The 57,671-nt window shown below is 41.6% G+C and carries 56 protein-coding genes and 1 pseudogene (2 of these 57 cut by a window edge); 40 read left to right on the top strand and 17 right to left on the bottom strand.

Going from position 1 to position 57,671, the window contains the following annotated elements; genetic code table 11:
* Positions 1-5, bottom strand: the 5' portion of a protein-coding gene (locus tag EC328_RS10335; protein ID WP_128426714.1) for an HNH endonuclease signature motif containing protein. 346 nt of this gene lie to the left of the window's left edge; only the first 5 of its 351 coding nucleotides appear in the window; it begins with the start codon at positions 3-5; the stop codon falls past the left edge of the window.
* Between the two features lie 243 nt (positions 6-248).
* Here EC328_RS10335 and EC328_RS10330 point away from each other — a divergent pair, with 243 nt between their 5' ends.
* Positions 249-1,166, top strand: coding sequence for a Fic family protein (locus EC328_RS10330; protein WP_128426713.1), 918 nt, complete (start codon positions 249-251; stop codon positions 1,164-1,166).
* Between the two features lie 38 nt (positions 1,167-1,204).
* Here the strand turns inward: EC328_RS10330 and EC328_RS10325 are convergent, their stop codons facing one another.
* The 3 genes from EC328_RS10325 to EC328_RS10310 form a co-directional block, all read right to left on the bottom strand.
* On the bottom strand, positions 1,205-1,522 hold the full coding sequence (locus EC328_RS10325) for a DUF1492 domain-containing protein (protein ID WP_240671483.1): 318 nt from the start codon (positions 1,520-1,522) through the stop codon (positions 1,205-1,207).
* 152 nt (positions 1,523-1,674) lie between these two features.
* Positions 1,675-2,934 carry a DEAD/DEAH box helicase gene (locus tag EC328_RS10320; protein ID WP_240671482.1) on the bottom strand — a complete coding sequence of 420 codons (1,260 nt, stop codon included), beginning with the start codon at positions 2,932-2,934 and terminating at the stop codon, positions 1,675-1,677.
* A gap of 384 nt (positions 2,935-3,318) precedes the next feature.
* A complete protein-coding gene (locus tag EC328_RS10310; RefSeq protein ID WP_206363860.1) occupies positions 3,319-4,095 on the bottom strand; it encodes a VapE domain-containing protein in 777 nt (258 codons plus the stop codon).
* Between EC328_RS10310 and EC328_RS11945 the strand changes: the two genes are divergently transcribed.
* Genes EC328_RS11945 through EC328_RS10300 form a run of 3 tightly spaced genes read left to right on the top strand, consistent with a single transcriptional unit; the run spans position 4,013 to position 5,725 of the window.
* Complete coding sequence (locus tag EC328_RS11945; protein ID WP_206363859.1) at positions 4,013-4,384, top strand: BREX system Lon protease-like protein BrxL; 372 nt, start codon at positions 4,013-4,015, stop codon at positions 4,382-4,384. The genes EC328_RS10310 and EC328_RS11945 overlap by 83 nt on opposite strands.
* Positions 4,374-4,574, top strand: a complete 201-nt coding sequence (locus EC328_RS10305) for a hypothetical protein (RefSeq protein WP_128426711.1) — start codon at positions 4,374-4,376, stop codon at positions 4,572-4,574. The genes EC328_RS11945 and EC328_RS10305 overlap by 11 nt, the downstream gene beginning before the upstream one ends.
* Positions 4,575-4,585: 11 nt before the next feature.
* Positions 4,586-5,725, top strand: coding sequence for a cysteine desulfurase family protein (locus tag EC328_RS10300; protein ID WP_128426710.1), 1,140 nt, complete (start codon positions 4,586-4,588; stop codon positions 5,723-5,725).
* A 520-nt stretch (positions 5,726-6,245) separates the two neighbouring features.
* Here EC328_RS10300 and EC328_RS10290 read toward each other — a convergent pair.
* The 3 genes and pseudogenes from EC328_RS10290 to EC328_RS11880 form a co-directional block, all read right to left on the bottom strand.
* Complete coding sequence (locus EC328_RS10290) at positions 6,246-8,180, bottom strand: 4Fe-4S dicluster domain-containing protein (protein WP_206363858.1); 1,935 nt, start codon at positions 8,178-8,180, stop codon at positions 6,246-6,248.
* A complete protein-coding gene (gene fdhF / locus EC328_RS11885) occupies positions 8,180-10,039 on the bottom strand; it encodes a formate dehydrogenase subunit alpha (RefSeq protein WP_338035544.1) in 1,860 nt (619 codons plus the stop codon). The genes EC328_RS10290 and fdhF overlap by 1 nt, the downstream gene beginning before the upstream one ends.
* A 27-nt stretch (positions 10,040-10,066) precedes the next feature.
* Positions 10,067-10,216: pseudogene (locus tag EC328_RS11880) on the bottom strand (hypothetical protein); the annotation flags it as partial.
* Between the two features lie 394 nt (positions 10,217-10,610).
* Between EC328_RS11880 and EC328_RS10275 the strand changes: the two are divergent.
* On the top strand, positions 10,611-11,549 hold the full coding sequence (locus EC328_RS10275; protein ID WP_128426707.1) for a linear amide C-N hydrolase: 939 nt from the start codon (positions 10,611-10,613) through the stop codon (positions 11,547-11,549).
* 43 nt (positions 11,550-11,592) lie between these two features.
* Positions 11,593-11,820: a YwbE family protein gene (locus EC328_RS10270; protein WP_128426706.1), complete on the top strand. Its 228-nt coding sequence runs from the start codon at positions 11,593-11,595 to the stop codon at positions 11,818-11,820.
* A 208-nt stretch (positions 11,821-12,028) separates the two neighbouring features.
* Here the strand turns inward: EC328_RS10270 and EC328_RS10265 are convergent, their stop codons facing one another.
* Positions 12,029-13,735, bottom strand: coding sequence for a sigma-54 interaction domain-containing protein (locus EC328_RS10265; protein WP_164906098.1), 1,707 nt, complete (start codon positions 13,733-13,735; stop codon positions 12,029-12,031).
* 260 nt (positions 13,736-13,995) lie between these two features.
* On the opposite strand from EC328_RS10265, the gene EC328_RS10260 reads away from it, so the two are divergent.
* From EC328_RS10260 to EC328_RS10250, 3 genes are read left to right on the top strand one after another with little or no spacing between them, the layout of a single operon-like run.
* Complete coding sequence (locus EC328_RS10260; RefSeq protein ID WP_128426704.1) at positions 13,996-15,456, top strand: 4-hydroxyphenylacetate 3-hydroxylase family protein; 1,461 nt, start codon at positions 13,996-13,998, stop codon at positions 15,454-15,456.
* 21 nt (positions 15,457-15,477) lie between these two features.
* Positions 15,478-18,993 carry a pyruvate:ferredoxin (flavodoxin) oxidoreductase gene (nifJ, locus tag EC328_RS10255; protein WP_128426703.1) on the top strand — a complete coding sequence of 1,172 codons (3,516 nt, stop codon included), beginning with the start codon at positions 15,478-15,480 and terminating at the stop codon, positions 18,991-18,993.
* A 36-nt stretch (positions 18,994-19,029) separates the two neighbouring features.
* Complete coding sequence (locus EC328_RS10250) at positions 19,030-20,187, top strand: pyridoxal phosphate-dependent aminotransferase (protein ID WP_128426702.1); 1,158 nt, start codon at positions 19,030-19,032, stop codon at positions 20,185-20,187.
* Positions 20,188-20,290: 103 nt separating this feature from the next.
* On the opposite strand, the gene EC328_RS10245 is transcribed toward EC328_RS10250, so the two are convergent.
* Genes EC328_RS10245 through EC328_RS10235 form a run of 3 tightly spaced genes read right to left on the bottom strand, consistent with a single transcriptional unit; the run spans position 20,291 to position 22,489 of the window.
* Entirely contained in the window at positions 20,291-20,743 is a 453-nt protein-coding gene (locus EC328_RS10245) for a DUF3021 family protein (protein WP_128426701.1), read from the bottom strand.
* Positions 20,733-21,188 (bottom strand): LytTR family DNA-binding domain-containing protein, encoded by a 456-nt coding sequence (locus EC328_RS10240; protein WP_128426700.1) that lies wholly within the window; start codon positions 21,186-21,188, stop codon positions 20,733-20,735. Before EC328_RS10240 ends, EC328_RS10245 begins: the two co-directional genes overlap by 11 nt.
* 2 nt (positions 21,189-21,190) lie before the next feature.
* The gene (locus EC328_RS10235; protein WP_128426699.1) at positions 21,191-22,489 is read right to left on the bottom strand and encodes an alpha/beta hydrolase family protein; all 1,299 of its coding nucleotides are present in this window, start codon (positions 22,487-22,489) and stop codon (positions 21,191-21,193) included.
* Positions 22,490-22,859: 370 nt separating this feature from the next.
* Here EC328_RS10235 and EC328_RS10230 point away from each other — a divergent pair, with 370 nt between their 5' ends.
* The 11 genes from EC328_RS10230 to EC328_RS10180 all read left to right on the top strand — a co-directional run bounded on the left by EC328_RS10230 (position 22,860) and on the right by EC328_RS10180 (position 32,479).
* Positions 22,860-24,062 (top strand): efflux RND transporter periplasmic adaptor subunit, encoded by a 1,203-nt coding sequence (locus tag EC328_RS10230; protein WP_128426698.1) that lies wholly within the window; start codon positions 22,860-22,862, stop codon positions 24,060-24,062.
* A 49-nt stretch (positions 24,063-24,111) separates the two neighbouring features.
* On the top strand, positions 24,112-24,966 hold the full coding sequence (locus EC328_RS10225) for an ABC transporter ATP-binding protein (protein ID WP_128426697.1): 855 nt from the start codon (positions 24,112-24,114) through the stop codon (positions 24,964-24,966).
* Between the two features lie 75 nt (positions 24,967-25,041).
* Positions 25,042-26,082 (top strand): ABC transporter permease, encoded by a 1,041-nt coding sequence (locus EC328_RS10220; RefSeq protein ID WP_128426696.1) that lies wholly within the window; start codon positions 25,042-25,044, stop codon positions 26,080-26,082.
* A gap of 13 nt (positions 26,083-26,095) precedes the next feature.
* Positions 26,096-27,100: an ABC transporter permease gene (locus tag EC328_RS10215; protein ID WP_128426695.1), complete on the top strand. Its 1,005-nt coding sequence runs from the start codon at positions 26,096-26,098 to the stop codon at positions 27,098-27,100.
* A 43-nt stretch (positions 27,101-27,143) separates the two neighbouring features.
* Positions 27,144-27,965, top strand: coding sequence for a DODA-type extradiol aromatic ring-opening family dioxygenase (locus tag EC328_RS10210; RefSeq protein WP_128426694.1), 822 nt, complete (start codon positions 27,144-27,146; stop codon positions 27,963-27,965).
* Positions 27,959-28,918: a threonine ammonia-lyase gene (locus EC328_RS10205; RefSeq protein ID WP_128426693.1), complete on the top strand. Its 960-nt coding sequence runs from the start codon at positions 27,959-27,961 to the stop codon at positions 28,916-28,918. Before EC328_RS10210 ends, EC328_RS10205 begins: the two co-directional genes overlap by 7 nt.
* Positions 28,919-28,945: 27 nt before the next feature.
* Positions 28,946-29,221 (top strand): DUF1905 domain-containing protein, encoded by a 276-nt coding sequence (locus EC328_RS10200; protein WP_240671479.1) that lies wholly within the window; start codon positions 28,946-28,948, stop codon positions 29,219-29,221.
* A 69-nt stretch (positions 29,222-29,290) separates the two neighbouring features.
* Positions 29,291-29,608, top strand: coding sequence for a hypothetical protein (locus tag EC328_RS10195; protein WP_128426692.1), 318 nt, complete (start codon positions 29,291-29,293; stop codon positions 29,606-29,608).
* 180 nt (positions 29,609-29,788) lie between these two features.
* Positions 29,789-31,012 carry an FprA family A-type flavoprotein gene (locus EC328_RS10190; RefSeq protein WP_128426691.1) on the top strand — a complete coding sequence of 408 codons (1,224 nt, stop codon included), beginning with the start codon at positions 29,789-29,791 and terminating at the stop codon, positions 31,010-31,012.
* A gap of 407 nt (positions 31,013-31,419) precedes the next feature.
* Positions 31,420-31,695, top strand: a complete 276-nt coding sequence (locus EC328_RS10185; RefSeq protein ID WP_128426690.1) for a hypothetical protein — start codon at positions 31,420-31,422, stop codon at positions 31,693-31,695.
* 382 nt (positions 31,696-32,077) lie between these two features.
* On the top strand, positions 32,078-32,479 hold the full coding sequence (locus EC328_RS10180; RefSeq protein WP_128426689.1) for a hypothetical protein: 402 nt from the start codon (positions 32,078-32,080) through the stop codon (positions 32,477-32,479).
* A 331-nt stretch (positions 32,480-32,810) separates the two neighbouring features.
* On the opposite strand, the gene EC328_RS10175 is transcribed toward EC328_RS10180, so the two are convergent.
* Both EC328_RS10175 and EC328_RS11675 read right to left on the bottom strand, forming a co-directional pair.
* Complete coding sequence (locus EC328_RS10175; protein ID WP_128425665.1) at positions 32,811-34,598, bottom strand: IS1634 family transposase; 1,788 nt, start codon at positions 34,596-34,598, stop codon at positions 32,811-32,813.
* 44 nt (positions 34,599-34,642) lie between these two features.
* Positions 34,643-35,719 (bottom strand): hypothetical protein, encoded by a 1,077-nt coding sequence (locus EC328_RS11675; RefSeq protein WP_206363857.1) that lies wholly within the window; start codon positions 35,717-35,719, stop codon positions 34,643-34,645.
* Between the two features lie 224 nt (positions 35,720-35,943).
* Here EC328_RS11675 and EC328_RS10165 point away from each other — a divergent pair, with 224 nt between their 5' ends.
* Together EC328_RS10165 and EC328_RS10160 are read left to right on the top strand one after the other, a co-directional pair.
* Positions 35,944-37,650, top strand: a complete 1,707-nt coding sequence (locus EC328_RS10165) for an IS1634 family transposase (protein WP_128426688.1) — start codon at positions 35,944-35,946, stop codon at positions 37,648-37,650.
* Between the two features lie 12 nt (positions 37,651-37,662).
* Positions 37,663-37,887 carry an ErpK protein gene (locus EC328_RS10160; RefSeq protein ID WP_128426687.1) on the top strand — a complete coding sequence of 75 codons (225 nt, stop codon included), beginning with the start codon at positions 37,663-37,665 and terminating at the stop codon, positions 37,885-37,887.
* Positions 37,888-37,919: 32 nt separating this feature from the next.
* Here EC328_RS10160 and EC328_RS10155 read toward each other — a convergent pair whose 3' ends face one another.
* Entirely contained in the window at positions 37,920-38,489 is a 570-nt protein-coding gene (locus EC328_RS10155) for an IS1/IS1595 family N-terminal zinc-binding domain-containing protein (protein ID WP_128426686.1), read from the bottom strand.
* Positions 38,490-38,739: 250 nt separating this feature from the next.
* Here EC328_RS10155 and EC328_RS10150 point away from each other — a divergent pair, with 250 nt between their 5' ends.
* The 3 genes from EC328_RS10150 (at position 38,740) to EC328_RS10140 (ending at position 41,608) form a co-directional block, all read left to right on the top strand.
* Positions 38,740-38,982, top strand: a complete 243-nt coding sequence (locus EC328_RS10150) for a CDGSH iron-sulfur domain-containing protein (RefSeq protein ID WP_128426685.1) — start codon at positions 38,740-38,742, stop codon at positions 38,980-38,982.
* 141 nt (positions 38,983-39,123) lie between these two features.
* A complete protein-coding gene (locus EC328_RS10145; RefSeq protein ID WP_128426684.1) occupies positions 39,124-40,347 on the top strand; it encodes a M20 family metallopeptidase in 1,224 nt (407 codons plus the stop codon).
* Between the two features lie 274 nt (positions 40,348-40,621).
* Entirely contained in the window at positions 40,622-41,608 is a 987-nt protein-coding gene (locus EC328_RS10140; RefSeq protein WP_128426683.1) for a sensor domain-containing diguanylate cyclase, read from the top strand.
* Positions 41,609-41,905: 297 nt separating this feature from the next.
* On the opposite strand, the gene EC328_RS10130 is transcribed toward EC328_RS10140, so the two are convergent.
* Positions 41,906-42,271 (bottom strand): OsmC family protein, encoded by a 366-nt coding sequence (locus EC328_RS10130; RefSeq protein ID WP_128426682.1) that lies wholly within the window; start codon positions 42,269-42,271, stop codon positions 41,906-41,908.
* A gap of 204 nt (positions 42,272-42,475) precedes the next feature.
* On the opposite strand from EC328_RS10130, the gene EC328_RS10125 reads away from it, so the two are divergent.
* The 12 genes from EC328_RS10125 (at position 42,476) to EC328_RS10070 (ending at position 52,235) form a co-directional block, all read left to right on the top strand.
* Positions 42,476-43,045, top strand: coding sequence for a GNAT family N-acetyltransferase (locus tag EC328_RS10125; protein WP_128426681.1), 570 nt, complete (start codon positions 42,476-42,478; stop codon positions 43,043-43,045).
* Positions 43,046-43,064: 19 nt separating this feature from the next.
* Positions 43,065-43,460, top strand: a complete 396-nt coding sequence (locus EC328_RS10120; RefSeq protein ID WP_128426680.1) for a molybdenum cofactor biosynthesis protein MoaE — start codon at positions 43,065-43,067, stop codon at positions 43,458-43,460.
* A 50-nt stretch (positions 43,461-43,510) separates the two neighbouring features.
* Complete coding sequence (locus EC328_RS10115; RefSeq protein WP_128426679.1) at positions 43,511-43,915, top strand: VOC family protein; 405 nt, start codon at positions 43,511-43,513, stop codon at positions 43,913-43,915.
* Between the two features lie 44 nt (positions 43,916-43,959).
* Entirely contained in the window at positions 43,960-44,154 is a 195-nt protein-coding gene (locus EC328_RS10110; RefSeq protein WP_164906097.1) for a hypothetical protein, read from the top strand.
* A 75-nt stretch (positions 44,155-44,229) separates the two neighbouring features.
* The gene (locus EC328_RS10105; RefSeq protein WP_128426677.1) at positions 44,230-44,592 is read left to right on the top strand and encodes an acylphosphatase; all 363 of its coding nucleotides are present in this window, start codon (positions 44,230-44,232) and stop codon (positions 44,590-44,592) included.
* Between the two features lie 19 nt (positions 44,593-44,611).
* A complete protein-coding gene (locus tag EC328_RS10100; protein WP_128426676.1) occupies positions 44,612-44,920 on the top strand; it encodes an ArsR/SmtB family transcription factor in 309 nt (102 codons plus the stop codon).
* On the top strand, positions 44,920-45,495 hold the full coding sequence (locus tag EC328_RS10095) for a GNAT family N-acetyltransferase (protein WP_206363856.1): 576 nt from the start codon (positions 44,920-44,922) through the stop codon (positions 45,493-45,495). Before EC328_RS10100 ends, EC328_RS10095 begins: the two co-directional genes overlap by 1 nt.
* Positions 45,496-45,734: 239 nt before the next feature.
* On the top strand, positions 45,735-46,523 hold the full coding sequence (gene proB / locus EC328_RS10090; RefSeq protein WP_128426674.1) for a glutamate 5-kinase: 789 nt from the start codon (positions 45,735-45,737) through the stop codon (positions 46,521-46,523).
* 16 nt (positions 46,524-46,539) lie between these two features.
* Positions 46,540-47,820, top strand: a complete 1,281-nt coding sequence (locus tag EC328_RS10085) for a glutamate-5-semialdehyde dehydrogenase (protein WP_128426673.1) — start codon at positions 46,540-46,542, stop codon at positions 47,818-47,820.
* Between the two features lie 295 nt (positions 47,821-48,115).
* Positions 48,116-48,595, top strand: a complete 480-nt coding sequence (gene nuoE, locus EC328_RS10080; RefSeq protein ID WP_128426672.1) for an NADH-quinone oxidoreductase subunit NuoE — start codon at positions 48,116-48,118, stop codon at positions 48,593-48,595.
* A gap of 11 nt (positions 48,596-48,606) precedes the next feature.
* Entirely contained in the window at positions 48,607-50,484 is a 1,878-nt protein-coding gene (locus EC328_RS10075; protein ID WP_128426671.1) for an NADH-ubiquinone oxidoreductase-F iron-sulfur binding region domain-containing protein, read from the top strand.
* Between the two features lie 14 nt (positions 50,485-50,498).
* Positions 50,499-52,235 (top strand): NADH-dependent [FeFe] hydrogenase, group A6, encoded by a 1,737-nt coding sequence (locus tag EC328_RS10070; protein WP_128426670.1) that lies wholly within the window; start codon positions 50,499-50,501, stop codon positions 52,233-52,235.
* Positions 52,236-52,272: 37 nt separating this feature from the next.
* Here EC328_RS10070 and EC328_RS10065 read toward each other — a convergent pair whose 3' ends face one another.
* Both EC328_RS10065 and EC328_RS10060 read right to left on the bottom strand, forming a co-directional pair.
* Positions 52,273-53,280, bottom strand: a complete 1,008-nt coding sequence (locus tag EC328_RS10065) for a hypothetical protein (protein ID WP_128426669.1) — start codon at positions 53,278-53,280, stop codon at positions 52,273-52,275.
* A gap of 10 nt (positions 53,281-53,290) precedes the next feature.
* Positions 53,291-53,908 carry a metallophosphoesterase gene (locus EC328_RS10060; protein WP_128426668.1) on the bottom strand — a complete coding sequence of 206 codons (618 nt, stop codon included), beginning with the start codon at positions 53,906-53,908 and terminating at the stop codon, positions 53,291-53,293.
* Between the two features lie 222 nt (positions 53,909-54,130).
* Here EC328_RS10060 and EC328_RS10055 point away from each other — a divergent pair, with 222 nt between their 5' ends.
* From EC328_RS10055 to EC328_RS10045, 3 genes are all read left to right on the top strand, one after another.
* On the top strand, positions 54,131-55,447 hold the full coding sequence (locus tag EC328_RS10055; RefSeq protein ID WP_128426667.1) for a pyridoxal phosphate-dependent aminotransferase: 1,317 nt from the start codon (positions 54,131-54,133) through the stop codon (positions 55,445-55,447).
* A gap of 111 nt (positions 55,448-55,558) precedes the next feature.
* On the top strand, positions 55,559-56,593 hold the full coding sequence (locus EC328_RS10050; protein WP_128426666.1) for a threonine aldolase family protein: 1,035 nt from the start codon (positions 55,559-55,561) through the stop codon (positions 56,591-56,593).
* A gap of 134 nt (positions 56,594-56,727) precedes the next feature.
* Positions 56,728-57,671: the 5' portion of a glycosyltransferase family 4 protein gene (locus EC328_RS10045; protein WP_128426665.1), read on the top strand. It continues 277 nt past the right edge of the window; 944 of the gene's 1,221 nt are visible here — the first part of the coding sequence; the start codon lies at positions 56,728-56,730; its stop codon lies beyond the right edge, outside the window.

Genomic DNA, 57,671 nt, shown 5'->3' with positions numbered 1-57,671 from the left:
GGCATGGCCTGCTATCTCCTCAAACATAGTAAAAGGACGCGCCCGATTGCGGGTGCGCCCTTCATTTTTTCGCTATTATAGTTATATCACAGGGAAAGGGTGGCTTTCTGTGGCCTTAGGTGGCGAATTCCGCTCACGGGTATCGGCCGTTTGGGTTTATCGGAATAATATCTCTAAATATCTTGTTTTACAGTTGATATTATTCCGATAATGTGGTATACTATAACAAAAGACCGGGAGGTGAAACGATGCAATATATAACCGTAAAACAGGCGTCACAGCGGTGGGGCATATCCGACCGGCGGGTCCGCTTGCTTTGCGCCGAGGGGCGGATCGAGGGAGTCGTCAGAAAAGGGCGTTCCTACCTTATTCCGGCGGACACGTTAAAACCGATTGACGGGCGCAGCCTGCGCGGCAAGGAGATTCCGGAACAATACGCCGCACTCTTTACGTCTATCGACGAGATGAAGGCGGAGCTTGACCGCCGGCGTCCGCTGACCGCGGGGGAACTGAAACGCCTGCAGGATGAATTCCTCGTGGAATTCACCTACAACTCTAACGCCATCGAGGGCAACACGCTCACGCTGCAGGAAACCGCGCTGGCGCTAGAGGGCGTGACCATAGATAAAAAGCCGCTCAAAGACCATTTGGAAGCGGTCGGGCATCGCGACGCTTTCCTTTATGTTGTTTCGCTTGTCAGCGAAAAAATCCCGATTTCGGAACGAATTATTCGCGAAATCCACTCCCTTGTTTTGATGGATCGACCGGAGGATAAGGGCGTGTACCGGAGAATCCCGGTAAAAATTATGGGCGCGTACCACGAACCGCCGCAGCCTTACCTGGTCCCGGTTCAGATGGAACGGCTGGTTGCGGATTTGTCCAAAAACAACCGACACCCCATAGAAACGGCGGCGCTGTTCCACCTGAACTTTGAGGGCATCCACCCGTTCATCGACGGCAACGGCCGCACCGGGCGGCTGATTTTGAACCTGATGCTGATGCAGGCGGGTTATCCGCCCATTGACGTGAAGTTTGCGGACAGGAGAAAATACTACACCTGCTTTGATAGCTATTATCGGGACAACTATGCATCCCCGATGGTGAACATGGTGGGAGAGTATGTAAAGGAAAGGCTTTCCCAATATTTGAACCTATTGCAGGACTAAAAACAGCCTCGCGGAGAGAAAAACCGCGAGGCTGTTTTCTATGGTTCGGCGCGGCGGATCGCGTCCACCTCGTTCAAAGCCTTGTTATGCAGCCGATGCAACCAGCGGATATCGAGATGCAGTGCCACGGAAATTTCCTCCCAGGTGTTGAAGCACAAGTACCGCAGTTCCAGAAGCGTTTGGAGTTCGGGGCTTTCCACGAATTTGATAATGGTTACCACTTCGTGCTTGAGGTCGATGAGGCACTGGAGGTCGGCGTTGATTTCATCCTCCAAGTCCAGCATCTTCACGATAACATCCTCCATCCGGTGGACGTTGCGGTTGTTTTTGTCCGGCGGCACCTGCTTTCTCCGCAAGGATCCGCAGGGAGCGGATCTGCTCCAGCTTCGAATTGATGCGCTGGTCGATGCGGTAGGTTTGGGAAAGGTACTCCTTCGCCGAAAGGGGGCGTGTATCCATAGGGATTCCTCCTCGGGTTTTGTTTCCCTCGGATTGACTCCGCAGATTTTCACAGATTGGCTTTAACGGCTTCGATCAGCGCACTCTGGGCCGCGTCCTTCCGGGACAACGCCTGCAGGATGCGCTCGTCAATCGTGCCTTTTGTGATGATGTGTTGGATGACCACCGTTTCCGATTGCTGTCCCTGCCGCCAGAGACGGGCATTGGTCTGCTGGTAGAGTTCCAGGCTCCATGTCAGCCCAAACCAGATAAGCGTCGAACCGCCGCTCTGCAGGTTCAGCCCGTGTCCGGCCGAAGCGGGATGAATCAGCGCCACCGGAAGCTTGCCCTGATTCCAACTGGTGATAGACTCTGATGTATCCAACTTAGAAAACGGAATATGACGTGCTTTCAGCCTTGCGCCGATTTGTTCCAAATCGTGCTTAAACCAGTACGTCACCAGAGCGGGTTTTCCGTTTGCCGCTTCGATCAGATCCTCCAGCGCATCCAGCTTGCGGTCGTGGATGCGGAGGACGCCGCCGCTGTCGTCGTACACCGCGCCGTTCGCCATCTGGCACAGCTTGTTTGACAGCGCGGCAGCATTGGCGGCGGTTACTTCGCCGTTTGCAGTTTGAAGCACGAGGTCGCGCTTCATTTCCTCGTACCGTTTCCGCTCGGACTCCGACATCCGCACCGGGTATTCGCTTGATACCAGTTCCGGCGTTTTCAGAAAATCGCCTGATCGCACGGAAATGGTGATGTTGGAAATCTTTCGGTAGATGGCTTCCTCCGCACCGGGCAGGGGTTTGTAGCTGAAAATGACCTGCCCGTTTCGCTTGTCTGGGACGAAGTAGTCGGTCCGGTATCGGCCGATGAACCGGCCCAGACGCTCTCCCATGTCCAGAAGCCGGAACTTCGCCCACAGATCCATCAGGCCGTTGCCGGTGGGCGTTCCCGTCAGCCCCACGATGCGTTTAACTTTGGGCCGCACCTTCATCAGGGCCCGGAAGCGCTTTGCTTGGTGGCTTTTGAAGCTGGAAAGCTCGTCGACCACAACCATATCCCACTGCCATAGAATTCCGCTGTTCTCGATGAGCCACGGAACGTTTTCCCGGTTGATGATGTGGATGTCGGCTTGTTTTTGCAAAGCAGCTTTTCGCTCGGCTTCCGTGCCGACCTCCACGGCAAACCGCAGGGCGGACAGGTGCTCCCATTTCTCGATTTCCGCGGGCCAGGTATCCCTTGCCACGCGGAGAGGGGCGATGACCAGAACACGGCGGACCTCAAACCGGTCAAACAGCAGGTCGTTGACCGCTGTTAGTGTAATCACGGTTTTGCTAACCCAAGCTCATATCCAGCAGGACGGCGGCAACGGGATGCTCCTCGATGTATCGGGCGGCATATTGCTGATAGCCGTGCGGAATGAACTTCATCCGGCATCACCTCCCGTAAATTTCAAAATGGTTTCAATCTGTGCTTCGTCGTCCAGCATATAGACTGCAAAGCCCAGGCGGCGGAGCATTCCATGCCGGGCGGCCTGCAGGGGGGCGTGGTTTCTCCCCACGCCTTTTGACCTCTGCAAAGGCGATTCTGCCGCCCGGCAGGAGAATCAGGCGGTCGGGCATTCCGTCCAAACCGGGGCTGACGAATTTGGGGCAGACACCGCCCACTTTTTTGACCGCCAGAACGAGCCTGCGCTCCAGTATTTTCTCTTTCACATACTCCTCCTTTTTCGCTTGCCCGTTTTGCCGGAGGTGCATTTCGTCCAGCCGCCCAAGCGGTTCAGAATGCCCTGGATTTCGTAAGAGTCGGCCTTTTTGATGGACTCCCGAGATTTTCCGAAACACTCGCACCAGATCTCCATCGTGAAGACCTGGGTGCGGCGCACCGTACCTTTTACCCGGGTAGGGTCGTCCGGCGAATGGAAGTACTCAAGCCTGCGGTAAATGTCCATGGCGTCCCAGTTTTCCGGGAGCAGGGTCTCCAGATAGTCGGCCACCAGGCCTTCCCGGTCGTTGTTTTCCATGGCCTCGCGCTGTTCGGCGAAGGCGGCCGCCGCAAGCTCGCCCGTCAGGTACAGCTCCTCGCCTTCGGCGTATCGAACCAGGGCTTCCGCCCAAATCTGATCGATGTCCGAAAGCTCCCACGGATGCTTCGTCCCGTTTCCGGTGACCCGCACCGGCCAGAAGCGGCGGTTGCCGGTAATGTCCCGCAGAAAGCCGCCGTCCGAGTTGGTCGTGCCCACGATGATGCACTGGCGCGGGTGGCTTTCCACCGCGCGGTCGTAGGAGGGGCGGTATTTGTCGTCGGTTCGGGTGATGAAGGACTTCACCGTTTCCACATCCATTTTCTTGATGCCCGTAAGCTCTCCGAGCTCCAGGATCCAGTAGCCCTGCAGCTTTCCGGGAATGAATGATGACCTTAAGATATCTGGATGGGCTTTGAACTCGGAGTACTTCTGTACAATTCTCCACGAACTTAGGAGTGACACAACATATCGAGCAGTAGTCGATAAACTGGTAAATGTTCCCGAAGCCGCCGATACTCGTGATACGGAGGCGATTAAACGCATAGCAACAGCGTACCTGAAACTGTTATTCCCTAATGTCAGAAAAACTACGGACATCACAGCGCGTGACTTCAATCGCTATTGCTTGCGCCGTGCTTGTGCTATGCGAGCTACAATAAAGAACCAATTAGGAATTTTAGATACTGAGTATCGAGGCAAAGACATCCCGCAATTCTCAATAAACGAGGAACTGTGCAATAATGAAAAATGATATAAGATGTTTTGCCTGTGGTAAGGCTCAACTCACAAGGGATGAGGTTGGGACAAACAAAAAGATGCTTGGCCATGATATAAAGCAGTTCTATTGCCTCGACTGTTTTGCTGAGCACCTAGACGTAACAACCGATGAGCTGCTAGCAAAAATTGAAGAATTTAAGGAGCAGGGGTGTACTCTGTTTTAACGGGGGAAACTATGATTTACGCCGACAATGCCGCAACAACAAAAATATCAGATAAAGCTTTTGAAAAAATGCTTCCGTTTCTACAAGAGCAGTATGGTAATGCCTCCAGTCAATATTCACTTGGTATAAAAGCAAAGCGTGCAGTTGAACAGGCGCGTAAACAAGTAGCCGAGGCTATTGGGGCTCAACCGGCCGAAATTACGTTCACCTCCGGTGGTTCAGAAGCTAATAACTGGGTTCTGCAAGGTGTCACAAAATTGTTTAAAGGTGAAGATATCCATATTATAACTTCATCAATTGAACATCACTCTGTCTTAAATGTGTGCCGTGCTCTTGAAACTGAGAACATTAAGGTTACTTATTTGCAAGTTAATAAAAATGGTCTTGTCTTAGTTGATGATGTAATATCGGCAGTCAAACCTAATACCAAATTTGTTTCTATCATGCTTGCTAACAACGAAATTGGAACGATTCAGCCGATAGCAGAAATAGGGAAATACCTTCATGGTAAAGGAATTTTATTCCACACGGACGCTGTCCAAGCCGTCGGACATATACCAGTTGATATAAATAAACTTCACGTTGATTTCCTGTCGGCTTCTGCTCATAAATTTAATGGAGCAAAAGGAACCGGCTTTCTCTATAAACGTGCGAGTGTTGATTTACCCAATCTTGTATTCGGTGGCAAGCAGGAACATGGCTACCGTGCCGGCACGGAAAATGTGGCAGGAATTGTAGCAGCAGGTTATGCAATTGAAGAAAACGTAAAGGAAATGCGAAAAACTGCTGAGCGACTTCAAGCGATGGTACAAACTACAGTTTCAGAAATTCGGGAGAGAATTCCCGACGTCTGGATAAATGGAAACGCAGAATTGCGTTTGCCTGGAACCGTAAACCTTGGATTCAATGGCGTTTCAGGTGAATCGTTGATGAACATTCTTGACCTGAAGGGGGTGTGTGTTTCAACCAGTTCTGCTTGTAATTCTGGAAACGATGAACCTTCCCATGTTTTACTTGCTTTGGGAGTATCCGAAGAACAAGCCAAGTCAGCAATTCGTATTTCATATGGTAAATATAATACTATTGAGGAAGCAGAATACGTTGCTTCAGCAATATGCGATGCATATAGTAAGATCAAATCCGCTATTTGAAAATTGTAAAGAAGGTAATGGCTTATTCCCAAAAGCGGATAAAAATTATCAAATACCGTGGCCATATTCCCACATACGCAAAATGGCTACAAAAACACCTTCGACCTGTTCCCTTGCACGGAAAAATTGCAAAACACATACTCGACATCAATCTGATGCTATCGTGCCATGTTGAAGTCGTAACCCTGCTTACAAGGAGTGAAGCGAGCTGTAAGTAGAGGTACGTCTCATGTCAGTAATGCCCAAAAGCACGATCGAAGAGAAGGAAAAGCAACAGGAAGCAACAGGGACGGTTCCTGTTGCTTTGTATGTATAGGGTATTTAAAAAGGTTGCATACTATAAAGTATAACAACCTTTAGATAAACCAATAACAGTTACAGGAATCTATTCCAAAAAATTACTTATATCCAATTCCATAATATAACGATCATGACCTTCGCCGTATTCATCCTTACTCCAAAACTCAGGACAGAGCTCAGCTTATACTATCATGTATTAGCTGAGCTCTTTGTCAGTAAATCAATATTCAGGAGGCAGTGCCATCATTTCTTCATAAGTAAACACTGGGCCGTCAACGCACATATAGTGGCTTCCAACCTTGCAGTGGCCGCATTTACCTGCACCACATCTCATGTGAGTTTCCAAGGTAACCAGTATGTCTGCAGGCTTCATCCCCAAATCCATAAGGTCTCTTGCAAGCTTCTTGATCCTTTCCGGTGAAGCACATATGAGAGCGGTCGTATTAGGCCAATCAAGGTCCAGATCAGGGAGCATGTCATTGACAAAGCCGCTGAATGCCTCTACCTCATCCGTCGGATCTTTGAGTGCATACTTAACTCTAAAGTTAGGCACCTTAGCCCATTCCTTCATCTCATCCTTATAGAGCAGCTTTTCATATCTAAGAGCACTAGCCATAATATAGACCTGCTTGAAATCTTCATTGTTTCTCAGTACAGGCTCGATAACTGTTCTAAGAGGTGCCATAGCAACACCAGAGCCTATAAAGATAAGGTTTCTTCCTTTAAGAGTTTCATAGGGGAATGCGCGCCCATAGGGACCCCTTAGACCTATCTTGTCGCCTTCCTTCATCTGGAACAGCTTATCTGTAACAGATCCAACATTTTTGAAATCGAATACGACTTCATCCTTCTGCTCAGACCCAAAGGGTATAGAGAGAGGTACTTCACCCTCACCAAAGACAGTTACCTGGAAGAATTGGCCTTTATGCTCATAGGTCTTATGCAGCTTTGGATCGTCATACCTCATGAAAAGGCGTTTTATATCAGGAGTTTCCTGCTTGACACGGGTTATAGTAGCAACGTCCGGTGTGAACAAACCGTGCTGCGATTTTATTTCGCGGTCCATTATTTCATGTCGGATCTTTGTGATCTGGTGTATAGCAGGTAGCTCCGGATTCTCCTTAGCAGCCCTTTGCATCTTTCCTATAATGTCGATTATGCTAATATAGGTCGGGCACACATCCGTACATCTTCCACAGCCTGAACAGCCTTTGAAACCAAATCTTTCCTCGATGTACTTCAGCTTGTCATAGATCCTGTACCTGACACGGGAAACAGCATCTCTTGGGTTGTGATTTTCAGCATTTCGAGTGAAGTGCTCACTTTGACATGAATCCCAGTATCTTACTCTTCGACCGCTGTTCTCATCGATTTTTTCTTCAACAACATTGAAGCAGGTACAGGTCGGGCAAACATTGGTGCATCCTGTACAGCCAATGCAAGCATGGGCTTCATCAAGCCAGAAGTCTGCATTAAATGTCTTTGCCATATCATCCCAAAGGTTAGTAAGGTCCATTTTAAGAGGGAAGCTGTCCTCAACTTTAGCCATTAAGGCATTCTTTTCATCAAGGATATCTTCATCTATTTCAGTAAAAAATGACTGAGCGTCGCTTATAAGAGCTTCACCCTTAGGTGTTGCAGCTTCGACAAGGTAGAATGTATCCATGGGGGTCAATGCTAAATCATGCCCCATTGTTGAAAACACACCTGTTCCTACTGAGGTGCAAAAGCAGTGAGGTCCAGCCTTTAGACAGTTCACAGCTATTATGGTCGTTTCATCTCTTCTGGACTTGTAATTCGGATCCGGATACTCATGAAGATAGAACCTGTCCGTGTATGCGATCCCGTATGTATCGCAGGCTCTTACTCCGAAAAGTATCCTATTCTTCGAGTGGTTGTGAGCAAGCCCTTCAATTTCAATACATTCTCCATTTCTGGTCCACTTGAATAAGCCTTCCTTCTGTTCAAATACCATCTCTTTTGCCGGTAGAGATAGGTTGATGTAATCCTCAGTCCTTTGAACCTCGCTGAAGGGCAGAAGCTGGATGTCCTTGCCCTTTCCGGAGGGAACATATACTGAGCTTTTTTCATTCCATATACTCAAAACCTGATCCAATTGATCCTTATTTATGGTATAGAGCTTATTTGATTCCACTATTCCACCTCGATTCTTACAGCTGAAACCTTCAGAGCCGGTATGTTTATAATTGGGTCCAGATTTTGTCCCCCAGTGAGCCGATTTGCCGGAGATTCGGCGAAATGGAACGGAACAAATACTGTTTTTTCATTTATGCGGTCAGTAACCATCGCTGGTGCTACTATGCTTCCTCTTGCAGATGTTATTCTGACAGGCTGGTGATCCTTTATACCAAGCTCCTTGGCGTCCTTGGCGTTTATTTCGACAAACCCCTTTGGATACTCCAAAGCCAGGGTCCAGACCTTACGTGTCATCGTTCCTGTATGGTACTGGTGAGTTACTCTTCCTGTAGTCAACAGGAATGGAAACTCCTCGCTTCTCTGATCTCCTAAAAATTCAAAATCGTTAACAGTAAACAACCCCTTGCCTCTCTTGAACTCTCCAACATGAAGAATGGATGTTCCGGGATGTTCCTTATCCGGACAAGGCCATTGTATACCTACTTCACGAATTCTTTCATGAGTGATCCCGCCGTAGATATCAGTCGCTATATTTATTTCATCCATTATGTCAGATGGACTCTCATAGCTCACATCCATGCCTATGCGCTTCATTATTTCTACTATGATCTCCCAGTCAGGCTTTGAGTCTCCAATTGGCTCGATTACCTTATGGATCATCTGCACCCTTCGGTCAGTATTGGTGTAAGTACCTTCTCTCTCCAGGAAGCTTGCGGCAGGGAGGACAACGTCTGCAAATTGAGCAGTCTCGGTCAAAAATATATCCTGAACTACCAGGAATGGTATCTTTTCGAGACAATGGATCGTGTGGGTCTGGTCAGGATCAGACAGTACAGGATTTTCTCCAACTATGTAGGCTGCCTTCATTGTACCCTCCTCCATCAGGTTGAACATCTGTATGATGTTCCTCCCTCTCAGGCAGGAAAAATCTCCCCAGATTTTTGTAAAACGATCTTTTGTTTCAGGCCATTCAGGTCTTTGATATCCTGGCAGAAAATCAGGCAAAGCTCCCATGTCCCCGGCACCCTGGACATTGTTTTGCCCACGCAAGGGATTTATACCTGTCGATGGTCTTCCAACATGTCCTGTTATCATTGCAAGATTAGCCAATGCCCGAATGCTTTTAACACCTGTTGTTTGCTGTGTCACGCCCATAGTGAAGAGAATCATTGCTTTATCAGTGGTCGCATACTTACGGGCAAATTGTCTGATGGTATCAGCAGGAACCTTTGATATTTTTTCAGCCCACTCAGGAGTACAGTCCTTTACAGATTCCTTCATTTCCTCATAATTCTCTGTTCGATTTTTTATAAAATCCTCATCAATTAAATTTTCCTCGATGATAACATTGATCATAGCATTGATCATAGGCAGATTGGTCCCAGGCTCGATAGGTGCATACCCGTGTGCGAAATCAGTAAGCCTGATTTTGCGGGGATCAATTACATACAACTCAGCACCCTTTTCAAGGGCTTCAAATATTCTTGTGCTTGCCAGTGGGTGTTGCTCGGTCGTGTTTGAGCCAATAACAAGGATCAGCTCTGCATCACTGATATCATTCATAGTATTAGTGGCACCTCCGGTTCCAAAAGAGGTAGAAAGACCTTCTACCGTTGGGCTGTGTCAGAGGCGTGCACAGTGGTCGATGCTGCTGGTCTTAAGTCCTGCTCTTGCAAGCTTTGCCATCAGGAAGTTTTCTTCGTTGGTGCATCTTGCCGAAGAGATAAGTCCTATTCTGTCAGTGTTGTCTTCATCTATCATCGCAGCCTTCAGTCCGGCTGCTACCTTATTCAATGCTTCATCCCAGGAAACTTCCTTGAAGGTCCCGTCTGATTGCTTGATCAGCGGAGTTTTCAAACGTCTTGAATCTCTTACAAAGGCATAACCATGCCAACCCTTGGAGCACAGTTTTCCTTTGCTTACCACATGATCATAGCTAGGCGTTATGCCTAAAACGGTGTCGTCATCTGCTACGTTCACGTAAATGCCGCAGCCGCACCCGCAATACCCACAGGTTGTTTCTACACGCTTCAACAAAATCCCTCCATTTTAATAAGATCGATGATTTCTAAATATTCGCTCTTTAATTTTAACACATTTCCTCAGATATTAACAACATGATAGTAGGGTAAGTTGGAATTATTCTATACTGCCATGGTTAGAAATTATATTAGCCTTGAGACCTCCATGTGATATCATGAGTTTAGGAGAATGAGATTTGTTTAGAGAATGATTACATCATATCTTTTGGTGGGATCGACATAAATGGGAGGTTAAGATGAATCCAAGATGCTTCAAATATTTTTAGATCAATAGCTCCGGTAAAATCATCGGAGCCTTTAGTATGTAAAATGGGATAACTTTTTGAAAGTATGTTAAGATAATCTTTAGAAAGAATAATACATTAAAGAATAATGTGAGGACCGATATGTGTACAGGAATAAAAGTCAATTTTGACAACGGATGTGTTTTGGGGAGAACTATGGATTTCGAATCCCCTATTGAGTATAATGCTCTGTTCCTGCCAAGAGGGTACAGCTACTGCATTGATTTAACAGGGAAGCCTTTATACTCGAAATATATGATGATGGGGATGGTTTTTAGAAATCGGGATCCGCTTAAGGATGGAGTAAATGAACACGGCCTGACAGGAATAACCAATGACTTTGGTGGGTTCAACCTCTATTCAAAGAAAATTGAACCAGATAAAATCAACATATCAAGCATGGATTATTTCAACTATGCTCTGGCAAATTACAAATCAGTAGATGAGCTGGAAAAGGATTTACCTAATATAAATATTTCTACAAGGGATCATAAAGGTGATAGCATATTATGTCCGGATTTTCACTTCATGTTTTCTGACTCAACAAAGAGATGTATAATAGTCGAGCCAAAACAAGGCAAACTGACCAGTACTGATAATCCCTATGATGTCATGACTAATTCACCTGATCTGGAGTCTCAAACCAGAAGGCTCAAGCGGTTGATGGATATTGAGAACCTGGATGAGTTCAACTCACCTAAGGATCTTCCTGGGGGTTATGATCCAATATCGAGGTTCATCAAGGCATTTTATCTTAATAGGATGAACATTCCAGCCGGAAATTGCAAGGAGGCATATTCTAATTTTTACAACATAATTTCAGCTATGACTATGCCGAATGGATTTGTGAGGAACAGAAAATACAGCTCTACGACTTGCACCAGGTACACCTGTGCCTATGACACAGAATATAAACATATGACAGTTAAGACTGATACCAATCCCATGATATATCAATTGAGCTTCCAGGATATTGAGGATAAGGAGAAAAGGCAGTCGTTTTTCATTGAATCTGAATTTGAGACAAAAAAATTAATATAAACAATAATCACCAAAAAATAACATTTGGAAAGGGAATTATTCAATGGATGGAAACAAACGCAATTTAATTAAGCCGGGGATCAGGGTGAGTGTAATACAAAAACAGGACCAACGCTCAGGGAAAACAACGGTAGGAATTGTCAAGGACATTCTGACTAAGTCGACCTCTCATCCTCATGGGATTAAGGTTAGGCTTGAGAGTGGAGTTATTGGAAGAGTTAAGGAGATATTTACAGATAGGTCTGGAATAAACGAGGATGAAAAATATTAAGAAATGGACAGTTATTACGGGTAATTGTTTTTTTGAGATAAAATGAAAACAGGTACTATTATTACATAGATCCATGCGAATGTATTAATTGGAGGAACTCCTGATGAAAAACTGAGAGTCACACAAGCCTTCCTTCAAATGAAGAAGTTTGATATTGATGAACTTGAAAAGGCAAGGCTGGGGAAGTGAATCCCCAGCCTTTAAGGTGTTACTTTACACTGATATTATGATCCTTGATTTTTCTCATTATCGTGGATTGACTTACACCTATAAGCTCGGCAGCCTTTCGTGTGCTTTTTGTGGCTTCAAGAGCTCTTGTAACAATTGTTTTTTCTACAGCACTGATTGCCTCAGCAAGCATTGGGATTCCATTTATCAATATATCGCCCTGCTGAACTCCGGTCTCCTCAAATGAGAAATATTTAGAGTAAAGATGTTTCGGTAACAGCAAATCGTCTATACACATGATCAGCAGTCTCTCAACAATATTTTTAAGCTCCCGCACATTACCAGGCCAAGTATATTCTTCCAGAATCTCGATAAGCTCTGCAGAAAATTTTTTATTCATCCCATATTTCTTGTTGTAAATATACAAAAAGTGTTGAAGCAATGGAGCAATATCCTCTCTACGCTCGTTAAGGGAGGGCAGCATTATCGTTGCAACGTTTAGACGGTAATACAAATCCTTTCTGAAGGTCCCTTCTGAAATCATTCTCTTTAGATCTCTATTTGTAGAAGCTATCAGCCTGGCATTTATTTTTATAGGTTTTGTCCCTCCTACCCTGAACGCTTCTCCACTCTGTAGAACACGAAGAAGCTTAGCCTGAAGCTGAGTTGACATTTCACCTATCTCATCCAACAACACTGTCCCTTTTCCGGCAATCTCAAGCAGACCTGGCTTCCCCTTGTTTAAGGCCCCTGTGAATGACCCAGCTTCATAGCCAAACAACTCCGACTCAAGAAGTGTTGGGGAAAGATTGCTGCAATTTATCTTTAAGAATGGCTGTTGTCTTCTTTTACTTGATGTATGTATAAGAGAAGACACTACTTCCTTTCCTGTGCCAGAATCCCCAAGTATCAGGACATGGACATCATATGCCGCAATCCGGAAAGCATCCTGTAGTGCATGTCTCATCTCAACGCTTTCGGCTATTATATCTATCGAGCTGTCCTCATAAAGCTGCATCGAGATAGGTGCAGGAGTGTCCCATGAATATTGGGACTTTTTTATTGAATTAGCATACTCGAAGGCATTTGCACAAATAAGTATCAATACTGGTTCACCAAGGTTGTTATAAATGGGAGTACCGGTTATGAATGCAAACTTGTCGGTCTTAAACCTCTGGAAAACAGTTACCACTTGATTCGTTTTAAGGACTGTCGGAGTGACCAATGGAGTAAAATATCCTGCAGTTTCCAGGTCGTATACCTTCTTCCCGATGATCTGCTCACGATTCATACCTGTAAGCTCCTCATAAGTGCTATTCAGATAGGTGGCGGTTCCGTCAGCAGCCGTAATGAATATACCGTCTGAGTATGAATCGAGGATCGTATCAAAGTAATTCTTGTGAAAGTGTACATGATTCATCGCATGGATCACATCGGCAAATATTGCCTGATTTTGAAGGGTGATTACATACTCCAAATCGACATTGTCAAAGTAGTCCTCCCTAAAATCCTCGGAGAGATTATCAAAGGGTATTACTCTCAGGTTATAGCTGTTATTTTCAAAGATTATTGTTGTATTTGTTATGACTCCTGATAGCTTGATCCCCTGGATATGTGAGTGTATCAAATCAAAGGTATTATCCCTTAGAAAGCTGTTGCCTGCTTCATCGCAAGGATAAATCGTGCTATTTCTATCCATTAAGAAGGTATACTGCAAATATTGTTTAGTATTGTAAAGATAACTCATTCCAATTCCACCTTTCATACCTTATTTTAATAAAGGATATATGTTAATGAACCGAAAGTCAATCAGATAACTTCAATAACGGTTCAACAATCCTGACGAAATATTATATTTGGATCCATCTATTCGTTTCATTCTCTGTAACGCATGAAATATCAATGTTTGCATTTGTAAACAAGATTGCTAAAAATAATACATATTGGCATGGATATTGCTTATACATAATACAGAAGTTTTTTACTAAAAGAAAGGAAGTGACCAATATGACTTTAATGACCCGACAGCAGTATATTGAAAGCTTAAGGAAGTTAAATCTCAATGTTTACATGTTTGGAGAGAGGGTTGAGAACCCTGTGGACCATCCAATGATAAAACCTTCAATGAACTCAGTGGCAATGACCTATGAAATGGCCCAGCAACCTGAGTATGAGGATCTAATGACTGCTGTTTCAAACCTGACAGGTAATAAAGTTAACAGATTCACCCACTTGCATCAAAGTACTGAGGATCTTGTAAAGAAGGTCAAAATGCAAAGAATGCTTGGTCAAAAAACCGCATCCTGTTTCCAAAGATGCGTTGGACTTGACGCTGCAAACGCAATTTACAGTACTGCCTTCGAAGTGGATCAGGCATATGGAACTAATTATTTCGAGAACTTTAAAAAGTATTGGACTATGATCCAGGAAAATGACTATACAGTTGACGGAGCTATGACCGATCCTAAGGGCAACAGAAGCTTAGGCCCATCAGAACAGAACGATCCTGATATGTATCTGAGGGTAGTTGAAAGAAGGAAGGATGGAGTAGTTGTAAGGGGAGCCAAGGTACATCAGACTGGCATTGTCAACTCACATGAGGTTGTTGTCATGCCAACGATATCCCTTAAAGATAAAGATAAGGATTATGCTATAGCCTTTTCTGTACCTTCAGATACTGAAGGAATAATTATAATCTACGGACGTCAATCCTGTGATACCAGAAAGCTGGAGGAGGATGCAGACATAGATTTGGGGAACAAAAATTTTGGCGGACATGAAGCACTTATGATTTTCGAAGATGTATTTGTTCCAAATGAAAGGATATTCCTGAATGGTGAAACTGATTTTGCAGGGATGCTGGTGGAACGCTTCGCAGGATACCACAGACAAAGCTACGGTGGCTGCAAGGTAGGAGTAGGGGATGTCCTCATAGGTGCTGCAGCGCTGGCCGCTGAGTACAACGGAGCACAAAAGGCATCACACATCAAGGATAAGCTCATTGAAATGACCCATTTGAACGAGACTATCTATAGCTGCGGGATCGCATGCTCTGCAGAAGGGTGCCCGACAGCAGCAGGAAACTATTTGATAGATATGCTCCTTGCTAATGTGTGCAAGCAAAATGTAACCAGATTCCCATATGAGATCTCAAGGCTGTCTGAGGACATTGCCGGTGGATTGATGGTCACTATGCCATCAGAAAAGGATCTGCGTGATCCGGTGCTTGGCAAATACATAGAGAAGTATCTTCAGGGAGCAGCACCAGTTCCAACAGAAAACAGAATGAGGATCCTTAGGCTTATAGAGAATATGACCTTAGGTACTGCAGCAGTTGGTTATAGGACAGAATCCATGCATGGAGCGGGTTCTCCACAGGCCCAAAGGATAATGATATCAAGACAGAGTGATTTGGAGCAGAAGAAGCAGCTGGCTAAAAATATCGCTGGAATCGATGATAACAAATAGAAAGGATAGAGGTGATCATTAATGGCAAGAAGAACAGAAGCAATGGATGGAAATACTGCGGCAGCATATGCATCCTATGCATTTACTGATGTTGCGGCAATATACCCCATTACACCTTCCTCACAAATGGCCGGATTAGTAGACGAATGGTCCTCAAACGGCAGAAGGAACATATTTGGAGATACTGTGTTGGTCAAGGAAATGCAGTCCGAGGGTGGAGCAGCAGGGACTCTTCACGGTTCACTCCAGGCAGGAGCTCTCACATCTACATATACAGCATCACAAGGGCTTCTACTGATGATACCAAATATGTACAAGGTTGCAGGAGAGCTTCTTCCCGCGGTATTCCATGTAAGTGCAAGGTCACTGGCATCCAATGCGCTTAGTATCTTCGGGGATCATCAGGATGTCATGGCAACCAGACAAACAGGCTTTACTCTGCTTGCATCCAGCAGCGTACAGCAGGTAATGGATCTGGCGGCAGTTGCTCATCTTAGTGCAATAAAATCCCGTATACCGGTATTACACTTTTTCGACGGGTTCAGAACATCTCATGAGGTCCAAAAGATAGAAGTATTGGAATATGAAGAGCTTTCCAGGCTAGTGGATATGGATGCAGTCAAGGCGTTTAGAGATAATGCATTAAGCCCAAATCGTCCCGTTCTTAGGGGGACTACTCAAAACCCAGACGTATTCTTCCAAATGCGCGAAGCCATAAATAAGTACTATGATGCTGTTCCTGAAATCGTGCAAGGCTACATGGATGAGATCAACAAGCTTACGGAAAGAGACTATAAGCTCTACAACTACCATGGAGCAGTTGATGCTGAAAGAATAATAATCGCAATGGGTTCGAGCTGCGAAACGATCAGCGGAGTTGTTGATTACCTGAATAACCAAGGAGAAAAGGTTGGAGTCCTTGAGGTTCACCTTTACAGACCCTTTGCTTCAGAGTACTTCCTGAATGCGATACCCAAATCAGTAAAGAGAATCGCTGTTCTCGACAGAACTAAAGAGCCGGGGTCAAACGGAGAACCATTGTATATGGACGTCAAGAATGCTTTCTACAATACCGACAATCAACCTCTTATAGTGGGCGGAAGATATGGCTTAAGCTCGAAGGATCTTAAGCCCGAGGATGTCCTGTCAGTATTCGACAATCTAAACATGGAAAAGCCCTTAAATGATTTTTCCGTAAGCATAATCGACGATGTGACCTTCAAATCATTGCCGATACGTAACAGAGAGATCGACACCACTCCTAAGGGAATAAAAGCCTGCAAATTCTGGGGATACGGATCGGACGGAACCGTCAGTGCCAATAAATCTGCAATAAAGATCATCAGCTCAAACACAGATTTCTATACGCAGGCATACTTTGAGTATGATGCAAAGAAATCAGGAGGACTTACGATCTCCCACTTAAGATTTGGAGAGGTCCCTATCAAGGAGCCTTATACGATCAACAGAGCAGACTTTATCGCATGCCATAACCAAGCCTATGTAGACAAGTATGATCTTCTTGCTGGAGTCAAAAAGGGTGGAAAATTCCTGTTAAACTGCATCTGGAGCGAAGAGGAGTTGAATAGGAAGCTTCCAGCCGCTATCAAGAGAGCGATAGCCAACAATGATGTGGAGTTTTACACCATAAATGCCGTAGAGCTGGCAGAGGAGCTTGGACTAGGAGGCAGGATAAACATAATCATGCAGGCTGCTTTCTTTAAGCTTGCAGACATAATACCCTTGGAGGATGTTGAGAAGCATCTTATGAAAGAGGTTGAGGCCTCCTATGGAAGCAAGGGTCAGAATATTGTCGATATGAACAACCTTGCCATCAACAAAGGCTTTGAAGGCATAAGAAAGATCTCGGTACCTGAAGCATGGAGGAACGCAGAGGATAAAGCAATCGAAATGGATCCGGATATGCCTGATTTCATAAGGAATGTTATCCTCCCTATGAATGGAAGAGAGGGAGACAAGCTGCCTGTAAGCGCTTTCAATGGAAGAGAGGACGGATCGTTCCCTCTTGGAGTTACGGCGTGGGAGAAGAGAGAAGTGGCTATCAATGTTCCAAGGTGGTACTCATCCCAATGTACTCAGTGCAACCAATGCTCATATGTTTGTCCGCATGCTGTAATAAGACCTATACTGCTTGATGGTGAAGAAATAAAGAATAGTCCTCTGGGATTTGAAACGATAAAAGCTACAGGATTTGATGGTATGCAATATCATCTGGCGATTTCAGGACAGGACTGCACTGGATGCGGAAGCTGTGTTGAAGTATGTCCGGTCAATGACAAGGCTATAAAAATGGAGCCGTTCGCAGATAACAGAGAAAAGTACATCAGTGACTGGAACTTTACCAAGGACATCCCGACAAAGGAGATACCAAAGAAGATTGCAGCAAGCGTCAAGGGAAGCCAGTTCCTTAAGCCGCTTCAAGAGTTCTCTGGTGCTTGTGCCGGCTGTGGAGAGACTCCATATGCCAAGCTCATAACCCAACTTTTTGGCGACAGGATGATGATTTCGAATGCAGCAGGTTGTTCAACTGTATGGGGAGGATCACCTCAGGTATCATACACGACAAATGAAAAGGGGTACGGCCCTTCCTGGGGATTCTCACTGTTTGAGGACAATGCAGAGTACGGCTTTGGGATGTGTCTGGGAGTCAAAAAGCTTAGAGATGCAACCAGAAAGCTTGCCATTGAAGCAATAGAATCAGGAGTAAGCTCCAGTGTTGAGTTGGCTCTCAGGGATTGGCTTGAAGGTTTCGACACATCTGACAAAACAAGGGAAAGGGCAGACAAACTGATTTCAGTTCTCGAGGAAGAAAAGGCAAACTTTGATATTCTGAAAAATATATATGACAACAGAGATTACTTTATCAAGAGGTCACACTGGATATTCGGGGGAGATGGCTGGGCTTACGACATAGGCTATGGCGGTCTGGACCATGTACTTGCTTCAGGAGAGGACGTCAACGTACTTGTATTTGACACAGAGGTTTATTCCAATACAGGTGGTCAATCCTCCAAGGCTACGCCTACTGCTGCAATAGCTGAATTTGCATCCAGTGGCAAAAACATCAGGAAAAAAGACCTGGGGATGATGGCAATGAGCTATGGGTATGTTTATGTTGCTCAAATAGCCATGGGTGCTGACAAGAACCAGACATTAAAGGCGATAATGGAGGCAGAGAACTATCCTGGACCCTCACTTGTAATAGCTTACTCGCCATGTATAAACCATGGAATCAAGGCTGGAATGGCAAAATCGATGCCTCATACTAAAGAGGCTGTTGAAGCTGGCTACTGGTCACTGTACAGATATAACCCGCTTGCTGAAAAGGAAGGAAGAAATCCATTTATGCTGGATTCCAAGGCGCCGACAAAGGACCTTAAGGAATTTATGCTAAGCGAGGTAAGATTCTCATCTCTGTACAAGCTGTTCCCTGATGCCGCAGAGGAGTTATTTCAAAAGGCTAAGGCTGATGCTGATTTCAGATATGAAAGATATGTACAGATGGCGACTCGCTAGAGATATTTGAACTGAATATGAATTGGAGGTCTATAAATGAGCTATTTATCAGATATTGCATTAAATTATCCAGCCTCAGGGATCAGAAAAATGTTTGACCTGGCACAAAAATATGATGATGTTGTTAAGCTTACGGTCGGAGAGCCAAATTTTGATACTCCACAAAACATCAAGGATGCTGCGAAAAGAGCTATCGATGAGGGTTACACACATTACAGCCCAAATGCCGGTTTGCCGGAGCTTCGAGAAGCCATTGCAAAGGAATATCTTAAATATTCAAGGGACTACACCCTTGAGAATGTAATGATCACTGTAGGCGGCATGGAAGCCATAACAATGTGTTTGATTGCCACTGTCAACCCGGGGGATGAAGTAATAATACCTGATCCATGCTTCCCAAACTATGTTGGGCAGGTAATGGTAGCAGGGGCGAGGCCGGTAAGCGTACCTGTTTATGAGGAGAATGACTTCAGTATAAAGGCTGAAGACATAGAGAAAGCCATAACACCTAAGACAAAAGCAATACTTTTAAACTCTCCAAGCAATCCTCTTGGATCAGTAATAACGAAGGATGAAATAATTAAAATTGCTGACTTAGTCAGAAAATACGACCTCATAGTTTACTCAGATGAAGTTTATGACAAGATTATCTTCGATGACTTTGAATATTTCAGCATAGCACAGATCCCTGAGGTCAGGGATCAAGTGCTTGTCATCAACAGCTTTTCAAAGTCGCATGCCATGACAGGATGGAGGATTGGTTACATAGTCGGACATGAGGGCATAATTTCTGCTATGCCCAAGCTGCAGGAAGGGATAGTATCCTGCGTTTCAACATTTACTCAAAGAGCTGCTCTGGAAGCCCTTCAAGGCAGCCAGGATGAGGTCAGGAAAATGCATTCAGACTACCTTAGAAGAAGGGACATACTAATAGATGGGCTTAACAGCATCCCAGGAATAACCTGCAAGAAATCACCGGGAAGCTTCTATGCCTTTGCTAATATTAAGGAGCTTGGTGTAAGCTCAGAGCAGTTTGCAGAGGATCTTGTAAAGCATGCCAGAGTAGTTGTGGTACCAGGATCAGCATTTGGAAGCATGGGCGAAGGATACTTCAGGACGGTTTTTGCCAACTCCGATGAAAACCTTAAGGAAGCAGTGAGAAGGATAGATGAGTATGTAAGAAAAGCATATTAGATCCTAACTATCCTCAATACCCAGCATATAATATAGCACTCTTATAATTCTCGCTTAAGAGTGCTATATTTTAATTTTTGTTATTATTAGGTTCCGCTTAGTGTCAGACACCCTTTACTTTGTTATCTGATTCCTTCTGGAGGATTCTAAGTGCCTGATTGAATTCCTTAGCAGTCTTATTGTCATTCACCCAAAGAACCAAAGACACAGTAAAGTATATTATTAATATTGATAGCCCAAGGCTTATAGCCATCGAAATGCTTGAGATTGATCCATACCTGTATAGAATCGAAAGAATTATTAGCTCGAGGAGAATTAGATGCAGGAAACTGCGAAAGGCGGCCTGCCTGACTGTCAGCTCGACAGAGGAGTAATTGACCAGATTGGCCAGAGCAGCTGCAGCCCCAAAAATTATCGGTGAGAAAAAGGCTTCATATCCAAAGCATGCCTCGGGTTCATAGATCAATCCAATTACTGCTATGGAAGTGCAAATGAAAACAACAGATATTAGAAAGCTCATCAATACTTTTTTTATTAAGAAAGTTCTAAAATCCATTATGCTTACCCCCAAAAACTATATTTTTAAGTGCGGATACGTACTGTCGGGAAATGATTATTTTTTCGCCATTTTTCATATTTGCATAAAATCTGCCATTTAAGGCTGGGCTTATGCTATCCAATCTCATAAGGTTTATTACAAACGATTTGGAGCATCTTATGAAGTGTCTGTCCGAGTATGCATCCTCCAGCTGGTATAGTCTTATTTTAAGCTCATATACATTAGCTTTTGTATATGCAAAAACTCTTTCATCTACAGCCTCGAAGTAAAAAACGTCAGAAAGTTCAAATTGAAAAATTTGTTCACCTGCAGAGCCTGTTAACATGGTTCCTTTTGCGAGAGCATAGGAACGGATACTTTCCACCTCAGGACTGATCTCGACACACTCGATTACCACACATTCTTCATTTTTGTCGTTGACATTCCTGATGCAAACCCTCATAATCAGTATTCCCCTTTCAGGTCTGGAGCACAATTATACTTCAAATAACCATCAAAAAAAGTAAGTACAATTCTATTTGTATTTTCGATACAATACCTGGGATCGACTGCACCTATCCCCAAAGTATTGGCCAGAATGGGCGAAAACAATGGAAGATCCGTAAAATTAAGGTGCCCAGCACCCCTAAAAACAATATCATAGGAGCATATAGCTCGATTTGATGCATAGTGGTTATCGTAATCATCGCCCACAAGCTCTTTTGAGAGTGTGTAGTGGTCCTCGGCATATAGGTTCAGAAGTGGTATAGGGTAAGGCTCAGGATTAAGAACTACTTTGCCATTTTCAAATCCAATCTCTTCTCCCAGCATAGTTCCATCAAGTACTATAGCAGCATCTATGTCAGAGCGTTCCCTGCCAATCTGAGCAGCGGCCGCTCCACCAAGAGAGTGTCCAATAACCCCAATTTTATCGGGGTCGATATTTCCAAAAAATCTGTCCGTTACCTCATTTTCACATTCCAGGAGTATGGTGTCAAGCACAAAGTTCATATCCTCAGTTCTCAACTTCATCCATTCTTTCGTGGTGTTGTATATATCTTCTTCACCTTGAGAATCTATTACCGCATTTATCTCAGTTGCTCTTTTTAAGAAGTTCTGATCGACAGTTGTCAATTTACCCGATGTATCAATGGTATAGAAGGCATGATGGGTATGACCAATGCTTGCCACAATATATCCATTTGATGCTAATTCAGCAAAGGTTGAATAATTACTGCCGCTGAAGCCAAAAGCTCCGTGTGAAAATACCACCAACGGATATTTCTCGTTAGAATCTGATGGGTACCAGAATTCTACTGTAAGTGCTCTCTTATCTTCTGATCCGGAAAAGGTATCTTTCCTGCTGTTATCTATCCAGGTATATTTTGAAGTGTCAATATCATATGTACCGCTTAAAGGAAGCTCCTGATACTGAGGAAACAGGAATAAAGGCAAAAGAGAGACTAATATAAGTGTAATTTTGGATACCAGGCAGGTAATACTCTTCCCTATGCTATATTCCCTCTTACCTCTTTTTAATAAAACAAAAATTGAATACGCTGATTGGGCAATCAGTAAAAGAAAAAGCATAATATACCTGAAACTCCATACGAATACTCCTGAGTAAACAAGTATTCCGAACAGAAACAAAATAGATAAATTGACTACACCTTTCTCCTCCGAATGCGTTTGCTTAGTCAATATGGACCAGGTAAAAAACATACCCTCAATTGATAACAAAACAACAAGTGTTAAAATGATCATATAAAAAACCTCCCCGATTTAGATTCTACCTTGAGTATAGAACCGTAATAATGCTAAAACAACAGATAGAGGATGAGCTGCATTTTAGAAGGACAAGATACATAAATCTATTGGAAAATACTAAATTGTACAAACTCAAAGGAATGTAGGCTGTATTTTTAGTTTTTTTAGCTGCAAATAGCAACCAAATAGCTTCAACCTTATAAGATTAGGGATTTAGCCTTAATAACTAAAGGATTTGCGCCTTGTTGATAAGGGTACTTATGTATTGGAATTTATTTATTTCATCGAATTTTCAAAGCTCGATTTGACTTTGTGAATTCTTATCATTGAAGCGATTAATCAAAATCAATGGGGATGGGGTGTCACTATGAAAAAGAAGATTTTGATTCCAGTATTGATTCTATCAGTTGTTGGTATAGCCATAGTATATTTTTTGACTAAGGGCAATATCGGAACCAAGTACAACACAGTTGAAGTAAAAAGAGGATCATTGGAGAAGTATGTGGAAGAGGTCGGCATTATAAGATCAAAAAACATAAGGCAATATTATAGCAATGGATCGGGCAAGGTTGAAGCTGTAGCCATTGAGCTTGGTGATAAAGTCAATAAGGGGCAGATATTGGTTAAATTTGAAGATAATATGGATTTGGAGATCCAAAAAGTTGAAAAACAAATCGAGGCTTTGGAAGCTACATACAAAGATATACTACATGGAACGGATATACAAAGTGTAAACAACGCAAAGATTGAAATATCAAGGATAAGAAGCGATCTGGACTTGGCAATGAAGAATAAAGAAAGGATTGAAGAACTATATAAAAATGGTGCTGTATCACTTGTGGAGCTTGAAAGTGCAGTCAATAACTATGATCAGCTTGGCAGCGCATTGGCTATAGCTCAAAATAACTATAACCAGCTTACAAAGGGTGTTTCTTTAAGCTCTCGTGAGAAATACGAGGCTGAAATCGATATTTTGCTGTTAACACTGGAAGCACTTGAGAGAAGTCGAGATAACTCTACCATTGTTACTGATATTGATGGGGTAATAACTGAACTAAATACTTTTGAGGGAGATATGCCATACCCTGGATCCTTGGTATTGGAGATACAGGATCCAAATAATAAAGTCGTGTCAGTGGATTTTATTGTTGAGGATGCCCTGAAGATCAATGAAGGCATGAAGGCTTCAATAGATGACTCAATACTCGACATCCACATCGACGACTTAAAGGTAGGCAAGAAATATCCCAAGGCGTTCACTACGATTTCTGTGCTTGGTGAAAAGGAAAACCGCCAAACCGTAGAGATCGATTTGCCACAAACAGAATATGAGGTTTCTTATGGAATTGAAGTAAATACAAGGGTGGTTATTGAGGAATCAGAAGAAGCGATATTAATTCCAAAGGGTTCAGTATACCAAATGGATTCCAGAAACTATGTTAAGATACTTGAAAATGGAAAGCCTGCTGAGAGAGAAGTAACCATTGGCCTGGAGATGGATAATCAGGTGGAGGTAAAGTCGGGTCTAAGTAAAGGCGATCTCGTTATTCTGAACTATCAGGACAACTGAGCTTGAGAGCAGTTCGCACTTAGAGTAATCCTATGAAAAGAGGGAAAAAATGATAAAAGTTAAGAACCTTTATCACTCATATAGCAATGATGAAAATTATGCAGTAAACGACGTCAGCTTTGAAATAGAGAAGGGTGAGATATTTGGATTCCTGGGTCCTTCAGGAGCTGGAAAGTCAACAACACAAAACATACTTGTTGGTCTCCTGGAGTTTCAAAAAGGTGAGGTTGAGGTCGCTGGATATGATATCAAACATATTAAGAATAAAATGTTCAATAAGATAGGAATGTCCTTCGAGCAATCCAATGTATACAATAAGATGTCAGGCCTTGAAAACCTTGAATTTTATAGGAAGCTGTTTGATGTTGAGACAAGAGATCCCATGGAATTGATAAAATTGGTTGGATTGGATGGAAAGGAAAACATCAAGGCAGGGAAGTATTCAAAGGGGATGAAGCATAGACTGACCTTTGCAAGATCAATGATAAATAACCCTGAAATATGGTTTCTTGATGAACCTACAACTGGTCTTGATCCGGCGATAGCATCAATAATAAAGGATATAATCAAGGCTGAAAATGAAAAGGGTGTAACAGTATTTCTGACCACTCACAACATGTTCATTGCTGATGAATTGTGCGATAGAGTAGCCTTTATAGTGGACGGCAAAATTAGATTGATTGATTCGCCAAAGCAACTAAAATTAAAGTATGGTGAAAAACTCGTGGAGGTAGAATATATAAGAGACGGAGAGCAGACAATTGAAAAGTTTTCTACGGTATTTGAGGAGGATAAGAACAAGCTGATTGAAGTAATAAAAAAATATGATATTCAAACCATGCATACCAAAGAAGCCACCCTTGAGGAGATATTCATTAAAGTCACGGGAAGGGGATTGGTTTAAGTGAAATTATGGTACAGTTTTTCAAAAGAAATCATTTTATCGTCGAAAAGCTGGTATTTTTATATAGAGATTGGGATGTCGGTAGTACTGCTCATGATACTGTTGTTTGTTGTTCCTGAAAACTTCGACAACACAAGCAAGGAGTACATATATTTGGAATTGCCGAAGGCGTTGGAAGAAAAATACAGGGATAGTCTTCTCGATGAGGACTTGGATGAGACTGTCAAGATAGTGGAGGTAAAGGCAAATGGTAGCTTTTTCATGGCAGAGCTTTATGAGACTGAGGAATCAGAGATCTATCTGTTGGACAGCATAGATGCACTGAATGCATTTTCAAACGCAGAAAGAGTACCTGCGGTACATATCCGGGTGAATGAAAAATACCAAATCGTGCACACCTACTATCTCCAGGGATATGAGACTCAAAAGCTGAAGAATTTACTGATGGTATACAACAATAGATTTGCAAGCAATAAAATCATTGAGGAGTACTCTGACAATATTCAGGTCCGAAGCTTGTTCCGGGAGTCGGAGCCATTAAGCGACAGACAAAGCATGCTTCCTGTTTTCTTGACATTAAATGGGAGCTTAATGAGCATGTTTGTTATTGCTGCTTACATATTCCTGGATAAAAACGAGGGCATAATCAAAGCTTATGCCATTACAGCCTCTACTGTCTGGCAGTATCTTTTGAGTAAAATAGGGGTTATAATCATGACATCCATATTAACATCTCTGGTGATCACAATACCAATAATGGGACTTCAGCCCAATTACCCTGCTTTGCTTTTGTTCCTTGTAACATCAGGTTTTTTCGCTGCTTCTCTGGGACTATATCTTACAAGCTTCTATAAGGATATAATCGAAGCATTTGGTGTAATGTACATTCTGATCGTTATAATGATAATGCCTAATATCTCATATTTTACACCGAGTTGGGATCCGGACTGGGTGAAGATCATACCAAGCTACATCATGCTTCAGAGCTTTAAGGAAATAATTACCGTTAATGGGAATATAGCCTATGTGATGGTAGCATCACTTGCTTTTGCAGTGCTGGGGCTCAATATATTTATTCTTGCAAACGATAGATTCAATAAGACCCTGACCCTATGAAGGAGTGTTAATAATGATCAAAAGGATACTCTTGATATTCCAGAGGGATCTGAAGATAGGTATAAGGAACTTCCTGATTTTGTACATACTGATCGCACCGATATTGTTTGCGATAATGATTAATGTATTTTCTCCTGGAATAAATGATACAACTGTTGAAGTAGTATTGCTGAAGGGTGAAAACCAGGGGCAAAGTGAATTTTTTCAGCAATTTGCTAAGGTGGAATTGATGGATTCGATAGATGAAATCGAGACAAGAGTAAGGAAAAGAGATAATATAATAGGCGTATTACCAGGTAAAAATAATGAATACTACGTACTTAATCAGGGTAATGAGCCTCAATATGTCGTGGATCCTGTGAAGCAGCTGATAACCTTTCATCATTACGATATTGGTGTAGACGATTCATTAGCTGAAATACTGGACTATGGAAGGGATATCCCGCCACTTAAGAAAATAATGGTAAATGTTTCCATGATATTAACATCAGCACTGGGAGGTATGATCATTGCCTTGAATATCGTCGAAGAAAAAACTGAGGACACAATAAGTGCTATACATCTTTCACCTGTTTCCAGACTTGAGTTTATCGCAGGTAAAAGCTTAATAGGAGTCTTTGTCCCAATTGTTGGATCTTTACTGATCCTGCTGATTACAGGTTTCAGAGATATCAACTACTTTCATGCACTTCTGATGGTAAGCACCTCTTGTATAATAAGCATACTTGTAGGATTTTTTGAAGGTATCAACAATGACGATGTAATGAATGCTGCCGGGAATATGAAAATACTTTTTCTTCCTCTATTTGGAAGTATTGCAGGCGAAGAGCTTTTATCTGATAAGTGGCAGGTCCTGTTTTACTGGATACCATTCTACTGGACCTATAAAGGCAATGATCTGGTGCTGACAAATAGTGGTTCGCTCCTGGAAATATTGAAGTACTCAGGAATGGTCCTGCTGATAAGTGTAGCGGTATTTTTACTTCTGGCACCTAAAATCAGGAAGGGGTTAGAGTGATCTTTACTTATACTAAATAATAGAAATTGAAAGGAGAACAAATATGGATAATAAAGAATCAAATAAAAGGGGACAAGTCGTATACTTTTCGCATGGAGGCGGACCGCTTCCAGTATTGGGTGATCCATCACACAAAAAGATGATCGATTTTATGGAAGCACTTCCTCTAAAGCTTCATAAACCGGAATCGATAATAGTGTTCAGTGCTCATTGGGAAGAAAATATAGTTGCTGTTCAAAGTGGGAATGCACCTGAGATCCTGTATGATTATTATGGTTTTCCTGAAGAAGCGTATTCAATCAAATATCCGTGCAAGGGTAACACAGAGCTGGCATTAAGAGTAGCGAAGCTGCTTCAGGATAGTGGGATCGAGGCTAAGTTAAACAATAACAGACCTTATGACCATGGCTCTTACATACCATTGAGGATGATGTACCCGGATGCCGACATACCTGTAATACAGATATCACTTAACCATAACCTTGATCCTTTGACTCACCTCAAAATAGGCAAGGCTTTAAGAAAACTGTTGGAGGATAACATTTTGATCATAGGTTCCGGATTCTCATTTCATAACATGAGAGCCTTTGATTTTGCCGGGAGGGAGATAGAGGATCCCAGAAATAATGAGTTTCAGGATAGACTCATAGAAATATGCTGTGATGAACTGGATGAAGAAGAGAGGTTTAATGAATTCAAGGATTGGGACAAATTACCTAATGCAAGGTACTGTCATCCACGGGAGGAGCATCTTCTTCCGCTGCATGTTTGCGTTGGACTCTCAACAGGTATCGCAGAAAAGGCATTTGACGACTATATCCTGGGGAAAAGAGCAGTTGCATTCCTTTGGAGGTATGTATGTTAACACTGTCAACTATTCATGAGGCACAAAAAAGGATTTCGCCTTTTATTTACAAAACACCATTACTTAGACTAAATAATCTCGATGAATATTTAGGGTGTAAGGTTTATACCAAGCTGGAGTCATTTCAAAAAACCAACTCATTTAAAGTCCGTGGAGCACTTAATGCTGCAATGTCGCTGTCTGATGAGATGCTTAAAAATGGAATCATTACAGCATCCTCAGGAAATCATGGCAAGGCTATAGCATTTGCTGCGACACAGCTGGGTACAAAAGCATATGTAGTTGTTCCTGAGACAGCTCCAAGGATAAAAGTTGAAGGGATAAGGTCCTTCGGTGCAGAGATAGTATTCAGTATTCCATCAGAGAGATTTAATGTCGCAAAGAAACTAAGTGAGGAGAAAAATCTCAGCTTCATATCTCCGTTTGATGACTACGATATCATGGCAGGCCAGGGGACTGCAGGTCTGGAGATCCTCGAACAGCTTCCTGATGTAGATTATGTCGTAGTTCCAATAGGCGGAGGTGGATTAATAAGCGGAATCTCCACTGCAATCAAAGAGACGGATCCAAAAATCAAGGTCATTGGAGTAGAGCCGGATGCTGTATCAAGATATACAAAAAGTTTTGATGCCGGACACCCAATCACATTGGAACCAGATTCTAAGTCAGTTGCAGACGGGCTGCAGACACTATGCCCGGGGGAGCTAAATTACCCGATAGTGGAGAAGTACGTGGATAAGATAGTAACAGTAGAGGAAGAGAGTATTCTGAAAGCCACTAAATTATTCCTTACAGAGGGTAAGCTATTGGCGGAGATATCATCCTGTATCACTTTGGGAGCAGTCTTACAAGGGGAGTTAGAATTCAAGCCTGAGGATAAGGTAGTCTTCTTTATTTCTGGCGGCAATATTGGAATGGATCAATTTGCCAAATTTGAAAATATTGAGATATGATTATCAAATGAACCTAGGTGACAATAGGTGAATAGAGTATATGAATTCAATGCTAAAATCAAGAAAGTGCCTGTTATCGATGGAGCTTTTGCTGTATTTCCATATGATGTCAAATCGGAATTTGGCAAGGAAAGAGTTAATGTCCATGACACCTTTGATGGAGAGCCCTATGATGGGAGCATAGTAAATATGGGCATAAAGAATCCTGATGGTTTTGTCTGTTATATCATAGGCATGAGGAACGATATTCGAGAAAAAATAAAAAAAGGGTCCGGGAGACATGGTAAAGGTTATAATTTCTGAAAGAGTATAGGGACTTTTTAATATTCAAATAGGTTAGGCTTTCACCTCAAGGATCATAAGCTGATAATATTGGGAGCTGCTGCCATCATATTTCCACTTTCCGTTGAAAGGCAAACTATAAAAAAAGAAATTCCGTTTATGATACTCTCTGCTTTGTCTTTATTTGCTCATGGAGTCGACAGCGTCATTGATCAAAATAGCAATATTGTCATTTCAAGGGGAGATGGTCTGATGCTGATGCTGCTTTTTGCATCATTCTTATACTATGTAATCGAGGTAGCCAGAAATAGCAGAGAGGTGATTGAACTCCTGGACGACCTGATTGAAGGCAGTACTTTTAAGCTTTTTATAAAAACAGCCGGTGATATCGCATCGCAGTATAAGTAAAAAGGAAGGTGGAGCCTTGCTTTTAACTTTTTTGCATATAACTGGTATTTGTCAGCATCAATTTAATAAGGAGCGAAATTTTCAAATATACTAAGGATAGCTGAAATGGAATTCATGCTGTAGTATAATCTACGTAAATGGGTAAAAGTTCCATAGTGACAATCAGAAGGAGGGTTATAAATGAGGAAGGTTAAAATAGCAGATGGAGTTCATATGTTTACACTGAATGTTGACAATGTTCTCTTCGAGGGGATCTGGGAGCTTGCAAGCGGGGTAACGCTAAATTCTTATGTGGTTCAAGGTGAAAAAACTGCAATTATCGATGGTGTCATAGGCTGGGATGGAGTACCTGAGACGCTTTATAAAAGTCTTGGAGAGATAGGTGTAGATCCAAAGGGAATTGACTATCTTATTGTAAACCACATGGAGCCCGACCATTCCGGTTGGATATCCAATTTTATGAAAATAAAGGATGACTTCACTATAGTATGTACTGATAAGGCGGCAAAGATGGTTTCTTCGTTTTACGGAGAAGACAGGATAAGGGTCGTAAAAGAAGGAGATACTCTTGATCTTGGCAGGGGCAAGGTTTTCAGCTTCCACCTGGTACCAAATGTACATTGGCCTGACACTATGTATACCTATGAGAAAAGCACCAAAACCTTATTCTCATGTGACATGTTCGGATCCTTCGGGAAGATGGGGGACCATGTATTCGATGACGAAATGACACCGGAGGAAGATGTTTTCTTCGAATGTGAAGCAATAAGATATTATTCAAACGTTATGACAACCTTTACACCTATGCTTAGGAAAGCTATTCAGAAGGCAAGGGAGCTGGATATTACGACGATCGCACCAGGGCATGGTCCGTTGTACAGAAACAATGTAGAGAAAATAATGGATGACTATAGCAGATATTCACAGTATGCTGAAGGGGCCGGGAAGAATGAGATCACGATTCTATGGGGATCCATGTATGGAATGACCGGAAAAGCAATAGCTCATGCTGAAACAATACTAGAAAGAGAAGGCATCAAGTACAACAAGCTTGAGATGCCTCTTGAGAGCGAAAGTGAAATGGTAGCTACAGTATTTAAATCTGCAGGGGTTATAATAGCAGCTCCAACCTATGAGTACAAGCTGTTCCCTCCAGTAGCTACTGCATTGGATGAGCTGGGAAGAAAGAAGGTAAGCAACAAGGCAGCATTTAGATTCGGTTCATTCGGATGGTCTGGAGGGGCTGAAAAGGAGTTAGCAGAAATAATTGAAAGAAACAAGATGAAATGGGACTTTGTACCTTCAGTTGAATTTGAAGGTTCACCAAAGGAGGAAGACCTTAGGAAGATAGAGGAAGGGATCCTTCAGCTTATCGGGAAGATGAAGGGAAAAATAGTGGAGTAAGAAGTAAAGTGAAAACCTGCAGTCAAGTCTACTGCAGGTTTTCAATATAAGACTGATTTAACTGATATATTGCGTATTAGAGTTAACTCGATTAATGCATACAGCTCAGTTTGGGATGAAACGGTCAATGTAATTGTTTATATTTTCCGTTTAGTGACTGATAAGCATTAATACACCACATCTTGTATATTAAATATTAAATTATAGCATATGTTGTATGTTCGTAATACAATATGTGCTATTTTTTATGTTTTTTATGTGCTTCAAGTTGCGAATTAATCAAAAAAATCTTTAAATATTCTAAATATTATTTAGTTTTGATACACTTTTGTAGTTGAATAATTCAAACCACAATGTTATATATATTATAAGAAGGTAAATACTGTAAACTACGGAGTGTGTTGACCATGGAATATAACTTAGAGTTTTTCGCAAATGACAGATATAAGTTACTTAAGCTGATGCATGAGAATCGGGTCAAGGTTAAAGATGACTTCTTTGTGCCATTGTCTCAGCAAGAAATAGCTGATATGGCTCACTTCTCGAAGCTTAAGACGAATCAGATAATTAATGAGCTCATAGCTTTCGGGTGTGTACTTCCATACCAAAACAAGCGTGGGAAGTACGAAATCACAGATAAGGGTTTGAAAGTGCTTCACTTGATGCAGATGAGTAACAGATAAATATAAGGAAGAATAAGCAATACACACTTAGAGAAGTTTTTTGATGACAGAATTGAGGAAGATTCAATTCTATGCACTGATTCCGTTGCCAGCTGCAAAAATATGCCAAGAAAGGTGACATATCTCTTGTTCAGATTGAGAACGGAAAATTTAAAGAAGGAATCTATCACATACAGAACATTAATTTTTCCCATGGAAATTTAAGAGTATGAATGCAGAGGTTTAAAGGTGTCTTAACTAAATATTTAGCCAACTATCTACACTGGTTTTAATGGCTGGAGTTTTTCAAGAGCGAGAAGAGATCTTTGAAAGATAAGCAACTTTTAATACATGACACTCATCAAATTATAATATCAAAATCATAATTTCTGAGGAGGTAAAAATGAAAATAAACAAATTAGTATTCATCATCCTTTGTACTCTATTATTTACGGTGGGGTGCTCATCAGTTGATGACAATGACATTCCAACTCTCGTAGCTGATTCAAATAATGAGATTTCATTATCACCTGAACAACAGAAGGCTGTCAATAACAGTATAAACTTTATTAAAAACTCAGAGTTTGCTTCAAAAGACCGTATAGACACAAACATAATAACAATAGAAAATGCAGATGAAAAAACATGGGAGTTTGTACATTTAGTAAACTCCAAAGCAGATGAAAATTCTGTTGATTCTACTGACTGGATTATTACTATTGGTGAAAGGTCAGGCCACGACTTTGCACGTATTGTTTGTGATAGTGATAGCTTCGAAGTTATTGGTTACATACCAATAGAATAGAACAGTATTTTGATAGGGAACTTTCTAACGAGTTCCCTAAAATTTTGCCAAAAATCCACAATATCTTCATACAGAGTCTAAAAAGGGGAAAACAATGATACATAGTAAAGATAGCTAAATAAAAAGCCATCAGGGTCATCCTGGTGGCTCTCTTAATGTCTGAAGCGATCTGCTGTCATTGCATCTAAATCCTCTTGCGATATTTTAATATGTTGGTCCTCGGAAATTAACTTATAGATTATATCTTCAATCCTGACTTTAGAACTTAATATTAATAAAACCGTTGGAAACACCTGGTTTACACCTCGTTTCCAACGGTTTTTTTGTACACTTATTCTAGATTCTTCACTAAATTCAATTTTGTTGCACTCCGAAACTGAGTCAAAGTCATATTCTGTCTGAGTGCGGCCATGCCAAGAATCTTACTGATGTCCAGGTATGTCTGGTTTATATTGATCGGGGTTACGGTAATACTGGGATAAGTTCCCTGCGTAATAACGGTAGGTCCTGACAAAGCTTCCATGAGATTTGCAGCGGATACCTGCGCTCCAGTGTGATCTGCAATCTTATACTGTAGATATCTCATAATAGTTAAGGCTAAAAAGCACAATGCAAAGTGTCCTTCGATGTGTTTATCGGTCCAAACAAAAGCAGGGGTCGCCTGTAAATCTGTCTTCATGATCCTAAAACTCTCTTCGATTCTCCACAAACCACGATAGATTTCAACTACTTCAAGGGTTGATAACTCTAGATTGTTCGTGATGATAGCGTAATATCCATCATATTTTTCAGATTCCCTAATTTTCTCTTCGCTGATTTTCCAGTTTTCTGTCTCCAGTTCCATCTCCAAGAACTGGTTTACCCCTCTTTTCACCGCTGCTTTCATCTGATAAGGCTTATCCATTTTTTTCATCAGTTTTTCAAGCATTCGTTGCCGATCACCGCGGTCTTTCGACGCTCTTTTAGCGCTCCATGTCAGATGGATCTTCACCGGAACAGTATGGTGTTGATACTTTTTAGGTCGTCCACGCTTCTTCTTTATGCCTTCTTCCGCACCCTCCGGTGCGTCCAGCGCTAGACCTTCTGTCTTGTATTCCAATGTTTGTTCCACCACTTTCTCCATGGTCAGAACCTCGCCGCTCTCTTTGTTTACCGAAGTCACTTTCCATCCCTCTGGATTCAAGGCCAGTTTTTTAAACTCTTGCGTGGATCGTTTCAGCGTATAGCTGATTACAAAGTTATGATCCTGTGAGCATAGGTAGCCTAGGTTTGTACCACTATTAAGTCCTCTATCTGCGACTACTGTGATCTTCTCTAAACGATATAACTCTCTCAGTCTTTCCACTGACTTCGTTAAAGTTGACTGATCCATAGTGTTTCCAGGAAAAAGTTCATAGGTTACAGGAATCCCATTGTTATCAATTAGAAGTCCCATAACTACTTGAACTTCATTGTTTTTGTGGGATTTTGAGAAACCAAACATTCTCAGTTCACCCCATTTGGTGCTCTCAAAGGAATGAGTGGTGACATCGTAATAGGCGCAACCATTCTTTCGTTTCGTTTTCTTCTGGAAGAAAACAGATAGGAATTCAATGAGATCCTCTTTAGACTCTGCTAGGATATCCAAAACTCCATAGAGTGCATCCAAAGTCTGTTCCGTATGACCAGCATATTGGCTCTGTACTTGATAACAGCTGTAAATACTGCCGGGATCCGTACATCTCCTAGCCAAGAGGTAGAAGATGCTTTGTATTAGCTCTTCAGGATCTCTTTTTCCAGCATATCGTTCAAAGAACTTCTCCAATTTCAGTTCTCTCCAGAGGTTCTGAATCAGGGCGTGTCCGAAACGGAACGAAGACGTCACGTCTTCGGCGGAGGTAATCTCTTTTGTGGGCACAGTTAAGGTAATTGGAGCAGACTCAGCATTCTTTTCCCGTGTTAAGCGCTTTGCTTCTTCTTTCAGTTCCTCAATGATATGAGGGTTTTCTGCCAGCAACTTTTCATAGTTACCATAATTTTTTACGATGACCGCTTTTCTTTTATCTGTGCCTGGAACTCGTCGATCATCACGCAACTGGACAATGCGATGACTTCCTTTTCCGCTGATTGTGATATACATCTGGCACCTCCAACACCTATTTACTTATATTATATCATAAGTGATTATAAGTGTACATAGTTAAACCATGTTTTTCCAAAATAAAACCCTGAATTCGTTTGAGAATTCAAGGTTTTAGAAGTTATGCTATTTATTTTTATTTGTTTTCCTTCCAAAGTCAGGAAATCCTCTTGCGATATTTTAATATGTTGGTCCTCGGAAATTAACTTATAGATTATATCTTCAATGTTTGGTTGCTTCAATATCAAACTAACCAGCGAATAAAGGGCTAATTTCCTGTATTTCGTTAATTTACTCTCTTTACATATTGCATAGAGCTTTGATTTTGGCTGGTCTAAAAGATACTCTCTCTTATTAAATGTTCTAACCCCATCTTCTTCACTAAATTTAAAATACTTATTATTGCTGGCATTTCTTGCCTTTTCGGTATTGAGATCAAGGAGTGTCACATATCTGGTACTTGGCTTTGGTATCTCTATTTGTTGAGCCCTGGCATCACCTATGGTATAGTTAACATTTTTCCTTAAGATCTCAACAAAAATCTCCTCAGCATCTTTGATGGAAGTTGGATACTTTCCATTGGTGACTCTCCAATTCCTAATGTAAGTGAAAAATCCAATATAATCCTGAAGATATTTTGTTGATACATTCGTCATTCCTCTATTGATAAAGTTCTTAATGTCTTTATGCAGCTCGTTCACACGGGCAAGATTTAGCCCATTTGCTCTTTTTAATTGAAGCAATTCTTGATATGAAAGATTCCCCCTATTACTTATATAGTCGATCTTCTCTGCAAAATAAAGCTTTTCCAGAAGTCTTTCATTGTTAGTCCTCGTAATAGCTGCCTTCGTTGGATCGGTATCATCAGGTTCCTCATATCCACTTTTCTTTAGAATGTCGTCATAGTTAGAAGGCTTGATATAATGTGGAATGTCGAGTAAGCTGCATATTTTGTTATAAACAGTATTTGCATCTGAACATATGAAAGCAGGATTATTCACATGTTTTTCTACGAAGTCTACAATCACATCTTCTGTTATTTTTCCAAGCGCAGAGACCTCACAAACACAGTACCCTCTGTTATCTATGGCAGTGACTACCGTAGCAAATTCAGGACCCATGACGCCCAATTTGGACGGATGAGCGCCGTATCTGGGTTTTCGTATATTAGGCTTGGGTAGATATGTCTGAACTTCCAATCTAATTAACTCTCAGGGATTCGAATAGTGTTTTTGATGCTCTGAAAACGTCTGTTTTTCAACGGGAAAAGCAGATTTTTATTGATTTTCCCAGTGAAATATGGTATTATTATAGAGAGTTAATTAACTCTCTATAGGGGGCCAATATGTACGCTGATGTGAGAGTGAAAATACCTGAGGAAAAAGGAAAAGTTACGAGGAAGAAAATCAGAGGAACTACCTACATTTATTATCAAACAGATCGCATTTATGACCCGGAAAAAAAGTATAGTATTCCTAAAAGTACACCTATCGGAAAGCTCTGTGAAGACGATCCAACTATGATGATTCCGAACGAAAAATACTTGATTTTTTATCCGGAAGCAAAGCTTCCTGAAGAAAAGAAATCCTCCCGTAGAAGTGCTTGCTTAAGAGTCGGCGCACATATGGTTCTGAAAAGAATCATCGCCGAATATCACTTGGATGATCTATTGGGAGATCTAATAGGAAAAGACGGTGGACTCTTTTTGGATCTCGCGATTTATACCATCATCACTGAAAACAATGCTGGTCAGTACTATCCTGATTATGCATACAATCATCCGCTATTTACCAGTAAAATGAGAATGTACAGCGATTCTAAAGTGTCTGATTTCATAGCTTCAATCAAGAAAGATCAAAGCGTTGAATTTCTCAACAGATGGAATGAAAATCGGGATCACAGAGAAAAAATCTACATATCCTATGATTCGACGAACAAAAATTGTCAGGCTGGCGATGTGGATTTTGTTGAATTTGGCCATGCCAAGGATGATCAAAACAAACCGATACTGAATTACTCCATAGCATACGATAAGAACAATAGAGAACCGTTATTTTATGAAATGTATCCCGGAAGCATAGTAGATGTGTCACAGCTACAGTACATGCTTGAAAAAACAGAAGGCTATGGCTATCGACACGTTGGATTCATTCTGGATCGAGGGTATTTCAGTAAAGAAAACATCCGGTATATGGACAAATGCGGTTATGACTTCGTCATCATGATGAAAGGTATGAAAAAGTATGCCCATAGTCTGGTGATGGAGAATAAAGGAACTTTTGAAGAGAGCCGAAAACACAGTATTCGGGACTATAAAGTAAGCGGAACCACCGTGAAAGGGAGACTGTTCCCTTCTGATGAGAAAGACAGATATTTTCACATATACTTTAACGAAAGCAAGAGAACAAGCGAACGCGAACAGCTGGAAGAAAAAATCGACAGGATGGTCTCATATCTAAAATCCCAAGAAGGGAAGATGGGATATGAATGTCCGAGTGCTTTATGCCATTACTTTGAACCCTTTTATCATGGTCAGGGGGATGAAAGAATCTTTATGTTCGCAAGAGAGCGCCAAGACGTGATTGATAGGGAAATTAAGCTGTGCGGATATTTCATAATAATCACATCTGAAAAAATGACAGCAGAAGAAGCGCTTGAACTCTATAAAAGTAGAGACGGTTCTGAGAAACTCTTCCGAGGAGACAAGTCATATCTGGGCAACAAAAGCTTCAGGGTACATGGAAGTGAATCGGTCAATAGCAAGATATTCATTGAGTTTGTCGCACTGATCATACGCAACAAGTTTTACACCTATTTGAAAGATCAGATGAAGAAAAACAACAAAAGCGAGAATTACATGACTGTTCCAGCAGCTCTTAGGGAACTGGAAAAAATAGAGATGATTCGTCAGAGTGATGGCAATTACCGTTTGGATCATGCCGTGACCGCAACACAAAAGGAAATACTTAAGGCATTTGATCTGACTGAAAGAAACATTCGTGAACAAGCGATAAGCATTAACAGTCAACTAAAAATGATTGAAGGATTGTAAGGGGGTAGGCAGATGGGCAGACGAAGTATATCCATTGATGAAAAAATCGCTAAGCAAAAAAAGGTGGTTTCCCAGTTGAAAGATAAGTACGATTCAGCGCTTAACGAGTTGAATGTTTTGATGAAAAAGAAACAGGAACTGCAAGGAAAAGAACTCCTAAATGCATTCGTAAACACCAGCAAAAGTCTGGATGAAATTTTGGCATTTATGAGTGAAAACGAGGATGAAAAACCCTAAAATAGGGTTTGAGAGTTAATTTTTTCAGGAAGTTAAGGATATGTTTCAAGCTTCCTGCTGCCCTTCTGGCTCTCTCTTATGAATGTCTCATCTATTTGCACAATACCACTTAACATAGGTGTTTCCATCGTTGCAAGTGCATGTATTAGTTTTAATCTCCATAACCAAATTGTCTTTAGGTTAATACCAGCACATCCATAATCCTCAACGAGCACATTCTGCATAGTCTCAAGAGGACGATGGTTTATTGTCATTTCAAGAGTTTTGACCCAAGCATCCCAGTGCCAATTGGTCTTTTCAAGTATAGTCCCGCTGAAAAGAGTAAATCTTGAGTTACAATCCTTGCAGAGATACTTCTGTACTCCGTCAGCTCTTTTCCCATCTTTCACTATTGTTACTGATCCACACTTACGGCAGACCTTGTTTATTTCGTATTCTTCAAGCTTTCGTTGATGGCTATTTGTAATGATTTGATTAATTTCTTTATCAAAATTAACACCATTATTTACTGAATAATAATCCAGTAGTGCTTTGACTTGTGGAAATGATAAGCCTACTACAATATCTCGAAGATCTTTTTCATTAAAAGATTTTGTGCTCATAGTGCCTCCACAATAGTTAATTAGCGGTTCAAATATTTACACTATCAGCATAGCAAAAATATGATTAATTCGCAACATGAAAACGGGCATTTTTGACAATTATTTTGTTGCAATAGAGCAATATACTACATTTTAACCATCAGTCAATTCATGGAAAATATAAGTAATTGTATGCTCCTGATTACTGTTATTAAATTATGGGTAGTATATAATAGCGGTATATAATTAAATATTAAGGAGGATGTTGTCCATGGAAAAGCCCAAAATAGCAGGGAAAGCGCCAATAGCAGTCGATGTAAAGAAAGGGGAAACATATTATTGGTGTGCATGTGGTAGAAGCTCGAACCAACCGTTCTGCGACGGCTCACATGTGGGGACTGAGTTTAATCCTGTGGCATATACAGCTGAAGAAGACAAAACAGCTTATTTCTGCACCTGTAAACAAACTAAGACTCCACCTTTCTGTGATGGAACACATTTAACCTTGGAATAAAAAGTAAAGTATACATAATGTTGATTATTCTTTTATGATGAAAGCAAAGTAGGATAGGGGAGCTGACCTTATCCTGCTTTTTTGATACTTGAGGCGTGTTTATTAAAAATCCAGACCTACAAAAATAGGAGAGGAAACTGCATGGAGACAAGATTTGATCCGAAAAATGTCATTGAATTATTATCAGAATTAGTATCCATCTATAGTCCATATTTTAGAGAAGAGGAAATAATGAAGTATATTTTTAACTGGTTCAAGTCTCGTAGTATTCCGGCTGAACTACATAGCTATTCGGTTCATAAAATACTAAAATATGATGGAACAAATGTAGTTGGAAGGCTAAAGGGCAATCGGCCAGGTCCTGTTATTCTGCTGAATGGTCATGCAGATACTGTGGAAAAGACATTAGACTGGTCAACTGACCCTTTGAAAGCTCATTCCAGGAATGGAAGGCTCTACGGTCTGGGGGCCTTGGATATGAAGGCCGGAGTCGCAGCTATTATGGCAGCAATTGAGGCGTTTCATAATAACCATAAGGAGTTTGCCGGTGAAGTAATATATACTATAGTATCCGATGAGGAAGGGCCCTATGGTCTAGGTACAGATGCTGTCATATTGGACGGCTTAGCTGATGATGCTGATTGTGCCATTGTAACTGAGCCAAGCAGCGGTTTTACAGGAGAGGGATTTCCTGTGCTTTGCCTGGGAGCAAGGGGAGGGTATAACTACACTGTATACCTTAAGGGTAAAGCTTCCCACGCTGCTAATCCCGAGAAGGGGATAAATGCGATATCAGAGGCCTCAAAGCTTATTGTGGAGCTGGAAAAATCAGAACTTATCGAGGATGATAAGCTGGGAAAAGGAGATATTGCAGTGATATCCATCGAGGGAGGAGGAGCCGCCTGCAGTGTTGCGGAGTTGGCCAGCTTCACTGTATTCAGGCATGTAGTAAGAGGAGAAACAAAAGAATATCTCATCAAGGAGGTCCATGAGGCAGCAGAAAGAGCTGGCATAAGGGCAGAAATAAAGGTAGTGTTCAGAGACTCGCCCCATAGCTTAAACGATGGTTTTATGCCCTATGTCATCGACGAAAATGACCATTATGCAACTATTCTCCAGAATTCAATTGAAGAGGTTACTGGCAGAAAGGCAGCGATAGATTACTTCTCAAGTATTGGAGACTTTAATTACCTTGGGACTAGGTTAAAAATCCCTACCTTTGTCTTCGGACCTTCAGGGGATAATTTTCATTCTTCAGATGAATACGTGGAGATTGATAGTGTGGTAAAGACAAGTGAAGTGATATATAATTTCCTTGAAAAGATGTTAGTAGCAAATAACATCACCATACTTATACAGAGATAGAAAGGTATAGCCTATCAAATTCTTATAGAGGCTGACTTTTTGGTTAATCTATACGAGGAGAACAGCAGCTTGGAGGCTGTAAAAAGCACCTATGACAAAATATTCAGGACTGCATCTGGTCGAGATATATGCAGAAAGATATTTGGATTCTAAAGGTTATATTGAGAGCTATATCCACTAACATTAAAATCAAGTCATTTACAGAATAAAGAGTATATAATCATATTATACTTTAACATGGTATAACCCTTACCTCAGAGAGGAGCCACAGTCCATGGAATACAACAATTATTCAAAAGAGCAGCTTATTCAAAGAATCGAAGAGCTGGAGATGTTAAACAGACAACTACTGGACGAGAAAGAGCAGGAGGACAGGCTTGACTTTGCCTGGACAGGCAATTTGGGGCACTGGTATTGGAATGTTAGAACGAATACAGTGACGTTCAATCCGCTTAAGGTAATTACACTTGGATATCAAATGGATGAGCTCCCTGAAAAGGTTACATATCAATTCTTCACGGACAAGCTTCACCCGGAGGATCACTCCAAGGCAATGCAGGCTATGATGGACCATCTCTACGGAAAAGCAGAGGTTTATGAGGTAGAGTACAGGATAAAAGCAAAAGATGGATCATATAGATGGTATTATGACAGAGGGAAAGTGACTCAGAAGGGTGATAATGGGAAACCTCAATTTCTTGCCGGGATAGTATTTGACATTACTGAAAAGAAAGAAATGCAGCTTGAGCTGGAAAGGGAAAATCAGATCCTTGCAGTTGAATCAGTGACTGACGGTCTAACAAAAATAAATAATCACAGGGCAATAATTGACCACCTGCAAAGAGAAGTGGTTAATTCAAACATAAACAATCAGCCACTAACTATAGCATTGTTTGATTTGGACGATTTTAAGAATGTAAATGATACAATGGGTCATGTCAATGGAGATAAGGTTTTGAGAGATACTGCTGCTATTATGATGAAGAACATAAGGGGCACTGACCATGCAGGTAGGTATGGAGGAGAGGAGTTTCTCGTTATTTTTCCAAATACTGAGTTGTCCCATGCGATTAATGTAGCGGAAAGAATTAGAAAATCTGTTGAGAACAATGTAATCATAGATGGTCTGAAAATAACTATCAGCGGCGGCTTATGGCAATATTCAGGTGAAACAATGGCAGATTTCGTCCATTTTGCTGATGAAAATCTATATAAGGCAAAGAGGAATGGGAAAAACCAGATAGTATATCAATTAGATTAAAGCTCACATCCTGCTTTAATTTATTCGTGGAGATGAAATTGATAAGGTAGATTTAATAACCTTTAAAAGCGTGGGTTCAGATAAGAATCTTGTTATTGTCAAAGAACTCTTTATTGAATACGCACAATCGCTGGGTGTTGATCTTTCCTTTCAGGGTTTCGAAGAGGAGTTAGACATTCTGCCAGGGAAATATGCAGAACCGCAGGGCTGCATAAGACATTGGGGACGGTTCTTTTTGTCCCGAATTGTTACAAAAACGAAACATTTCAGGACAAAAAGAACCGTCCCCGACGTCCCTTAATGTGTATTTATATGGAAATTTGGAGGCTCCATCATGTGTTTTTTAACAGAGCAAAGCTCTATTGATCTTACCAATGCTTCCTTGTACTTTTCAGGGAATCCCTGGGGAAGTTTAACGTCGAATATTACATCAGTTATCATGCCTGTTTGCCTGTTTACATCAAGATCCATAGAAATATTCAATCCTTCAGTAGTTATCCCCTTGTTCTTGCAAAAACCAAGTGCAAAGATTCCCGCACAGGTCGCCATAGACCCTAAGAACAACTCAAAGGGAGTTGGATCACTTCCATTCTGATCAGTCTTTATAAGGTGCCTGGAACTTCTGGCATCAACTCTCAAACCACCTGGAAATTCTACATTCATATAAGCCACAATATCACTCCATTCAAATTTATTGACATATGAATTATAGCACTATACCTAGGGGGTGTATATAGCTTTTTGAAATATTTTTAAGTCAACAAACATGCCTTATAAATCCTCATTGAATTAAACTACAAGTCCATAAGTATGATAAAATATACTCATAATAATTTGCACGATGCCAAATAAACCGGAGGTGTTCAAATGATTTACAGAAATGCTGAGCTTAAGGATATCCCATTGATCTCTGAGCTTCAAAAGAAATATCATGTTTTGACAATAAGCGAAGAAGACAAGCCCAACGGATTTGTTACTACGCTTTTTACCGAGGAGCAGTTTGCTGAGCTTATTAAGAAAGAGAATGGAGTGGCATTGGCCTGTGATGGAGACAAGGTAATCGGCTATGCTATGGCAGCATCCTGGGATTATTGGTCCAAATGGCCTTTGTTCCAGCACATGATAAAGGACCTGCCAAACACTGAGTACCTGGGTCAGATACTTACAACAGAAAATTCATATCAGTATGGACCTATTTGCATAGACAAGTCTTATAGAGGGACAGAGGTTTTACCAAGACTCTTTGATTTCTCCAGGGAACAGATGATGGACAGGTATCCCATACTAATAACCTTTATAAACCATATAAACCCAAGGTCCTTCGAAGCCCACACAAGAAAGCTTGGGCTGGAGGTTATCAAGAATTTCGTATTCAACAATAACAACTATTATGAGCTAGGCTACGATACGTCAGTAAAGGTCAGATCACTGGTATAGTACCATAGGAGGAAGTCATATGAGCAAAAAATCCCCATCCATGGACCAATGGATAAAGGAAGCCAAGGAGCACCCATCCGCAGCAAGGGTAGGTATGTATCTTTTTCACAATGGAGTAGTCAGAGAAACCCCAAAGGCCAAGGTTAGAATGGGTATCGATGATGGAACCATTGTTGAGAAGCTTGATTTCACGTTTGATCAGGCTAAGGTCGATAGGGCAACTGAAGAGACCCTTGAAAGAGAGGGAATATTTTATGTAAAGGCATGGCTAAATGAGGGGACTCTGGATGTTGGTGAGGACATAATGTATGTGCTTATCGGCGGTGATATCAGACCAAATGTCGTCGATGGTTTACAATTTCTGGTTGAAAGGATCAAGACCCAATGCGTAGTCGAAATTGAGTCATTAATATGATGAACTCTACCGGTATATAATTTGCTAAACCTAAGAAGGGGTGAGATACAATGGCAGGTATAACAGGGATAGGTGGTATTTTTCTAAATTTTGCCGGAGAAAAGGATATGTTGCATGAATGGTATCACAAGACTCTTGGACTGGATATGACAGACTATGGAACTGGATTTCTTGAAGGAAAACAGCTGTTGCTTGTTTCCTTTAAGAGAGATAGCGAGGATGCACCAATTATAAACTTTCGTGTCGATGATCTGGAGGCTTTCTCAAACAAGCTCAAGAAACAGGGTGTTGATGTTAAGCAGATAGATGAATATGAGTATGGTAAATTTATGCAGTTCGTGGACCCCTTCGGGAATCTAATCGAGCTTTGGGAGCCCTATGAGGAAGTATATCTGAAAATGGTTAAACAGGAGATTGAGGGATACTTGAAAAAAACCTCTGATAAAGAAGAGTAATTAAAGTGAAAACTCGCCAAACAATAAATAGTCAGTTTGAAAAGTTGCTTTCAGTTAGATACTCAAATGGCTCTGACTTCTGGGCTGCTCCGGATGGGAATTTAGTTATTGAGAAAACGAAACGGCTGCTTCAACAGCTTTGTGTATATGCGATTGGGGTAATTTACAATGAGGCTAATGAAAGGCTTCAGGAGATCAACGACAATATTTCGAAATTCGATATAATATTGGATCAGTAAATAAATCCTGGTCGAAAATTGATCAATAGTTACTCAATAGGTTTATAGTATATTTATAATGGGGAATAAATCTTGGTGAGCATTAAGAAACTATTAAAAAAAGCAAGTGACGGCTACATAATCAAACAGGTTGATAAGCTCGAGCTTCCAGTATTTAAGGAAAGCAGACACATCCGGGAGTATGTAGTATTTTCGGGAAAAGTACAAAATGTCGGGTTCAGACGAGAGGTTTATCTACTTGCTGCTAAACTTGGGTTGACTGGATGGGTCAAAAATAATGAGCAGGGCAGCGTTGAGGCTGAAATACAAGGTGAGGAATTGAGGATAAGGTTCCTCATTAATTTCATGAGCTCATTGCGAAGGGCTAAAGTATATAAAGTGGAAAGCAAAATAATAGACTTAAAATTAGAGGAAACTGGTTTTGAAATAATTCGTTAAGCTGAAGGGAGAAGGATCCATGGTTGACAATTACAACAGAAGGGCAAAGATTTTCAAGGCATTGGGTGACCCCAGAAGGATCATGATCCTCGAGATGCTTCAAAATGGCGAGCTTTGTGCATGTATGATACTTGAGAGATTTGATATGGCACAATCAACACTTTCTCATCACATGAAGCTTCTTCAGGAAAGTGGCTTCGTCAAGGGAAGAAGCGAGGGAAAGTGGGTCCACTACTCATTGGATCCAGAGGGATTTAGGGTCGCTATGAAAATCATAACAGGACTATCCATAACTAAGAATAAATTAGAGAGAACCGGAGAAGAATGATGGCTGATTTCAAGCATATCTATACAAAAAGGCTGTTATTGAAAAGACTTGAAGAATCAGATGCAAAGAGTGTGTTCGAGTATCGCAGCATGCCTGAGGTTTACATTTACCAGGGCTTCAGACCGGAAACAGCTGATGACGCAGTTGAGTTTGTAAGAATGAGTTCTGAAGAGCCTGATACTCCAGACACCAGGTTTCAGGTTGCAGTATGCTTAAGAGAAACAGGGAAACTTATTGGTGATATCGGGTTGAGATTTCTTGAGGATGGGAAGCAGGTGGAGATCGGTTACACAATCCACCCATTATATCACGGGAATGGATATGGAAAAGAAGCAGTAAGAGCTGCGATTGATTATCTATTCTGGGATCTTAAGAAACATAGGGTCACAGCTTCCATAGACCCAGACAATTATAAATCGATACGACTATGTGAAAGTCTTGGGATGAGAAAGGAGGCTCATTTTATTAAGAGTCTACTTATAAATGGAAGCTGGGCTGATGATGTTATATACGCAGTTTTGGAGGAAGAATGGATTGGAGATAGCAGAATTAAACCAAGTGATCCCATAGACTAATATATTTCGAATGTCCTCAGGAGATACAGCACGACTAACCATTGCCTATCGAACTGATAAAAAGGATCGTGAAATTCAGAGTCGTTGAAAATATGGATAAGCAGAAGTAAAGTTACTAAGGCACATTACAAGACGGATATGTTTCCGTCTTTACTTTTGCCTGATAATGTGTTAAAAATGATATTAATAACACTGTATCCTAATAAGAATGAGGATGCTACGAGCGGAGGATTATTTTAATGGGATCGCTGAAGGATTTTAAGAAAGTAGTCATAAAAATCGGCTCATCATCACTTACACATCAAAGCGGACTTCTTGATCTCTGGAAGATGGAGAGCCTGGTAAAGCAAATAGCTAATCTTTACAACAGCGGGAAAGACATCGTAATCGTTTCCTCAGGAGCTATAGCCGCTGGAATGGGAAAGATGAAGTTCGTTGGGAAGCCAAAAACCATTCCGGAAAAACAAGCGGCTGCAGCAGTAGGGCAGGGAACTTTGATGTATATGTACGAGAAATTATTTTCTGAATATGGCATTACTGTTGCGCAGGTTCTATTGACTAAGGAGGATATGTACCAGGACATAAGACGTGAGCATAGTATAAATGCTTTTTCTGCTTTAATTAAACACCGGATAATACCAATTGTAAATGAGAATGACGTGGTTGCCATTGATGAAATAAAGGTGGGAGACAACGATACCCTGTCTGCTGAGGTATGCAAAATGATAGGATTTGAAAACCTTACAATTTTGTCTGATATTGAGGGAGTATATAATAAGGATCCAAGAAAACACAAGGATGCCTATATGATAAATGAAATTAAGAACATTTCAGAGCTGGATGAGATCGATGCTGGAGATGCGGGATCAAATGTTGGTACGGGCGGGATGCAGACTAAGCTGAAAGCAGCGCAAATTATAGCAGAGGCCAAAGGGACTATGCTGATCGTGAACAGTGGCCATCATGAGGTGTTAAATGAACTATTGAACGGTCGAAAATGTGGAACATTTTTTGACTTCAGAGACTAATCGAGGAGGGGGTCAAATGAAGGATTATTCCAATGAAATCCTGGAAATGGGGTCCAAGGCAAAGGATGCAGCAAGGCTGTTAAGAACAAAGAGCTCTTCGGATAAGGATGCATTCCTGATTGAGCTTTACAACCAGCTTGGTATATTCAAGGAAGCGATTTTGGAAGCAAATGAACTGGATGTTACAAGGGCAAGGGAAAGTGGCATAAAGGAATCTCTCGTGGAAAGACTTGCACTAGGTGAAAAGAGATTTTCAGAAATGAGGGAAGGGCTGCTACAGGTCGCTTCTCTAAAGGATCCTGTTGGTGATGTCGACTCTATGTGGACAAATACCTCCGGTCTTAAAATTGGCTCAAGGAGAGTACCGCTGGGAGTTATTGCAATGATCTATGAATCAAGGCCAAATGTGACCATAGACGCTGCAGCTCTATGCATAAAAACGGGCAACTCGGTTATCCTTAAAGGGGGCTCGGACGCACTTAACACAAATATCGCTTTAATGAAGGCTGTGGGGAGGGCGATTGAGATCAAAGGATTTCCGGAAGGCACTGCACAGCTTGTGGAAACCACAGACAGGGAATTCACAGGTCAGCTACTTTCTGCAAGAGACCAAATAGATTGCGTGATACCTAGGGGAAGCAAGGGGCTTATTAACTTTGTTGCAAATAATTCAAGAATACCAATAATCGAAACCGGAACCGGCAACTGTCATATCTTTGTGGATAAAGGCTATGACGTAAAGAATGCTGTTGAAATAATCATTAACGCCAAGACCCAAAGACCTGGTGCATGTAATGCCGTAGAGACTGTTTTAGTACACAGTGATTGTGCCAGTAAGCTCCTTAAATCACTTGTTCCATCAATGCAGGCCGCTGGAGTAACATTAGCTTTGTGTGAATCTTCCTTCCGGATAAGCCATGAGCTGGGCCTTGAACTGGAGCATTGCAGAGAGGCAACTGAGTCAGACTGGGAGACTGAATTTCTTGACCTGATACTTGCCGTTAAGGTAGTAAATACTATGGAGGATGCCATAGAACACATAAATAAATACAGCACAGGCCACTCTGAGGCGATACTGACAAAAAATTATGACAATGCCCAAAAATTCCTGGACTTCGTTGACTCAGCTGCAGTATATGTCAATGCCTCCACCCGTTTCACTGATGGAGGTGAATTCGGTTTTGGAGCTGAAATAGGAATCAGCACCCAAAAGCTCCATGCAAGAGGCCCTATGGGACTTAAGGCTCTTACTACAAATAAATATATTGTCTATGGAAGTGGGCAAATCAGAAACTGACGCCGGGATTGATCCCGGTGTTTTTCTTTAGGCTATAACACACTAAAATGATATGAAATTAACAATATAAGCCATGATTATCCAGAAACATTCTTGACAAGTAAATTAAATTATTTTATAAAATCAGTTAATCCTCAGAAACATTAAACGGCTGATATTCAATACTTATAGTTACATAGGAGTTTTATCAATAGACAATATTAAATTATTATAAAAGTTGCTATTTAAAATTATGTTTTTATATGGTATATTTTTCATGATATATATCGTTTATAAATTAACGAGGAGTGATATTATGCAAGCTGTAGAATTGAACCAAGAGCTTTTTGATGAACTCGAGAGATATATCGACACCATCGAAACAAAGGAAACAGCCCTCATCGAGGTCCTACACCAGGCCCAAAACCTATTTGGGTACCTGCCGATGGAAGTGCAGCTTTTCATTGGTGAAAAGCTAAATGTTCCAGCATCAAAAATTTATGGTGTAGTGAGCTTCTATTCCTATTTCACAACTAAACCGAAAGGCAAGAACGTTATCAATGTATGCACCGGTACTGCTTGTTTTGTAAGGAATGCCGAGTCCATAGTCAAGGAACTTGAGAAGAGGCTTAGCATAAAAACCGGTGAAACCACCAGCAATGGTATGTTCACTATCGATTGCCTGAGGTGCGTAGGTGCATGCGGACTTGCTCCTGTCGTCATGGTGAATGATGAAGTCTACGGCAAGGTCAAGGTAGAAGACATTCCAAAAATTATTGCCAAGTATTCTGAGTAGGGGGCGAAGATATGAATAGAATTGAAGACTACAAGAGCCTATTGGAGATGCAAAAGGAACTGGTCCATGTAATGGATATAAGAAAAGCCAAATCTGGAGACACTGAATACAAAGAGCTTCTCATTTGCGGTGGAACAGGCTGCATGTCATCTCAAAGCAAAAAGCTGCTTGAAAACCTCAATAGTGAAATAGAGAAAAATGGGCTTTCAGATAAGGTTAGAGCATCGATCACAGGATGCTTCGGCTTCTGTGAAAAGGGTCCCATCGTAAAGGTATTTCCTGAGGACGTATTCTACGTTAATGTTAAACCTGAGGATGCGGCTGAAATCGTAAAATCCCATCTTATGGACGGATATCGTGTTGAGCGGCTTTTGTATGAAGAGCCAACATTAAAGAAGAAAGTAAATACTCAACACGAGATGGAGTTCTATAAGAAGCAGGAGCGTATTGCACTTAGAAACTGTGGATTGATTAATCCGGAGTTGATCGAAGAGTACATAGCAAACAGGGGATATGAGGCAATAGGGAAATGCATAACTGAAATGAAGCCAGAGAAGGTCATCCACGAGGTCAAGCTATCCGGTTTGAGGGGAAGAGGGGGCGGAGGATTCCCAACTGGTCTTAAATGGGAGTATGCAAGTAAAAATAAATCAGAAGTAAAGTATATAGTCTGCAATGCTGATGAAGGCGACCCCGGTGCATTCATGGATAGATCCATCCTTGAGGGAGATCCTCACAGTATCATTGAAGCAATGATGATAGCAGGCTACTCAATAGGTGCTCAGAAGGGATTTGTTTATATCAGAGCGGAATATCCTCTTGCAATAAAAAGACTTAAGACAGCGCTTAAGCAGGCAAGGGAAGCAGGACTTCTTGGAGACAATATAATGGGGACCAGCTTCTGCTTTGATATTGAGATCAAATATGGTGCAGGAGCATTTGTCTGCGGTGAAGAAACCGCGCTTATACACTCTATAGAGGGTGGAAGGGGAGAACCTACCACAAAACCTCCTTTCCCGGCTGAAAGCGGGCTTTGGGGCAAGCCAACAGTAGTAAATAACGTTGAGACTTTAGCAAATGTGCCTGCAATACTGACGAACGGTGCATCCTGGTTCAATAAGAGGGGCAGTGATACATCGAAGGGAACAAAAGTATTTGCATTGGCGGGCAAGATCAATAACGTTGGACTTGTTGAAGTCCCAATGGGTATTACCTTAAGGGAAATCATATATGATATCGGTGGAGGCATAAAAGATGGGAAGGGCTTCAAGGCAGTGCAAACGGGAGGCCCTTCAGGTGGATGTATCACCAGTGAAAATCTTGATGTCAAGATAGACTATGAGTCTCTTTACGGGATAGGATCAATGATGGGCTCAGGTGGAATGATAGTGATAGACGACGATAACTGTATCGTCGATATCGCAAAATTCTATCTCCAGTTTACTGTCGAGGAGTCCTGTGGTAAATGCACTCCATGTCGTGTAGGCAATAAAAGGCTATATGAGATGCTGACAGCAATAACCGAAGGAAAGAGTACAGTCGAAGATCTTGAAACCATGAGAAAGCTTGCAGAAACCATTAAGCTAACTGCTCTTTGCGGGCTTGGTCAGACTGCTCCTAACCCAGTTTTATCTACACTGAACTACTTCTATGATGAATATCTTGCACACGTAGAGCAAAAGATATGTCCTGCAGGTGTATGTCAGGCTCTATTAAGATACTTCATAACACCGGAAAAATGTATTGGGTGTACGCGTTGTGCCAAGGCCTGCCCTGTAAATGCAATAAGCGGCAAGGTCAAAGAGGTTCATGTAATCGATCAGGATATATGTATAAAATGCGGAGCTTGCTTCGATGTTTGCCCGGTCAGTGCAATAACTAAGGGATAGGAGGGAAGAAGGATATGATAAATTTAACTATCAACAATAAGGCAGTAAAGGTTCCCGAAGGATCGACTATTCTCGAGGCTGCAAAGACCGTCAACGTAAAGATCCCGACTCTCTGTCACCTGGATCTTCACGATATAAAAATGGTAAACAAGGCTGCAAGCTGCAGAGTTTGTGTCGTTGAGGTGGAAGGGAGAAAAACACTCGCTCCTGCATGTTCAACACCTGTGTTTGAGGGAATGATAGTAAGAACAGATACCAAGAAGGCTGTTAAGGCAAGGAGAACTGTTGTTGAGCTTCTTCTGTCAGACCACCCCAGCGATTGCCTGATATGTGAGAAGAATACAGACTGTGAACTTCAAAGCCTTGCGGCAGAGCTTGGAATAAGACATATTAAGTACGAAGGGGAAATGTCAACATATCCCATCGACAACAGCAGCTTGTCTATCGTAAGAAATATGGATAAGTGCATCATGTGCAGAAGATGCGAGACCATGTGCAACGAGGTCCAGACTGTACATGCTTTGTCAGGTACCGGCAGAGGATTTGAAACGGTTGTTGGTTCAGCATTTGATCTGCCGATGCATGAAACCAACTGTACCTTCTGCGGCCAATGTCTTGCAGTTTGTCCGACAGCTGCTTTGACAGAGGTCAACAACGTACCCAAGGTATGGGACGCGATAAATGACGAGAGGAAAACAGTAGTAGTTCAAACTGCCCCTGCAGTTCGTGTGGCTCTTGGAGAGGAATTCGGGCTTGAGCCAGGCACAGTAGTTACAGGGAAGATGGTAGCTGCACTTAGACAAATGGGCTTTGACATGGTTTATGATACTGACTTTGCTGCAGACCTTACAATAATTGAGGAAGCATCGGAATTTGTTCACAGACTGAAGCATGGTGGCAAGCTTCCTATTCTAACCAGCTGTTGTCCTGGCTGGGTAAAGTTCTTCGAACATCAATTCAACGACATGCTGGATATCCCATCAAGCTGTAAGTCGCCCCATGAAATGTTTGGATCAATAGCTAAATCATACCTGGCAGAGAAAATCAACATTCATCCAAAGAATATGACTGTTGTTTCAGTAATGCCATGCGTAGCGAAAAAGTATGAAGCTGCAAGACCTGAGCTGGGACATGGAGGCACTAAGGACGTAGACATAGTAATAACCACAAGAGAGCTTGCCAGGATGATACGAGAGGCTGGAATCGACTTCCTGGCTCTTGAGGACGAAGAATTCGACAATCCTCTTGGGGAGTCCACCGGCGCATCAGTAATATTTGGAGCAACGGGTGGAGTTATAGAGGCGGCTTTAAGAACTGCATATGAGTGGCTGACGGAGGAAACTCTTGAGAATGTCGAATTTGAAGCCTTAAGAGGTATTGAGGGTACCAAGGAGGCTACAGTAAATATAAATGGTCAGGACATACACATTGCCGTTACTCATGGATTGGGCAACGCCAGAGCTTTGCTTGAGAAAATCAAAAGAGGAGAGGCTAATTACCACGCCATTGAGATAATGGCTTGTCCAGGAGGCTGTATTGGAGGAGGAGGACAACCCTATCACCATGGAAATCTCGAGATCCTGCAAAAGCGAATCGAGGGCATCTATTCGGAGGATCGCTCGAAGCCCATAAGAAAATCTCACGAGAATCCAATGATCAAACAGATTTATGAGGAATTCCTGGGAGAGCCCTATGGAGAGACAGCTCATGAGTATCTGCACACCCACTATGTAAAAAGAACCAAAATGTAATATTTAAGGAGCCTGTGATTGTTTCGCAGGCTCCTTATTAAAACCTTGTTTTTTTGATTTCCTCCTCCAGTCTTTCAAGTTCTTTGATCGTATATGGAGAAAGCTTTTCCATTACCTCTTTTCGTGCTTCAAGGGCATCCTGATACCTGTCTTCCCGCTTTCTGTTTTTAACATTCTTATTCCATGCAACCTTTTCGTTATTGAAATACAGATCATAATCCACTATCCTGGTTCCATCTGGCAGGTATTCAAGGCCGAATAAAAGCTTCTTGATCCTTGATGGCTCTCTGAAGGTCAGCAATCTTACTCTATAGATCTCGACTGCAAGAAGCGCCTTTGGGTAGTCCTTGGACCATGATTCCCCAAGAACAAGACCCAACTCAAGATCCTCAAGTACCTCCATCATACGGTCATAGTGAAGCTTATATGCTCCATATTTATCGTATATCCTGATCTCCACCTCATGCCAATCCTTGTTACCTATCCCAATATTGAGGTATTTTAATGCATGCATCCCTAATTCCCGCTTGATAACGCCGAAATCCCCATCAAGCCTCAAATAACCAGGCTTCAGATCGGAAAGTATTATGCGTTTGTTCAAAGGTTTTTCCGTCAGACCTATAAAAATGTAATCACTTGACAATTCTCCAAGGTAATCTTCATAAGGGACGATATCCCCTCCAAAGTCATCCTGGATTCGCTTGAGTACTTTATCCAGGTCACCCACTGCCCTCATTATTATCATATGAGGCCCCGATTTTATCGAAAGGATATTGTCCTTTGATTCCGAGGACATAAGCTCACATGCAAAAGCAAGAGCCTCCTCGTAGACCAGGAAGGAATCTGATATTGAAAATATGCTCGACTCCGGGTTTTCCCTATTTATAAAGAATACAACGGTTTGATATTCGGTACTCTCATCAAGTATCTTTTTTGAATCAACACGTTCGGACTTAAAGCTCGTTAGCAGGAAATCTGACAGCCCTTCTCTGTCTGAGGTGGTTATATATATCGCTCTGCTTCCACTTCTTATCAAGGATACCATAATGACCTCCTTATATCCCAAGTTTATTTCTGTTTAATCTGGAATTATTGGTTCCAAAGGGGTATTCGATTCTTTTAACATCCAGAGTAACCAAATCGATCAGGCTCATTGATGTAATACCATTTAAGTCTTTCTCTTTGTTTCTGTCGTCATCTGCAGAATCAAGATCGTGGCCGTATAGCCTTAAATCAGCAGTCAAGTCCTTCAAATCTGAGTAATAGTGAGAAAATGCTACATCGACACCTTCAAATTCCATCTTGCCCCAGCCATCAAAAACCATCAGCCTGCCGCTGTGTTTCCTTACAAAATCATAATCATCATGGTTTCCAAGGGATAATACGATCTTCTTTGCTTTGGAATCCTGAAGAATTTTAAGTATAATCCTTACCTCGTGCTTATATCTGTGAAATGAGCTTTGATATAAACCGATCTTTATATTATCCGCCAGATCTCCAGTATGGATAATATAATCAGGCTCAAGCGCCTTTATTATCCGCTTAAGTTCAGGGTAAAACTGGCTGGGCGTATCCGATATATGTAAAAGCCTTGGATGATCATCCAACCTGGAGGCGTGATCAAGTATCGACCTTCCAAAAACTGCACCGATTATATTCTTGACCATAGACATATTCTCACCTCCTTTGGACTATTATACACAAGATTTGATCCTCTTGAAACAAAAATGAAGGCGTTATGTAAATCGACTCCAAATTATGGGAATAGTATGTCACAGGAAATATATATTATGGATGAAATTAAATCTTCATTATGGTAAAATTGTTCTGTCATATATAGTTTTCAAAAATATCCAGGAGAATTTTTAAATATTATTTTACAAAGGAGAGATAAAATGAGTAAACCTGTTTTGTCAGCACATTTTGAATCCAGAAAACCTTCTGACGTCAGATTGGCGCAAATGAAATATGACGAAAGAAAGGTAAAACCACAAGAGGTAATCAATGTCGGTATTGGCAACGTTTCCCTTCCTACAAACCCAGCTATGCAAAAAAGGATGTTTAATCTGGATGCTCCAGATAGTCCGTTTAATAAAGGAGTAGTAAAGTACACAGGTACAGCTGGAACACCAGAAGCACAGGAGGCTGTAAAAAACATATTAAGGAGTGGAGGATTCAATACTGACAACCTTTACGTCCAGATAACAGAAGGCGGCTCAGCAGGGATGGAACTGTTGATCCTTGGAGTATGCGGACCTGCTGGTTCATCAGAAAAACCATTGATGATGATCGATCCGGCTTACACCAATTACATTTCCTTTGCAGAAAGATTGGGAAGGAAGACTGTAACTGTAAAGAGACATATGGGTGATGATGGCAAATTCAACCTCCCAAGTCTTGAGGAGATCGAAGAGAGCATAAAGAAGAACAACCCTGGAGCATTGCTTATAATTCCATACGACAATCCAACCGGACAGCTTTATGACTATGAAATGCTAATCGGCCTTGCAGAACTGTGTGTAAAATACAATATTTGGTTTGTAAGTGACGAGGCGTACCGTGAGCTTTACTATATTGAAAAGGATAAGCTAATAAGCATCTGGGGAGTTACAGATGCTGAGGTACCAGGGATAGAAGGAAGAAGGATCAGCATAGAAACAACCTCTAAGGTATGGAATGCCTGCGGACTGAGAATTGGTGCAGTGGTAACAGACAATCCTGAATTTCACAACAGATCAGTTGCTGAATACACTGCCAATCTATGTGCCAATGCGATTGGTCAGTATGTCTTCGGAGCACTGGCTCATGAAAGCAAGGAAAGCCTGTTGGCATGGTGCAAGCAGCAAAGAGACTACTATAAAGATGTTATAGTAAATGTATATAACGGATTTAAGGCTCTTGAGCCAAACCTGGTGGTTTCTAGCCCTGATGCGGCTATATACTCTGTAATCGACGTCAGAAAGGTAGTAAAGCCGGGATTTGATTCAATTGATTTCGTTTTATACTGTGCAAGCGAAGGCTCCGCGATCATCGACGGAGTTGAAACCACACTCCTGGTAGCTCCAATGAAGGGCTTCTACGACGAGAAGGATCCTGCCAAGAACCCAGGGACCACTCAATTTAGGATTTCCTTTGTTGAGACCCCTGAAAAGATGGCAAAGGTTCCTGAGCTGTTTATCAAGCTTCTTAGACAATACGAAGAAAGCAGATAACAGCTGTACTAAAAGGTCTGTCGAAACTACTCGACAGACCTTTATTTAGGTGAAATATACTTTTAAGTGGTATAATTATGTTGGAAAGATTTACATGACAGGAGGGACACAATGATAAGATTTGAAAACGACTACCTTGAAGGGGCCCATCCCAGGATAATGGAACGCTTATTAGAAACAAATTTTGAGCAAACCCCAGGCTATGGAACTGACCATCATACAGAAAAAGCCAGGGAATACATAAAGGAGATCTGTGCAGATCCAGCAATTGATGTCCATTTTTTAGTTGGCGGGACTCAGGCAAATACAACTGTAATAGCTTCCATTCTTAAGCCATACCAGGGAGTTATCAGCGCATCTTCAGGACATATCAATGTTCATGAGACAGGGGCTATAGAAGCAACTGGTCATAAAGTACTTGCCTTGGAAAGCCTGGATGGAAAACTTACAGCAAAGCAGGTTATGGTAGCGTATGATACACATTGGAGCGACGGTACCCATGAGCATATGGTCCAGCCGGGGATGGTCTACATATCAAATCCTACGGAAATCGGAACTATATACTCATTAAAGGAACTGGAGGAGCTTAGTGTAGTCTGTAGGAATATAGAGCTGCCGCTTTTTATGGATGGTGCGAGACTGGGCTATGGGTTGATGGCAGAGGGAAATGATATAGCGATGCCAGACCTTGCAAGGCTCTGTGACGTTTTCTACATAGGAGGGACAAAGGTTGGTGCCCTGTTTGGAGAAGCTGTTGTAATATCATCAGATAAGCTTAAGAAGGACTTCAGATACAACATAAAGCAAAGAGGAGGCATGCTTGCGAAGGGAAGGCTCCTTGGGATCCAGTTCGAGACCTTGTTTGAGGATGGCCTTTACATGGAGATAGCCGGTGAAGCAATAGGATATGCAATGGCGATAAAGAATGCTTTTAAATCTAAGGGATACGAGTTCCTGATCAATTCTCCCACAAACCAGCAATTTCCTATCCTGACTAACCATGAAATTGATAAACTAAGTAAGAAATACTCTTTCCAGTATTGGCAGAAGGTTGATGAGGGACGATCAGCTGTAAGGTTCTGTACAAGCTGGGCAACCAGGAGAGAGCAGGTTGAACAGCTCTTAAGGGATATTAAAGAATTATAAACCGAATGTATCAACCGGTTTACTCATGCGATCCTTTATGTTAAAATATGGGCGACATATGTGAATACCCAAGGGAATGACAAAGTCCAAGAGTGTTACAGTTTCACCAATAAATAGGTAAGAGGTGCAATGGAGTGAAAATATTAATTGCAACAGATTGGTATAAGCCAATTGTCAACGGAGTGGTAACATCTGTTACCAATCTTGAAAGAGAGCTGTTGGCAAAAGGGCATGACGTAAGGATATTGACTCTTTCAAACAGCCTTCATTCAAGAAAAGAAGGTAATGTATACTATATAAAATCAGTTTCGGCAGACAAGCTTTATCCCGGTGCCAGAGCTTCTATTTACCTGTTTGGGGAGCTATACGACGAGATCCTTAAATGGGCACCGGATATTATCCATACGCAGGCAGAATTCACAACCTTCATATTTGCAAAGAGGATCGTTAAAGCGTTGGGGATACCTCATGTTCATACCTACCATACTGTTTACGAGGATTATACTCATTATTTCTCAATAAACGAGCAAATAGGGAAAAAAACAGTTGCTTACCTTTCAAGAAGACTTCTCGATGCACTGGATGAGGTTATTGTGCCAACTGCCAAAGTAAAGAGACTGTTAGAAGGCTATGGAGTAATTCCGAGGATATCAGTTATTCCGTCAGGTATCCGACTGGATTCATTCTATCAAAAGACTAATGACCTTGAGCAGAAAGAACTTAAGAGTCATCTGGGCATAGCACCTGATAAAAAGGTATTGGTCTATGTAGGAAGGCTTGCAAAGGAAAAAAATCTTGATGAATTACTGGATTACTATAAGCGTCTCGATAGAAATGATACCGTTTTACTGATAACGGGGATCGGGCCATACAGATCAAGGCTTGAAGAGCTGGTTGACGCGATGGAACTTACAGACAGGGTTATTTTTGTAGGATTAGTGGAGCCTTCAACACTTCACAAATATTATAAATTGGGAGATATATTTGTAAGCTGCTCAACTAGCGAAACGCAGGGACTGACTTATATAGAGGCACTTGCATGTGGAGTCCCGCCTATATGCAGAAGAGATCTTGCTCT

The sequence above is a fragment of the Gudongella oleilytica genome, from assembly GCF_004101785.1.
GTDB lineage: Bacteria > Bacillota > Clostridia > Tissierellales > Tissierellaceae > Gudongella > Gudongella oleilytica.
This window is presented reverse-complemented; position numbering and strand designations above follow the sequence as displayed.

Coding starts and splice junctions, on each gene's coding strand:
- EC328_RS10190 (WP_128426691.1), top strand. CDS start 29,789: ATGAGGAAGGTTAAAATAGCAGATGGAGTTCATATGTTTACACTGAAT.
- EC328_RS10265 (WP_164906098.1), bottom strand. CDS start 13,735: ATGAGTTATCTTTACAATACTAAACAATATTTGCAGTATACCTTCTTA.
- EC328_RS10260 (WP_128426704.1), top strand. CDS start 13,996: ATGACTTTAATGACCCGACAGCAGTATATTGAAAGCTTAAGGAAGTTA.
- EC328_RS10155 (WP_128426686.1), bottom strand. CDS start 38,489: ATGAGCACAAAATCTTTTAATGAAAAAGATCTTCGAGATATTGTAGTA.
- nifJ (WP_128426703.1), top strand. CDS start 15,478: ATGGCAAGAAGAACAGAAGCAATGGATGGAAATACTGCGGCAGCATAT.
- EC328_RS10060 (WP_128426668.1), bottom strand. CDS start 53,908: ATGTCTATGGTCAAGAATATAATCGGTGCAGTTTTTGGAAGGTCGATA.
- EC328_RS10120 (WP_128426680.1), top strand. CDS start 43,065: ATGAGCAAAAAATCCCCATCCATGGACCAATGGATAAAGGAAGCCAAG.
- EC328_RS10220 (WP_128426696.1), top strand. CDS start 25,042: ATGTCGGTAGTACTGCTCATGATACTGTTGTTTGTTGTTCCTGAAAAC.
- EC328_RS10180 (WP_128426689.1), top strand. CDS start 32,078: ATGAAAATAAACAAATTAGTATTCATCATCCTTTGTACTCTATTATTT.
- EC328_RS10055 (WP_128426667.1), top strand. CDS start 54,131: ATGAGTAAACCTGTTTTGTCAGCACATTTTGAATCCAGAAAACCTTCT.
- EC328_RS10275 (WP_128426707.1), top strand. CDS start 10,611: ATGTGTACAGGAATAAAAGTCAATTTTGACAACGGATGTGTTTTGGGG.
- EC328_RS10215 (WP_128426695.1), top strand. CDS start 26,096: ATGATCAAAAGGATACTCTTGATATTCCAGAGGGATCTGAAGATAGGT.
- EC328_RS10115 (WP_128426679.1), top strand. CDS start 43,511: ATGGCAGGTATAACAGGGATAGGTGGTATTTTTCTAAATTTTGCCGGA.
- EC328_RS11945 (WP_206363859.1), top strand. CDS start 4,013: ATGAATGATGACCTTAAGATATCTGGATGGGCTTTGAACTCGGAGTAC.
- EC328_RS10245 (WP_128426701.1), bottom strand. CDS start 20,743: ATGGATTTTAGAACTTTCTTAATAAAAAAAGTATTGATGAGCTTTCTA.
- EC328_RS10240 (WP_128426700.1), bottom strand. CDS start 21,188: ATGAGGGTTTGCATCAGGAATGTCAACGACAAAAATGAAGAATGTGTG.
- EC328_RS10330 (WP_128426713.1), top strand. CDS start 249: ATGCAATATATAACCGTAAAACAGGCGTCACAGCGGTGGGGCATATCC.
- EC328_RS10095 (WP_206363856.1), top strand. CDS start 44,920: ATGGCTGATTTCAAGCATATCTATACAAAAAGGCTGTTATTGAAAAGA.
- EC328_RS10100 (WP_128426676.1), top strand. CDS start 44,612: ATGGTTGACAATTACAACAGAAGGGCAAAGATTTTCAAGGCATTGGGT.
- EC328_RS10205 (WP_128426693.1), top strand. CDS start 27,959: ATGTTAACACTGTCAACTATTCATGAGGCACAAAAAAGGATTTCGCCT.
- nuoE (WP_128426672.1), top strand. CDS start 48,116: ATGCAAGCTGTAGAATTGAACCAAGAGCTTTTTGATGAACTCGAGAGA.
- EC328_RS10160 (WP_128426687.1), top strand. CDS start 37,663: ATGGGCAGACGAAGTATATCCATTGATGAAAAAATCGCTAAGCAAAAA.
- EC328_RS10050 (WP_128426666.1), top strand. CDS start 55,559: ATGATAAGATTTGAAAACGACTACCTTGAAGGGGCCCATCCCAGGATA.
- EC328_RS10235 (WP_128426699.1), bottom strand. CDS start 22,489: ATGATCATTTTAACACTTGTTGTTTTGTTATCAATTGAGGGTATGTTT.
- EC328_RS10075 (WP_128426671.1), top strand. CDS start 48,607: ATGAATAGAATTGAAGACTACAAGAGCCTATTGGAGATGCAAAAGGAA.
- EC328_RS10225 (WP_128426697.1), top strand. CDS start 24,112: ATGATAAAAGTTAAGAACCTTTATCACTCATATAGCAATGATGAAAAT.
- EC328_RS10185 (WP_128426690.1), top strand. CDS start 31,420: ATGGAATATAACTTAGAGTTTTTCGCAAATGACAGATATAAGTTACTT.
- EC328_RS10165 (WP_128426688.1), top strand. CDS start 35,944: ATGTACGCTGATGTGAGAGTGAAAATACCTGAGGAAAAAGGAAAAGTT.
- EC328_RS10305 (WP_128426711.1), top strand. CDS start 4,374: ATGAAAAATGATATAAGATGTTTTGCCTGTGGTAAGGCTCAACTCACA.
- EC328_RS10270 (WP_128426706.1), top strand. CDS start 11,593: ATGGATGGAAACAAACGCAATTTAATTAAGCCGGGGATCAGGGTGAGT.
- EC328_RS10140 (WP_128426683.1), top strand. CDS start 40,622: ATGGAATACAACAATTATTCAAAAGAGCAGCTTATTCAAAGAATCGAA.
- EC328_RS10230 (WP_128426698.1), top strand. CDS start 22,860: ATGAAAAAGAAGATTTTGATTCCAGTATTGATTCTATCAGTTGTTGGT.
- EC328_RS10250 (WP_128426702.1), top strand. CDS start 19,030: ATGAGCTATTTATCAGATATTGCATTAAATTATCCAGCCTCAGGGATC.
- EC328_RS10130 (WP_128426682.1), bottom strand. CDS start 42,271: ATGAATGTAGAATTTCCAGGTGGTTTGAGAGTTGATGCCAGAAGTTCC.
- EC328_RS11675 (WP_206363857.1), bottom strand. CDS start 35,719: ATGGGTCCTGAATTTGCTACGGTAGTCACTGCCATAGATAACAGAGGG.
- EC328_RS10065 (WP_128426669.1), bottom strand. CDS start 53,280: ATGGTATCCTTGATAAGAAGTGGAAGCAGAGCGATATATATAACCACC.
- EC328_RS10085 (WP_128426673.1), top strand. CDS start 46,540: ATGAAGGATTATTCCAATGAAATCCTGGAAATGGGGTCCAAGGCAAAG.
- EC328_RS10175 (WP_128425665.1), bottom strand. CDS start 34,598: ATGTATATCACAATCAGCGGAAAAGGAAGTCATCGCATTGTCCAGTTG.
- EC328_RS10210 (WP_128426694.1), top strand. CDS start 27,144: ATGGATAATAAAGAATCAAATAAAAGGGGACAAGTCGTATACTTTTCG.
- EC328_RS10300 (WP_128426710.1), top strand. CDS start 4,586: ATGATTTACGCCGACAATGCCGCAACAACAAAAATATCAGATAAAGCT.
- EC328_RS10150 (WP_128426685.1), top strand. CDS start 38,740: ATGGAAAAGCCCAAAATAGCAGGGAAAGCGCCAATAGCAGTCGATGTA.
- EC328_RS10145 (WP_128426684.1), top strand. CDS start 39,124: ATGGAGACAAGATTTGATCCGAAAAATGTCATTGAATTATTATCAGAA.
- proB (WP_128426674.1), top strand. CDS start 45,735: ATGGGATCGCTGAAGGATTTTAAGAAAGTAGTCATAAAAATCGGCTCA.
- EC328_RS10125 (WP_128426681.1), top strand. CDS start 42,476: ATGATTTACAGAAATGCTGAGCTTAAGGATATCCCATTGATCTCTGAG.
- EC328_RS10070 (WP_128426670.1), top strand. CDS start 50,499: ATGATAAATTTAACTATCAACAATAAGGCAGTAAAGGTTCCCGAAGGA.